The 56,988-nt window shown below is 65.2% G+C and carries 51 protein-coding genes (1 of these 51 only partly in view); 33 read left to right on the top strand and 18 right to left on the bottom strand.

The annotated features are described in order from the left end of the window. The 9 genes from tolB to QMZ05_RS20270 form a co-directional block, all read left to right on the top strand. Positions 1-503, top strand: the 3' portion of a protein-coding gene (tolB, locus tag QMZ05_RS20310) for a Tol-Pal system beta propeller repeat protein TolB (RefSeq protein WP_353702354.1). It extends 832 nt beyond the left edge of the window; only the last 503 of its 1,335 coding nucleotides appear in the window; its start codon lies off the left edge, out of view; the stop codon is at positions 501-503. A 183-nt stretch (positions 504-686) separates the two neighbouring features. Further along, entirely contained in the window at positions 687-3,011 is a 2,325-nt protein-coding gene (locus QMZ05_RS20305) for an EAL domain-containing protein (protein WP_353702348.1), read from the top strand. 172 nt (positions 3,012-3,183) lie between these two features. After that, on the top strand, positions 3,184-3,918 hold the full coding sequence (locus QMZ05_RS20300; RefSeq protein WP_353702347.1) for a hypothetical protein: 735 nt from the start codon (positions 3,184-3,186) through the stop codon (positions 3,916-3,918). A gap of 272 nt (positions 3,919-4,190) precedes the next feature. Beyond that, positions 4,191-4,673, top strand: coding sequence for a peptidoglycan-associated lipoprotein Pal (gene pal / locus QMZ05_RS20295; RefSeq protein ID WP_021078622.1), 483 nt, complete (start codon positions 4,191-4,193; stop codon positions 4,671-4,673). Positions 4,674-4,919: 246 nt separating this feature from the next. After that, complete coding sequence (gene ybgF / locus QMZ05_RS20290) at positions 4,920-5,966, top strand: tol-pal system protein YbgF (RefSeq protein WP_353702346.1); 1,047 nt, start codon at positions 4,920-4,922, stop codon at positions 5,964-5,966. Between the two features lie 51 nt (positions 5,967-6,017). Continuing rightward, positions 6,018-7,052, top strand: coding sequence for a tRNA lysidine(34) synthetase TilS (tilS, locus tag QMZ05_RS20285; protein ID WP_353702345.1), 1,035 nt, complete (start codon positions 6,018-6,020; stop codon positions 7,050-7,052). A gap of 259 nt (positions 7,053-7,311) precedes the next feature. After that, positions 7,312-9,234 (top strand): ATP-dependent zinc metalloprotease FtsH, encoded by a 1,923-nt coding sequence (gene ftsH, locus QMZ05_RS20280; RefSeq protein WP_353702344.1) that lies wholly within the window; start codon positions 7,312-7,314, stop codon positions 9,232-9,234. Between the two features lie 12 nt (positions 9,235-9,246). Beyond that, positions 9,247-9,660 carry a DUF3052 domain-containing protein gene (locus QMZ05_RS20275; protein ID WP_353702343.1) on the top strand — a complete coding sequence of 138 codons (414 nt, stop codon included), beginning with the start codon at positions 9,247-9,249 and terminating at the stop codon, positions 9,658-9,660. A 122-nt stretch (positions 9,661-9,782) separates the two neighbouring features. Beyond that, on the top strand, positions 9,783-10,982 hold the full coding sequence (locus QMZ05_RS20270) for an ABC transporter substrate-binding protein (RefSeq protein ID WP_353702342.1): 1,200 nt from the start codon (positions 9,783-9,785) through the stop codon (positions 10,980-10,982). A gap of 178 nt (positions 10,983-11,160) precedes the next feature. On the opposite strand, the gene QMZ05_RS20265 is transcribed toward QMZ05_RS20270, so the two are convergent. Next, entirely contained in the window at positions 11,161-12,663 is a 1,503-nt protein-coding gene (locus QMZ05_RS20265) for a hypothetical protein (protein WP_353702341.1), read from the bottom strand. A gap of 444 nt (positions 12,664-13,107) precedes the next feature. Between QMZ05_RS20265 and QMZ05_RS20260 the strand changes: the two genes are divergently transcribed. Beyond that, the gene (locus QMZ05_RS20260) at positions 13,108-13,782 is read left to right on the top strand and encodes a TetR/AcrR family transcriptional regulator (protein WP_021078615.1); all 675 of its coding nucleotides are present in this window, start codon (positions 13,108-13,110) and stop codon (positions 13,780-13,782) included. 176 nt (positions 13,783-13,958) lie between these two features. Beyond that, entirely contained in the window at positions 13,959-14,387 is a 429-nt protein-coding gene (locus QMZ05_RS20255; RefSeq protein ID WP_128971061.1) for an OsmC family protein, read from the top strand. A gap of 12 nt (positions 14,388-14,399) precedes the next feature. On the opposite strand, the gene pyk is transcribed toward QMZ05_RS20255, so the two are convergent. Then, on the bottom strand, positions 14,400-15,836 hold the full coding sequence (pyk, locus tag QMZ05_RS20250; RefSeq protein ID WP_353702340.1) for a pyruvate kinase: 1,437 nt from the start codon (positions 15,834-15,836) through the stop codon (positions 14,400-14,402). Then, on the bottom strand, positions 15,833-16,444 hold the full coding sequence (locus tag QMZ05_RS20245) for a DUF1036 domain-containing protein (RefSeq protein WP_353702339.1): 612 nt from the start codon (positions 16,442-16,444) through the stop codon (positions 15,833-15,835). Before QMZ05_RS20245 ends, pyk begins: the two co-directional genes overlap by 4 nt. Before the next feature lie 197 nt (positions 16,445-16,641). Between QMZ05_RS20245 and QMZ05_RS20240 the strand changes: the two genes are divergently transcribed. The 3 genes from QMZ05_RS20240 to QMZ05_RS20230 all read left to right on the top strand — a co-directional run bounded on the left by QMZ05_RS20240 (position 16,642) and on the right by QMZ05_RS20230 (position 19,373). Then, positions 16,642-16,944 (top strand): DUF1244 domain-containing protein, encoded by a 303-nt coding sequence (locus QMZ05_RS20240; RefSeq protein WP_050422684.1) that lies wholly within the window; start codon positions 16,642-16,644, stop codon positions 16,942-16,944. 250 nt (positions 16,945-17,194) lie between these two features. Beyond that, positions 17,195-17,467, top strand: a complete 273-nt coding sequence (locus QMZ05_RS20235) for a DUF2312 domain-containing protein (protein WP_050422683.1) — start codon at positions 17,195-17,197, stop codon at positions 17,465-17,467. A 142-nt stretch (positions 17,468-17,609) separates the two neighbouring features. Next, positions 17,610-19,373, top strand: coding sequence for an adenylate/guanylate cyclase domain-containing protein (locus tag QMZ05_RS20230; protein WP_353702338.1), 1,764 nt, complete (start codon positions 17,610-17,612; stop codon positions 19,371-19,373). Positions 19,374-19,394: 21 nt separating this feature from the next. Here QMZ05_RS20230 and QMZ05_RS20225 read toward each other — a convergent pair whose 3' ends face one another. The 3 genes from QMZ05_RS20225 to QMZ05_RS20215 form a co-directional block, all read right to left on the bottom strand. Continuing rightward, entirely contained in the window at positions 19,395-21,005 is a 1,611-nt protein-coding gene (locus QMZ05_RS20225; protein ID WP_353702337.1) for a DUF882 domain-containing protein, read from the bottom strand. A 265-nt stretch (positions 21,006-21,270) separates the two neighbouring features. Next, the gene (locus QMZ05_RS20220; RefSeq protein WP_353702336.1) at positions 21,271-23,565 is read right to left on the bottom strand and encodes a L,D-transpeptidase family protein; all 2,295 of its coding nucleotides are present in this window, start codon (positions 23,563-23,565) and stop codon (positions 21,271-21,273) included. 309 nt (positions 23,566-23,874) lie between these two features. Then, positions 23,875-25,365 carry a sigma-54 dependent transcriptional regulator gene (locus tag QMZ05_RS20215; RefSeq protein WP_353702335.1) on the bottom strand — a complete coding sequence of 497 codons (1,491 nt, stop codon included), beginning with the start codon at positions 25,363-25,365 and terminating at the stop codon, positions 23,875-23,877. Positions 25,366-25,507: 142 nt separating this feature from the next. Here QMZ05_RS20215 and QMZ05_RS20210 point away from each other — a divergent pair, with 142 nt between their 5' ends. The 9 genes from QMZ05_RS20210 to QMZ05_RS20170 all read left to right on the top strand — a co-directional run bounded on the left by QMZ05_RS20210 (position 25,508) and on the right by QMZ05_RS20170 (position 34,588). Beyond that, positions 25,508-27,424 (top strand): M3 family oligoendopeptidase, encoded by a 1,917-nt coding sequence (locus QMZ05_RS20210; protein ID WP_353702334.1) that lies wholly within the window; start codon positions 25,508-25,510, stop codon positions 27,422-27,424. 251 nt (positions 27,425-27,675) lie between these two features. Then, positions 27,676-27,828, top strand: coding sequence for an aa3-type cytochrome c oxidase subunit IV (locus QMZ05_RS20205; RefSeq protein WP_021078552.1), 153 nt, complete (start codon positions 27,676-27,678; stop codon positions 27,826-27,828). 142 nt (positions 27,829-27,970) lie between these two features. Next, positions 27,971-29,095, top strand: a complete 1,125-nt coding sequence (locus tag QMZ05_RS20200) for a Re/Si-specific NAD(P)(+) transhydrogenase subunit alpha (protein WP_353702333.1) — start codon at positions 27,971-27,973, stop codon at positions 29,093-29,095. Between the two features lie 11 nt (positions 29,096-29,106). After that, positions 29,107-29,424, top strand: coding sequence for a proton-translocating transhydrogenase family protein (locus tag QMZ05_RS20195; protein WP_016841609.1), 318 nt, complete (start codon positions 29,107-29,109; stop codon positions 29,422-29,424). A gap of 44 nt (positions 29,425-29,468) precedes the next feature. Then, the gene (locus tag QMZ05_RS20190; protein ID WP_353702332.1) at positions 29,469-30,866 is read left to right on the top strand and encodes an NAD(P)(+) transhydrogenase (Re/Si-specific) subunit beta; all 1,398 of its coding nucleotides are present in this window, start codon (positions 29,469-29,471) and stop codon (positions 30,864-30,866) included. Between the two features lie 309 nt (positions 30,867-31,175). Further along, a complete protein-coding gene (locus tag QMZ05_RS20185) occupies positions 31,176-31,982 on the top strand; it encodes an alpha/beta hydrolase (protein ID WP_353702353.1) in 807 nt (268 codons plus the stop codon). Between the two features lie 54 nt (positions 31,983-32,036). After that, positions 32,037-33,134: an ionic transporter y4hA gene (locus QMZ05_RS20180; RefSeq protein ID WP_353702331.1), complete on the top strand. Its 1,098-nt coding sequence runs from the start codon at positions 32,037-32,039 to the stop codon at positions 33,132-33,134. A gap of 39 nt (positions 33,135-33,173) precedes the next feature. Next, complete coding sequence (locus QMZ05_RS20175) at positions 33,174-33,458, top strand: cupin domain-containing protein (protein WP_028340624.1); 285 nt, start codon at positions 33,174-33,176, stop codon at positions 33,456-33,458. 251 nt (positions 33,459-33,709) lie between these two features. Beyond that, positions 33,710-34,588, top strand: a complete 879-nt coding sequence (locus QMZ05_RS20170; RefSeq protein WP_353702330.1) for a hypothetical protein — start codon at positions 33,710-33,712, stop codon at positions 34,586-34,588. 204 nt (positions 34,589-34,792) lie between these two features. On the opposite strand, the gene QMZ05_RS20165 is transcribed toward QMZ05_RS20170, so the two are convergent. From QMZ05_RS20165 to rpsU, 4 genes are all read right to left on the bottom strand, one after another. Beyond that, on the bottom strand, positions 34,793-35,272 hold the full coding sequence (locus QMZ05_RS20165; RefSeq protein ID WP_353702329.1) for a lipocalin-like domain-containing protein: 480 nt from the start codon (positions 35,270-35,272) through the stop codon (positions 34,793-34,795). Between the two features lie 55 nt (positions 35,273-35,327). After that, on the bottom strand, positions 35,328-36,314 hold the full coding sequence (locus tag QMZ05_RS20160; RefSeq protein WP_353702328.1) for an ABC transporter substrate-binding protein: 987 nt from the start codon (positions 36,312-36,314) through the stop codon (positions 35,328-35,330). 624 nt (positions 36,315-36,938) lie between these two features. Further along, entirely contained in the window at positions 36,939-37,595 is a 657-nt protein-coding gene (locus tag QMZ05_RS20155) for a tetratricopeptide repeat protein (RefSeq protein ID WP_353702327.1), read from the bottom strand. Between the two features lie 113 nt (positions 37,596-37,708). Further along, a complete protein-coding gene (rpsU, locus tag QMZ05_RS20150) occupies positions 37,709-38,005 on the bottom strand; it encodes a 30S ribosomal protein S21 (protein ID WP_021078544.1) in 297 nt (98 codons plus the stop codon). Positions 38,006-38,269: 264 nt separating this feature from the next. On the opposite strand from rpsU, the gene aqpZ reads away from it, so the two are divergent. Then, positions 38,270-38,992 carry an aquaporin Z gene (gene aqpZ / locus QMZ05_RS20145; protein WP_353702326.1) on the top strand — a complete coding sequence of 241 codons (723 nt, stop codon included), beginning with the start codon at positions 38,270-38,272 and terminating at the stop codon, positions 38,990-38,992. A 78-nt stretch (positions 38,993-39,070) separates the two neighbouring features. Here aqpZ and QMZ05_RS20140 read toward each other — a convergent pair whose 3' ends face one another. Beyond that, positions 39,071-40,180, bottom strand: coding sequence for a 5-(carboxyamino)imidazole ribonucleotide synthase (locus QMZ05_RS20140; protein ID WP_353702325.1), 1,110 nt, complete (start codon positions 40,178-40,180; stop codon positions 39,071-39,073). Continuing rightward, the gene (gene purE, locus QMZ05_RS20135; protein ID WP_353702324.1) at positions 40,177-40,665 is read right to left on the bottom strand and encodes a 5-(carboxyamino)imidazole ribonucleotide mutase; all 489 of its coding nucleotides are present in this window, start codon (positions 40,663-40,665) and stop codon (positions 40,177-40,179) included. Before purE ends, QMZ05_RS20140 begins: the two co-directional genes overlap by 4 nt. Positions 40,666-40,810: 145 nt before the next feature. On the opposite strand from purE, the gene QMZ05_RS20130 reads away from it, so the two are divergent. Further along, positions 40,811-41,563 carry a GGDEF domain-containing protein gene (locus tag QMZ05_RS20130; protein WP_353702323.1) on the top strand — a complete coding sequence of 251 codons (753 nt, stop codon included), beginning with the start codon at positions 40,811-40,813 and terminating at the stop codon, positions 41,561-41,563. 205 nt (positions 41,564-41,768) lie between these two features. Here QMZ05_RS20130 and QMZ05_RS20125 read toward each other — a convergent pair whose 3' ends face one another. From QMZ05_RS20125 to QMZ05_RS20110, 4 genes are all read right to left on the bottom strand, one after another. Further along, positions 41,769-42,020 (bottom strand): hypothetical protein, encoded by a 252-nt coding sequence (locus QMZ05_RS20125; protein WP_050422668.1) that lies wholly within the window; start codon positions 42,018-42,020, stop codon positions 41,769-41,771. Between the two features lie 41 nt (positions 42,021-42,061). After that, positions 42,062-42,271 (bottom strand): hypothetical protein, encoded by a 210-nt coding sequence (locus tag QMZ05_RS20120; RefSeq protein ID WP_050422667.1) that lies wholly within the window; start codon positions 42,269-42,271, stop codon positions 42,062-42,064. A 178-nt stretch (positions 42,272-42,449) separates the two neighbouring features. Beyond that, positions 42,450-42,656 carry a DUF465 domain-containing protein gene (locus tag QMZ05_RS20115; RefSeq protein WP_024583705.1) on the bottom strand — a complete coding sequence of 69 codons (207 nt, stop codon included), beginning with the start codon at positions 42,654-42,656 and terminating at the stop codon, positions 42,450-42,452. Positions 42,657-42,665: 9 nt separating this feature from the next. After that, positions 42,666-42,806 carry a hypothetical protein gene (locus tag QMZ05_RS20110; RefSeq protein WP_353702322.1) on the bottom strand — a complete coding sequence of 47 codons (141 nt, stop codon included), beginning with the start codon at positions 42,804-42,806 and terminating at the stop codon, positions 42,666-42,668. A gap of 90 nt (positions 42,807-42,896) precedes the next feature. Here QMZ05_RS20110 and QMZ05_RS20105 point away from each other — a divergent pair, with 90 nt between their 5' ends. Beyond that, positions 42,897-43,082 carry a DUF465 domain-containing protein gene (locus tag QMZ05_RS20105; RefSeq protein ID WP_050422666.1) on the top strand — a complete coding sequence of 62 codons (186 nt, stop codon included), beginning with the start codon at positions 42,897-42,899 and terminating at the stop codon, positions 43,080-43,082. A gap of 93 nt (positions 43,083-43,175) precedes the next feature. Here QMZ05_RS20105 and QMZ05_RS20100 read toward each other — a convergent pair whose 3' ends face one another. Next, positions 43,176-44,279 (bottom strand): NAD(P)/FAD-dependent oxidoreductase, encoded by a 1,104-nt coding sequence (locus QMZ05_RS20100; RefSeq protein WP_353702321.1) that lies wholly within the window; start codon positions 44,277-44,279, stop codon positions 43,176-43,178. A 258-nt stretch (positions 44,280-44,537) separates the two neighbouring features. On the opposite strand from QMZ05_RS20100, the gene QMZ05_RS20095 reads away from it, so the two are divergent. The 3 genes from QMZ05_RS20095 (at position 44,538) to QMZ05_RS20085 (ending at position 50,651) form a co-directional block, all read left to right on the top strand. Next, positions 44,538-47,225, top strand: coding sequence for an EAL domain-containing protein (locus QMZ05_RS20095; protein ID WP_353702320.1), 2,688 nt, complete (start codon positions 44,538-44,540; stop codon positions 47,223-47,225). A 317-nt stretch (positions 47,226-47,542) separates the two neighbouring features. After that, complete coding sequence (locus tag QMZ05_RS20090) at positions 47,543-49,120, top strand: ABC-F family ATP-binding cassette domain-containing protein (RefSeq protein WP_353702319.1); 1,578 nt, start codon at positions 47,543-47,545, stop codon at positions 49,118-49,120. 64 nt (positions 49,121-49,184) lie between these two features. Beyond that, the gene (locus QMZ05_RS20085; protein ID WP_353702318.1) at positions 49,185-50,651 is read left to right on the top strand and encodes a glycerol-3-phosphate dehydrogenase; all 1,467 of its coding nucleotides are present in this window, start codon (positions 49,185-49,187) and stop codon (positions 50,649-50,651) included. Positions 50,652-50,657: 6 nt separating this feature from the next. Here QMZ05_RS20085 and QMZ05_RS20080 read toward each other — a convergent pair whose 3' ends face one another. Beyond that, a complete protein-coding gene (locus tag QMZ05_RS20080) occupies positions 50,658-51,887 on the bottom strand; it encodes a tetratricopeptide repeat protein (protein WP_353702352.1) in 1,230 nt (409 codons plus the stop codon). A 344-nt stretch (positions 51,888-52,231) separates the two neighbouring features. Between QMZ05_RS20080 and QMZ05_RS20075 the strand changes: the two genes are divergently transcribed. The 4 genes from QMZ05_RS20075 to QMZ05_RS20060 all read left to right on the top strand — a co-directional run bounded on the left by QMZ05_RS20075 (position 52,232) and on the right by QMZ05_RS20060 (position 56,747). Next, the gene (locus tag QMZ05_RS20075) at positions 52,232-53,623 is read left to right on the top strand and encodes a serine hydrolase (protein ID WP_353702317.1); all 1,392 of its coding nucleotides are present in this window, start codon (positions 52,232-52,234) and stop codon (positions 53,621-53,623) included. A gap of 297 nt (positions 53,624-53,920) precedes the next feature. Next, positions 53,921-55,021, top strand: coding sequence for an ABC transporter ATP-binding protein (locus QMZ05_RS20070; RefSeq protein WP_353702351.1), 1,101 nt, complete (start codon positions 53,921-53,923; stop codon positions 55,019-55,021). Further along, a complete protein-coding gene (locus tag QMZ05_RS20065) occupies positions 55,018-55,932 on the top strand; it encodes an ABC transporter permease subunit (protein WP_353702316.1) in 915 nt (304 codons plus the stop codon). The genes QMZ05_RS20070 and QMZ05_RS20065 overlap by 4 nt, the downstream gene beginning before the upstream one ends. Next, positions 55,932-56,747, top strand: a complete 816-nt coding sequence (locus QMZ05_RS20060) for an ABC transporter permease subunit (protein WP_353702315.1) — start codon at positions 55,932-55,934, stop codon at positions 56,745-56,747. Before QMZ05_RS20065 ends, QMZ05_RS20060 begins: the two co-directional genes overlap by 1 nt. Positions 56,748-56,988 lie beyond the last annotated feature (241 nt).

Raw genomic sequence — 56,988 nt, 5'->3', positions numbered from 1 at the left:
GCAACTCCAATTTGTTCGTGATGGATCTGCGCTCGAAGTCGATGACGCGGCTGACCGACACGCCGGCGATCGACACCTCGCCATCCTACGCGCCGGACGGCACGCGGCTCTGCTTCGAGTCCGATCGCGGCGGCAAGCCGCAGATCTATGTGATGCCGGCAACCGGCGGCGCCGCGCAGCGCATCTCGTTCGGTGACGGTACCTATTCGACGCCGGTGTGGTCGCCGCGCGGCGATTACATCGCCTTCACCAAGCAGGGCGGCGGGCAGTTCGCGATCGGCATCATGAAGCCGGACGGCTCGGGCGAGCGCATCCTGACCTCGGGCTTTCACAATGAAGGTCCGACGTTTGCGCCGAACGGGCGCGTCGTGATGTTCTTCCGCGATCCCGGCGGCAACAGCGGACCGTCGCTGTTCACCATCGACGTTTCCGGGCGCAACGAGCTGCGGGTCCCGACCCCGGGTTTTGCCTCCGACCCCGCCTGGTCGCCGCTGTTGTCGTGAGCGCGTGCATAGCTGCTCCGGGGAACCCCGGGGCGGTCGGCGCTTCTCATCTAGCGCACTGATTTCTATATTGAATTCCGGTCGTCGATGGTCCGCGGCAAGGACTCGCTAACGATATTCCCTCAGAAAGACTTCACCTGCGATCAGTAAGAGTGCGAGCTGAAAAGGACGCGCGCTCTCACAATGCAGTTTGCAAGTCAGACGGGAGAACCGGACCAGTCGATGTCGCCGACGATCTCCGCGGCGCTGGTCGATTCCCTGTTCATGAACCCCGCGCCCATGATCTTCGGCGCTTTCGGCCCCGCGATCGCGGGCGCCGTGATTGCGTTCGTCACCGGCAATCTGTTGTCCTGGCTGTGCGTGCCGCTGTTCATCGTGGTCGGCCTGGCGCGCGCGTGGCAGATGTACCGCTACCAGCAGCGCAATTCCCGGCTCACCGTCGAAGAATCCGTGACGTGGGAGAAACGCTACCGGATCGGCAGCCTTGCCTACGGCATTGCGCTCGGCCTGTGGGGCGCTGCCGTCCTGGTCACCACCAACGATGCCGCAGCCCACATGCTCTGCGTGACCACGGTGGTCGCCTATACCTCGGCGGGGGTCGGGCGGACCTTCGGCCGGCCGCAGATCTTCCATCTGCATCTGTTGATGTCGATCGGTCCCCTGATCGCCGCGCTGATGTATGTCGGCGGTCCCTATCACATCGCGCTTGCGCTGCTCAGCCTGGTATTCTTCAGCGCCATCCGCCACCTCACCACGAGCCTGCAGCGCATCTACGTCAATGCCTGGATCGCCAAGGAGCGCGAGGCGGCGCTGGCGGGCCAGTTCGATACCGCGCTGAACAACATGCCGCACGGCCTGTGCATGTTCTCTGCCGACGGCCGCCTTGCGGTGATGAACCACCGTTTCATCGAGATGATGGAGCTGTCCGACGATTTCGTGCAGCGCGGCGCCAGCGCGACCGACATCTGCAATGCCTGCGTGCTGTCCGGCGCGATCTCGGCCGCCGCGGCGCAGCAGATCCTCTACGAGATCGAGAGCTCGCAGCGCGGCGACATCGTCACCAGCGACCCCGATCCGGCCCAGAACCGCTCGCTCGACTGGACGTTCCAGCCGATGGCGGGCGGCGGCACGGTGGTGCTGGTCGAGGACATCACCGAGCGCAAGGACGCCGAGGCCAGGATCAGCCACCTCGCACGCTACGACGAGCTGACTGCGCTGCCCAACCGCGTCAATTTCCGCGACGAGATCGGCCGGCTGCTCGCCATGCAGCATGGCGACCACCGCTCCGCATTGCTGTTCGTCGATCTCGACCAGTTCAAGCAGGTCAACGATACGCTCGGCCATCCCTGCGGCGACCAGCTGCTCTGCGCGGTCGCCGAGCGGCTGCGCGAGATGCTGCGTCCGGAGGATTTCGTGGCGCGGTTCGGCGGCGACGAGTTCGTCGTGTTCCAGCAGAACATCCACTCGCATGAGGACGCCGCCGCGCTGGCGCGGCGCATCGTCGACCGGCTCAGCGAGCGCTACAAGATCGACAACCATCTGGTCGAGATCGGCGCCAGCGTCGGCATCGCGATGACCGCGCCCGGTGTCGGCGCCGACACGCTGCTGAAGAACGCCGACATGGCGCTGTACCGCGCCAAGGCCGACGGCCGCGGCACCTTCTGCTTCTTCCGCGACGAGATGGCCCAGACCGTCGAAGCGCGCCGCATCCTCGAGCTCGATCTGCGCAAGGCGCTGGCCAACGAGGAATTCGAGCTTTTCTACCAGCCGCTGATCAACCTGAAGTCCGGCAAGGTTTCGACCTGCGAGGCGCTGTTGCGCTGGAACCATCCGGCGCGCGGCACCGTCTCTCCGGTCGATATCATTCCGGTCGCCGAGGATATGGGCCTGATCGTCGATCTCGGGCGCTGGATCCTGCGCAAGGCCTGCATGGAATGCATGAAGTGGCCCGAGGCGGTCAGCGTCGCGGTCAATTTCTCGCCGCAGCAGTTCCATCAGCGCGACGTGCTGAGCGAGGTCCGCTACGCGCTCGAGGTCTCTGGCCTGCCGGCGCACCGGCTCGAGATCGAGATCACCGAATCCTCGTTGCTGCACAACACCGAGCTGACCCACGACGTGCTGTCGCAGCTGCGTTCGCTCGGGGTGCGGATCTCGCTGGATGATTTCGGCACCGGCTACTCGTCGCTCAGCTATTTGCACAATTTCCCGCTGCAGAAGGTCAAGATCGACCGCTCCTTCCTCGAAGGCATCGACAGTGATCGGCCGCTGACCTTGCTGCGCGGCGTGGCGCGGCTGTCCGCGGACCTCGGCATGTCGGTCGTGGTCGAGGGCATCGAGACCAATGAGCAGCTCGAACTGATCAGCGCCGATGGCGCGGTGACCGAAGCCCAGGGATATTTGTTCAGCCGGCCGGTTCCCGCCGTCCGCATCCGCCAGCTGCTGAATGCCTCGCATGGCCGGCGGCCCGACGAGCAGCTGCACGTGGTTCCCTCGCGCTCGATCGCGTGAGCCGTCCGAATACCTTCAATCGATAGTTGTGGTGGCCGTCAGATGCACGATCTGAAGTGCACCCTTGCGGCCAAGGTTAACTGTATTGCCTCGATTGCTTTGACGAAAATTAAGAAGCTGTTAATCTTTTGGACGCGCGTTCAAGTTGTTGAGTTGTTTCAGGGAGTACCACATGAGGTCCGCGGCCGAAGCCATCAAGCCCGCGACAGGAAGGCTTGCGGACCCGCTGGATCAAGTCGACTACCGTCTCGCTCAGACCCCGGAACAGAAGGACGAGATTTACCGCCTGCGCTACCGCGCCTATCTACGCGAAGGCGCGATCCGGCCCTCGGCGGACGAACGCGTCGTCGATGCGTTCGATGATGCGCCCAATGCCTGGGTGTTCGGCGTCTATCTGCACGGCGAGCTCTGCAGCTCGATCCGCATCACCGTGGCGACGCCGGAGTGGCGCTCCTCGCCGACGCTCGATGTGTTCGGCGACGTGCTGCTGCCGAAACTCGATGAGGGTCTGGTCTTCATCGATTCGACGCGCTTCGTCGCAGATCCGGATAGGGCGCGGAACAATCCGGAACTGCCCTATGTCACGGTGCGCCTCGGCTCGACCGCGGGCGTGCATTTCAATGCCGATTACGGCCTCGCGCCGGTCCGGCCCGAGCACATGGCATTCTACCGGCGCGTGTTCCTGCACGAGACCTGGTCGGAGCCGCGGCTCTATCCCGGGCTGGTGAAGCCGGTCGGCCTGATGGCGTCGCATCTGCCGACGGTGCGGGAACGCGTGCTGGCCCGCTATCCGTTCCTGCGCTCAAGCGCCTTCGAGCGTCGGATGCTGTTCGATCGGGAAGGCCAATTGCAGCCCGACGGTATGGTCCGGCCGTTCGAGCGCGCGTCGATCGTACCGAATCCCTGAGAAAACCGGCATTCGCATCGATCTGAAAACGGCCGGCTGTTGCGCGCGGGCCAAATTGTCCTGCAAAAGCGGCCGGTTCCCGCGAACCTTGCCTTCCTTTCACCGTCGCGCCACATTTGCCACCCATTAACCATCGGGGGCGCTTTCCGTCATTGTCTGGCATTTGATGGGGTCCAGCAAGGTCTCGTCAAGGTTGACGGAACGTTCGCTTAACCATCGCCCTGTAGACCGATTGGGTAGTACGAAGAGCGTGAGCGTGGAGGCTCCGGGAAATGAAATATCTCCAGGGTATGAAGCTGGTTGCGGTTCTGGCGGTGGCGCTGTCGATGGGCGCCTGCGCCAACAAGAACCCGTTGGACGCCAATGGCGCGATTGGGGGCGCCGCGACCCCCGGTAGCCAGCAGGACTTCGTGGTCAATGTCGGCGACCGCGTGTTCTTTGAAAGCGATCAGACCGATCTCAGCCCGCAGGCGACTGCGACCCTCGACAAGCAGGCGCAGTGGCTGCAGACCTACAACCGCTATTCCTTCACCATCGAAGGTCATGCGGACGAGCGCGGCACGCGCGAATACAACATCGCACTCGGCGCCCGCCGCGCCCAGTCGGTTCGCGCCTACCTTGCCTCGCGCGGCATCGACCCGAGCCGCATGCGCACCATCTCCTACGGCAAGGAGCGCCCGGTCGCGGTCTGTAACGACATCTCCTGCTGGTCGCAGAACCGTCGCGCCGTCACCGTGCTGAACGCCAGCTCCTGACGCGATCCCGAATACGTTTCCAAGCCGGCGCCTTCGGGCGCCGGTTTTGTTTTGGCCGCACGGGGCCCCGGCCACCTTCATCAAGATGAACGAAGCTGCGCGCAATTGGCCGCTTGCTTGTTCCAGCGCGCGTACTAAACCGGTATCCGCGGCGTTGTCCCGGATTTGAAGTGCCAGTCACAATTCTGGCGTACTCCGTCCTTCAATGTCGCTCGCTTTTCACGTCGATCTCGTCGTCAGGGCAAAATGTCATCCAGGCTTCATTTTCTTTCCTCCGCCGCGGCGATCGCGGCGCTGTTCGCCGTTTCCGCACCAGTGTTTGCCCAGTCCGACGATTCCGATGCCGAGATGCGGATCGAGCGGCTTGAAAACCAGCTGCGGCAGCTGACCGGTCAGAACGAGGAACTGCAGTACCGCAACCGACAGCTCGAGGAGCGGCTGCGCCAGCTTGGCGGCCAGCCGCCCGGCCCTCAAGGACAGGCTCCGGCCGGCCAGCCCAATGTCGCGGCGGTGCCTCCGGCGCAGCAGCCGCAGGCTTATCCGCAAGCCCAGCCGGGCTACGCCCAGCCGCAGCAGGGATACGGTCAGCCGCAGCAAGGATATGGCCGGCAGCCGCAGGGCGGCTATGACCAGCAGCAGATCGCAACGCCTGCGCCGATCGTGCAGGAGCCGGCAGCTGCGGCAGCCCCCGGCCGCCGCGGCCGCGGCGATGCCTTCGATCCGAGCCAGAACCCGAATGCACCCGGCGCTCCGCGCGCGCTCGGCGGCGGCCAGATGCCGATGCAGAGCGAAGCGGCGGTCGGCGCGCCCGGCGGCCGCGGGGCGGGCGAGCCGCTCAATCTCGGTAACACCAGCCCACAGCGCGGTGCCCCCGGCGCAAGCGCGGCCCTGACCACATTGCCGCCGTCGGCCACGTCGAAGGACGAGTTCGACCTCGGCATCGGCTACATGCAGCGCAAGGACTATGCGCTCGCCGAAGAGACCATGAAGAACTTCGCCACGAAGTATCCAGCCGATCCTTTGGTGGCGGATTCGCAATACTGGCTCGGCGAAAGCTATTTCCAGCGCCAGCAATATCGCGACGCCGCGGAAACCTTTCTCGGCGTGACCACCAAGTTCGACAAATCAGCGAAGGCGCCCGACGCGCTGCTGCGGCTCGGCCAGTCGCTGGCGGCGCTGAAGGAAAAGGAAGCCGCCTGCGCCGCGTTCGGCGAGATCACGCGGAAGTACCCGCGCGCATCCGGCGGGGTCAAAGCTGCGGTTGACCGCGAGCAGAAGCGCGTGAAGTGCTAAACCGGCAAGGGGAGGCCGCTTCCGGCCTTTCCACGACCTGCTGGTTCTGCGATGCCCGACGACCAATCCGCCATCCCGGCAAGGGACGCCAAGCGCCTGTTCGCAGGCCTGGCGCGCGCGCCGGCGATCGTGCTTGCGGTGTCCGGTGGTCCGGATTCAGTCGCGCTGATGTGGCTGGCCGCGCGTTGGCGCCGCGCGCTCACGCAAGGGCCGCGGCTGGTGGCGGTCACCGTCGATCACGGCCTGCGTCCTGAAGCGGCTCGCGAGGCGCGCGATGTCAAGCGGCTGGCGCGAAGCCTCGACCTGCCACATCACACGTTGCGCTGGAACGGATCCAAGCCCAGGACCGGCGTGCCGGCCGCCGCGCGCGAGGCGCGCTATCGTCTGCTCACACAAGCCGCGCGCAAGCACGGCGCCACGCATATCCTGACCGCGCACACCCGTGACGACCAGGCCGAGACGCTGCTGATGCGGATGCTGCGCGGCAGCGGCGTCGCGGGCCTCTCGGCGATGGCGCCCGAGAGCGAGCGCGACGGCATTCTGCTGACGCGGCCGCTGCTCGATATCTCCAAGGCGCAGCTGATCGCAACGCTGCGGAAGGCGCGCATCGGCTTTGCCGACGATCCGACCAACCGCGACCTGACCTTCACGCGGCCGCGGCTGCGCGCACTGATGCCGCTATTGGCCGAGGAGGGCGGCGACGCGCGGAACCTGGCACGGCTTGCCGCGCGGATCGCGCGGGCCAATGCCGCGCTGGAGCTGCTGGTCGATGGCGCCGAGCGCTATCTTGCGTTGAAAAGCGAGGATAACCTCGGCGCGGGCTTCGACGCTGCGCTGTTCGCGGTGATGCCGGACGAGATCCGCCTCCGTCTGCTCAAGCGCGCCATCGACCGCACCGGACATGAGGGGCCGGCCGAACTCGGCAAGGTCGAAACCTTGCTCGCCGCCGTCGATCAGGCCCTGGATGGGGCCACCGGACAACGCGAATCGAAGCTGAAACAGACGCTTGCCGGAGCGGTTATCAGCGTCGCCTCCGGCCGCATCAGGATCAGCCCGGCACCGCCTCGCCGGGCACGTTCCCGCTGAGCCGGGTTCGATTGTTTCAATCGCTGTCATAATCCGGCAAGGTGGCTTAACCACCCCGGAAAAACACCGGATTCTGCGTCATTTTTTGACCGGGAATCGCGCTAGGATGCGGTAAATAGTCGTGCGTGGTTCCCTTGGCATCGACCCCAGCGGCACCTAGATTGTAGGGCATCGACGGGATGGATTCCCTGGGGATTCCCACAGAGCCTGCCCAAGGATAGAGAGAGGCCGCGATCCGCGCGACCACCGAAGGAAGACCATGAACGCCAATCTGCGGAATTTCGCCCTCTGGGTCATCATTGTCCTGCTGCTGCTGGCGTTGTTCACGCTTTTCCAGAATCCCGGCCAGCGCTCGTCGTCCTCCGACATCTCGTTCTCGCAGCTTCTCACTGAAGTCGATCAGGGCCATGTCCGCGATGTCGTGATTCAGGGGCCCGAGATTCACGGCACCTTCAACAACGGCACCAGCTTCCAGACCTACGCGCCGAGCGATCCGACGCTCGTGAAGCGGCTCTATGACGCCAAGGTGCAGATCACCGCGAAGGCGCCCGGCGACAACGTGCCGTGGTTCGTCTCGCTGCTCGTCTCCTGGTTGCCGTTCATCGCGCTGATCGGCGTCTGGATATTCCTGTCGCGGCAGATGCAGGGCGGCGCCGGCAAGGCGATGGGCTTCGGCAAGTCGCGCGCCAAGATGCTGACCGAGGCGCATGGCCGCGTCACCTTCGAGGACGTCGCGGGTGTCGACGAGGCCAAGCAGGATCTGCAGGAGATCGTCGAATTCCTGCGCGACCCCGGCAAATTCCAGCGGCTCGGCGGACGCATTCCGCGCGGCGTGCTGCTGGTCGGCCCTCCCGGCACCGGCAAGACGCTGATCGCGCGCGCGGTTGCCGGCGAAGCCAACGTGCCGTTCTTCACCATCTCCGGTTCTGACTTCGTCGAAATGTTCGTCGGCGTCGGCGCGAGCCGTGTCCGCGACATGTTCGAGCAGGCCAAGAAGAACGCGCCCTGCATCATCTTCATCGACGAAATCGACGCGGTCGGCCGTCATCGCGGCGCCGGCCTCGGCGGCGGCAATGACGAGCGCGAGCAGACGCTGAACCAGTTGCTGGTCGAGATGGACGGCTTCGAAGCCAATGAAGGCGTGATCCTGATCGCGGCGACGAACCGTCCCGACGTGCTCGATCCCGCGCTGCTGCGTCCGGGCCGCTTCGACCGTCAGGTCGTGGTGCCCAATCCGGACGTCGTTGGCCGCGAGCAGATCCTCAAGGTTCATGTCCGCAAGGTGCCGCTGGCCCCGGATATCAACCTCAAGACCATCGCGCGCGGCACCCCGGGCTTCTCGGGTGCCGACCTGATGAACCTCGTCAACGAGGCCGCGCTGACCGCCGCTCGCCGCAACAAGCGGATGGTGACGCAGGCCGAGTTCGAAGAGGCCAAGGACAAGGTGATGATGGGCGCCGAGCGCAAGTCGCTCGTCATGACCGAGGAAGAGAAGTTGCTGACGGCCTATCACGAGGGCGGCCACGCCATCGTCGGCCTCAACGTCGTCGCGACCGATCCGATCCACAAGGCGACCATCATTCCGCGCGGCCGTGCGCTGGGCATGGTGATGCAGCTGCCGGAGCGCGACAAGCTGTCGATGTCGCTGGAGCAGATGACCTCGCGCCTCGCCATCATGATGGGTGGCCGTGTCGCCGAAGAGCTGATCTTCGGCCGCGAGAAGGTGACCTCGGGCGCCGCCTCCGACATCGAGCAGGCGACCCGTCTGGCCCGCATGATGGTGACGCGCTGGGGCCTCTCGGAAGAGCTCGGCACGGTCTCCTATGGCGAGAACCAGGACGAGGTGTTCCTCGGCATGTCGGTCTCGCGCACGCAAAATGCCTCCGAGGCGACGGTCCAGAAGATCGACTCCGAGATCAAGCGCCTGGTCGAGGAAGGCTACAAGGAAGCGACCCGCATCCTGACCGACAAGCACGACGATCTCGAAACGCTCGCCAAGGGCCTGCTCGAGTTCGAGACGCTCACCGGCGACGAGATCACCGACCTCTTGAAGGGCAAGAAGCCCAACCGCGAGTCGGTGCTGGAGCCGTCGACGCCGCGCGCCTCTGCCGTGCCGCCGGCCGGCAAGCCGCGCCCGCGTCCCGATCCGGACACCGGCCTGGAGCCGCAGCCGCAGGCGTAAGCCTCGCTTGCCATGGCCGGCGCTTCCGGCAAATCAGTTATCCAAAAGCTCGGCCTCAAGCCGGGCTTTTGTATTTTTGTCGACGGGCTGTCCGTCCCGTATGGCGACATCGTCGGCGAGCTGCCTGCCGAGCTGCGGATCGCGAAGACGGCGCGGGCGCCGCTCGATGCCGTGCATCTGTTCGCCACCACAGCCACGGGACTCTCAGCCAAGCTGCGACGTTACCGGGAGGCGATCGCGCCCGACGGCATGATCTGGGTGTCGTGGCCGAAGAAGAGCTCCGGTGTTGTGACCGATCTTACGGATGTGGTGGTTCGCGAGGCAGGGCTCGCGTCCGGTCTGGTCGACGCCAAGGTCTGCGCCGTCGATGCGATATGGTCGGGGCTGAAATTCGTGATCCCGGTCAAGGAGCGCGATAAGCGCTGAGATTGTCGCGGCGAATAGGCTTGGCCTCCATCAGGGCGCCGTGGCATCCTCGCGGCAAGCCGCAAAACGGCACGGCCGCGTCATGCGAGAACGCGCTGCAAGAATAAGGGGAGGGGAGGCCGATGCGTAGGGCATTCGGTGCGCTTGGCGCCATTTCAATCCTGCTGCTGCCCGCCGTTTCCCTTGCCGCCGAGATGCGCGGCGTCACGCCAACCGAGATCAGGATCGGCCAGACCATGCCCTATAGCGGGCCGGTGTCGGCGTTCGGCGCGCTGGGCAAGGGCGAGGCCGGCTATTTCAGGATGCTGAACGAGCGCGGCGGCATCAACGGCCGCAAGATCAACTTCATCTCGCTGGACGATTCTTATGCACCACCGAAGACGGTGGAGCAGACGCGTCGGCTCGTCGAGAGCGACGAGGTCGCGCTGATCTTCTCCTCGATCGGCACCGCGCACAACACGGCGATCGCGAAGTACCTGCAGAGCAAGAACATCCCGCAGCTGTTCCTGGCCTCCGGCGCCTCGAAATTCGGCGACATCGCCCAATTCCCGCAGGCGACGATGGGCGTGCAGGCGCCGTTCCGTTATGAGGCCCGGCTCTATGCGCGCTATGCGCTGGCGAAGAATCCGAATGCGCGGTTTGCGGTGATCTCGCAGAACGACGATTACGGCCGCGACTATCTCGCCGGCCTCAAGGACGTGCTCGGCGAGAAATATGATTCTGTGGTCACCGTCGCGACCTATGAGATATCGGACCCGACCATCGACTCGCAGATCGTCAAGCTGAAGGCGACCAACGCCGACGTCTTCGTGATCGCGGCGACGCCGAAATTCGCGGCGCAGTCCATCCGCAAGGCCTTTGAGATTGGTTGGCGGCCGATGACGTTCCTGTCCAACACCGCGGTGTGGATTTCGACCGTGATGCAGCCTGCCGGCGTCGAGGCCGGTACCGGCATCATCTCGACGGCCTATGTGAAGGATCCGGATGATCCGGCCTGGAAGGACGATCCCGGCATGAAGGGCTGGCGCGACTTCATGACCAGATACGTGCCTGAAGGCGATCAGCACGACACCAACTACGTCAACGCCTACAACAGCGCGATGGCGCTGGAGGCGGTGCTGAAGGCCTGTGGCGACGATCTCTCGACCGAGAACATCCTGCGGCAGGCGTTCGCGATCAAGGACCTGGAATTGCCGATGCTGCTGCCGGGCATCAGGGTCAACACGTCACCGGCCGATCACGTGCCGGTCGATCAGATGCAGCTGATGCGCTTCAACGGCAAGAGCTGGGATCGCTTCGGCGAGCTGCAGACGGGGAATTGAGGGCGATCGTATCTGAACTAAGCGCTGGAATCAAACCCGTCATCCTGAGGAGCGCGAAGCGCGTCTCGAAGGATGCACGGCCCGATCGGCGGCCGATTCATCCTTCGAGGCTCGCTCCGCTCGCACCTCAGGATGACGGGATAAGCAGCGCGCGCTTCTCACGAAGGAATGGGGCAGGCTATTTCGAACTCTCGGCCGCCGGCATCGCGCCGGGCCTCGCTTCGTTCGATCTTACATGGATGACGGCGATGTCGTCCTTGTAGAGCCGCTTCCAGCCCTTGAGGTGATCCAGCGCGTTTCCGGCCGGAGAGTCCGAGCTCAGCAGCGTGGCGTCGATGCGGTATTTGTCGAGCAGGTCGAGCAGCTGGCCGGCGTCGCGGGCGTCGAGCGCGGCGTAATAGTCGAGCACGAATTGCTCGCCATACAGCTCGGCGCGGCCGTCGATGAACACCTTGATGTCGCGGCTCACCAGATAGCCGCCGAACGGCGCGGTGTTGAACACGCGCTGCGCCTTGTGCTGCTGGAGGACGTCGACCGCGGCAGCGGGCCAGAACACCGGCAGGAATTTGAACTGGTGCTGCGTGACGAACATCGTCGTCGTCACCCACGCGCCGATCACCATCGCGACAGCAGCCAGGATCGTGACGACGGGGAGCGAGCGGCCCACCTCGAAGCGGGCGGCGGTGACGGCCGCCATCCCCCATTGTTCTGATATCGGCTTGGCGAGCACCAGCGGCGCGATGAACGCGAACACCTCGATGTTGCGGATATGGCTCAGCGCCATCCAGACCAACCCGAGCAGCAACAGGATCCGCGGCACCGACAGCGTCAGCCCGCGATAGCAGATGATGCCGATCAGGCCGAGCAGCGTGGCTTCGAAGAAGCTGGGCTTGCTGAAATCCGCGGGCATCCACTCGCCGATCAGCGTCAGCAGCTTGCCGAGGCTGAGGATCTTGGTCGCACCGAGCAGGCTATTCCAGCCGTAGGGCGTCATGCAGCTTGCGGCCAGCGCCGCGATGCCGAACAGTCCCCATCGCGCGACAAGTTGACGGCGGCGGCTGGGCTCTGCGCTCCACACCGCCTCCAGTCCGATCGGCCCAATCAGCGCGAGGCCGAGCACGAAGCCGCCATGCAGATTGGCCCATAGCGCCATCAGCGGCAGCAGCCACCAAGATGGATAAGTGCGACGATCCGCAGCCGCCATCAGGCCGCCGATGAACGCCAGCAGCACCGGCAGCGCCAGCACATGCGGCCGCGCGAAGAAGTGGATGGTCGACAACAGCAGTGCCAGCGCGGCGATCAGGATCGCACGCGCCGGATCGAAATACGGGTTCAAGAGATGCAGGAAGATCCCAACCGTCGCGCCGATCGCGATCGACGTCAGGATCACCGGCCCGGCCCAATCGCCGCCATAGACAAGGGCGTACGCCACCTGCGACAGCCACGAGCTCGAAATCCACGGCTCGCCGAAACGGGTGAAGGAGAACACGTCCGATGTCGGCATCGCGCCGTGTTCGAGGATCCACTGTCCGACCTTGATCTGCCATTCCGTGTCGGAATCACGCAGCAGGATTTCACCGGCGGAGAGATAAAACAAATAGGCGCCCACGGCGGCGCACAGCGGCACGAGTCCTCGCACAGAGCTACGGCTGCTCACGCTGCTGGTGATGGAGAGTGACATGCGCTTTCTTGGTTCGACCGGGGACATCCAGGGACAACGCCACGCGCGACGTTGGGCGCACTCGACCACGGTCTCAGATAAATTCGGGTAAATGCGGGCGTGATGCGCGTGGGTCTGCGCGAGACCAGATGCCTCGATTTCGAGCGATGATCTTAGCTCGTGATTTACCATCGGAAGCCAGATCCGAGCCTGAGTGCTGTTGGCGACTGCCGATCTGTCGCGGAATCCGGGCCGCGAGGGGCTTCCGCGGGCCGAGGCGGCCGCCGGCTCAATCGGAGGTGGCATGCGGCCGTCGCAAAATCCTTACAATTCCAGCTTGTCATCCCCTCTGAATAGTTGTTCACTTCTTCAGGCGATTGCGGGATCAATCGTTCAAAACATTGAAGACGCGTGTGCTCTGCCGGTGGGCGCCGGCCAGGTCATACGGTGGGGGGACGGAACGCCATGGTCTACCGGCGAACACATCAGGTCGTGAAACGGCTGGCTGCCCGGCGCAGCGCCATCCTGTCGGCTGCGCGGGATGCTGCGGCTGCGGGCGGCATGGCGGCGGTTCAGATCGCACCGGTCGCGGTGCGGGCCAACGTCGCCGCCGGCACCGTCTACCGCTACTTCCCGTCCAAGGCCGAGCTGATCTCGGAATTGATCACCGAAGTCTCGCGCGATGAGCTGTCGGCGATCCGGCGCGCCGCGGATGCCGCGCCCGGACCGTCCTCGGCGCTGGCCGCCGCGGTGACGACGATCGCGGTCCACGTGTTGTCGCAGCGCAAGCTGGCCTGGGGCATCCTGGCCGAGCCGGTCGACGTCGACGTCACCGCATCGCGCCTCGCCAGCCGCCGCGATATTTCCGGCGAGCTCGCCATGCGCATCGATGCCGCCGTGCGTGCCGGCCATCTGCCGGCGCAGGATACGGCGCTCGCCGCTACCGCCTTGCTCGGCGCGCTGCACGAGGCGCTGGTCGGTCCGCTGGCACCAAGCAACCTCGACGATCCGATCAAGCTGCGCGATGCGGTGCAGACCGTGACGCTGCTCGCGCTGCGCGCGGTCGGCGTCATGGATGCACGTGCCCGCGGCCTTGTGGTGCAGGCGACGACCCCGGCGAAGGCGCTGGTCGGCGCCTAGAGCTTCGGTTCTGATCGAACCGAAGCTCTCAATCTTTATTTTGACGCGTTTTCTTCACGCGAACCGGCGTCCACTTCGCTTGAAAACGCTTTGACGCCAAGCGCGCGGCGAACACTTCTGTCGCATTGGCGTTGTAGCTTTGCGGGCTGGGATAAACCAACCTCAGGGAGCAACGCATGACGACGACCCATGGTTCGGCCAAATGGCAGGGCGGCATCAAGGACGGCAAGGGCGCGATCTCGACCAAGAGCGGCGCGCTCGCCGATTACCCCTATGGCTTCGCCAGCCGCTTCGAGGGCAAGCCCGGTTCGAACCCTGAAGAGCTGATCGGCGCGGCGCATGCCGCCTGCTTCACGATGGCGCTGTCGCTGATCCTCGGCGAGGCCAAGCTCACCGCCGAGCACATGGAGACGAAGGCCGACGTGACGCTGGAGAAGGTCGCCGACGGCTTCGCCATCACCGCCGTGCATCTGACGCTGTCGGCGAAGATTCCGGGCGCCGATAATGCGGCGTTCCAGGAATTGGCGGGCAAGGCCAAGGCCGGATGCCCGGTGTCGAAGCTGCTCAACACCAAGATCACGCTCGACGCGTCGTTGCAGGGCTGATCGCGGCGCTTGTCAGAGCTGCGCGTCGCCTTTCGGCCCGACCGAGGCGATGCGCAGCATGTTGGTGGTGCCGGGCGCGCGCAGCGGCACGCCGGCGACGATGATGACGCGCTGGCCGGCCTTGGCAAAACCGTCGCGGAAAGCAATCGAGCCGGCGCGGTCGACCATGTCGTCGAGATCGTGCGCATCCTCGGCGACCACGCAATGCACGCCCCACACCACCGACAGCTTGCGGCCGGTGGCGAGATTCGGCGTGATCGCGACCACCGGCACCTTGGGCCGCTCGCGCGCCACGCGGATGCCGGTCGAGCCCGATGACGTCCAGCAGATGATCGCCGACAGATCGAGCGTCTCGGCGATCTGCCGTGCGGCATCGGCAATGGCGTCGCCCACCGTCGCCTCGGGATCGACGCGCTGCGCATTGATCACGCTGCGATAGGTCGGATCGCGCTCCACTTCCTCGCCGATGCGGTTCATGGTCGAGACCGCCTCGACCGGGAATTTGCCGGCGGCGGATTCCGCCGACAGCATGATCGCGTCGGCGCCTTCGTAGACCGCGGTGGCGACGTCGGAGACTTCGGCGCGGGTCGGCACCGGCGCCTGGATCATCGACTCCAGCATCTGGGTCGCGACCACCACCGGCCTGCCGGCGCGGCGCGCCATCCGGATCATCTGCTTCTGCAGGCTCGGCACTCGCTCCAGCGGCAGTTCGACGCCGAGATCGCCGCGCGCCACCATCAGCGCGTCCGCCGCATCGATGATGTCGGCGAGGCGGTCGATCGCCTGCGGCTTCTCGATCTTGGCCATCACGGCGGCGCGGCCGCGGATCATCTTCTTGGCCTCGATCACGTCCTCCGCACGCTGCACAAAGGACAGCGCCACCCAGTCGATGCCTTCCGGCAGCGCGGCTTCCAGGTCGGCGCGATCCTTCGGCGTCATCGCGGAGACGGGCAGATCGGTGTCGGGCAGGCTGACGCCCTTGCGGTCCGACATCTTGCCGCCGATCACGACGCGCGTGACCGCGCGCTCGGGCGAGGTTTCCTCGGCGATCAGCCGCACCTTGCCGTCGTCGAGCAGCAGCGCGTGGCCGGGGCGGAGCGCGGCGAGGATTTCGGGATGCGGAAGCTGGACGCGGCTGTTGTCGCCCGGGGTCTTGTCGGAATCCAGAACGAAGCTCTGGCCGTTCTTGAGCTGGGTCGATCCTTCGGCGAACGAGCCGAGCCGCAGCTTCGGCCCTTGCAGGTCGACCAGGATGCCGATCGGCCGGCCGTAGCTCGATTCGACATTGCGGATGGTCTTGACCAGCTCCCGCATCTTGTCATGCGGGGTATGGCTCATGTTGATGCGGAACACGTCGGCGCCCGCCTCGAACAGCTTGCGGATCATCGCGCTGTCTGAGGAGGCCGGGCCGAGCGTTGCGAGGATCTTAATTCGACGCAGTCGTCTCATTGCTTGTTTCCGGGCGGCGTTGCGGCTGGCGGCAGACCCGGCGCGCCCGGCGGCGTTGCGCCCGGCGGCGGATTTGGCAGGCCCGGCATCGCCCCGGGGCTTCCCGGGCCTACGCCGCCCGGCATTCCCGGTACTTTCTGCGGCTGTTGTTCGTTTGCTTCGGTCAGCTGGACGGTCCATGCACGCTGCTCGCCGGTGTCGACCTCGAAGAAGCCGGTGCGGTCAAAGCCCCGCGCCAGGCAATTCTCGGTGCCCTTGATGGTGAATTCCTTGTCGCGCGAGCACATGAAGGCCTGGCCGGACCATTCGCCGCCGCGATCGTAGTCGAGAGCGTAGATGTAGTAGTAGCGCGCAACGAGATTGCCGCGCAGCAGGGTCTCGCAGGTCCGCGACGACACATTCCACCAGCCTTCGGTGGTCCAGCCTTCGGCGTCCTTGTAGCCGAGCGCGATCCCGACGCGGCTCGAGGTGTTGTTGCAGAGCCTGAAATCGGCGGCCGCCGGGCTCGTCCACAGGCAGGCCGCGACAACCGCCAGCACCGGCAGGAGGCCGGCCAGGAGGCGGATGGTGCGGGGAGGAGCTGAGGCGGGAGAATCTGTTGGGCTCATGCGGCGAAGCTATATCAAACCATTGACGATTTCGCGTGCCCGGCAGGCACTGTCAACGGGCGGGCGCCCGTTTCCCGCGCTGGTGGACCGTGGCAAGTGTGGCCGGACAGGTCCGTATTGCGCGTCGATATGGCAAAATCTGTGACAATTCCCACCTGATATCAATATGGTGAGCGCCTCACACCGGGATCACGATCATGAGCATTGACGACAAAACCAGAACGGAACTCGAGGCTGCGGTGTTTCGGCGCCTCGTCAGCCATCTCCGTAACCGGACCGATGTGCAGAACATCGACCTGATGAACCTTGCCGGCTTCTGCCGCAACTGCCTGTCCAACTGGATGAAGGAAGAGGCCGACGCCAAGGGCCTTGCGGTGAGCAAGGACGAGAGCCGTGAGGCGGTCTACGGCATGCCCTATGAGGAGTGGAAGGCGAAGTACCAGGGCAGCGCGACGCCTGAGCAGCTCGCGGCGATGAAGAAGGCCCAAAGCGGGCATTAGCTAACCCAACAATGTCATTCCGGGGCGTCCGAAGGACGAACCCGGAATCTCGAGATTCCGGGTTCGATGCTGCCGCATCGCCCCGGGATGGCGTTTACGTGTGGAACACCAGCATCTCCTGTGGGCGCGCTGTGGATGAGCGCGATGTTTCCTTGACGGAACGTGCTCCAAAATCGAGGGTCGCCCGCAACAAGCGGTGCGCGTTGGCGCGTATTCGCGCGACATTTCATTGCCATTTCAGGAGTACGCGATGGCCACCACGTCTGCCGCCGTTCAGGACGAGCCCGCAACGCGATTTGCCAAGGACCAGCTCAGGTCCATCATCGAGCGCATCGAGCGGCTGGAAGAAGAAAAGAAGACGATCTCGGACGACATCCGCGACGTCTATGCCGAGGCCAAGGGCAACGGCTTCGACGTCAAGGCGCTGCGCACCATCGTGCGCCTGCGCAAGCAGGATGCCAATGAGCGCCAGGAGCAGGAGACCATCCTGGAGACCTATATGCAGGCGCTCGGCATGCTGTGAGGCGGCCGGCGGGGCCGGCCTGACGCCATCAGGCCGCCCGCCGAGGGTACTCCCGATGGCTCCCGCGGAGCCTCGGTCTAGGCTTGGGTGACATCCCGGGATTTGCTAGACTGGCGATGAGGTAACCGGGCAGATCGTTCAGATGGACGTGCCAGGACCAGAGCGCCGGCTCGCTGCGGTCCTCGCCGCCGACATGGTCGGCTTTAGCCGCCTGATGGAGGCTGACGAGACGGGCACCCTTGCGCGCCTCAAGACTCATCGAATCGAGCTGATCGATCCGGCCATCGCCAAGAATCGCGGCCGCATCATCAAGACCACCGGCGACGGCATGCTGGTCGAGTTTCACAGCGTCGTCGATGCGGTGCTGTGCGCGGCCGAGGTCCAGAGCCGGATGGCCAAGCGCAACACCGACGTCGCGCCGGCGCGGTGGATGCAGTTTCGCATCGGCATCAATCTCGGCGATGTGATCGTCGATGGCGCCGACATCTTCGGCGATGGCGTCAATGTCGCGTCCCGCCTGGAGACGCTGGCCGAGCCCGGCGGCATCTGCATTTCCGGCGCGGTCCGCGACCAGGTCGGCGATCGTCTGGAAGATCTGAGCTTCGAGGATCTCGGCGACCAGACCGTCAAGAACATCGCGCGCCCGATCCGGGTTTTCCGTGTTCATTTCGAATCGGGCGCCAAATCCGTGACCGGGCAGCCGAGTGTGGCGGCCGCCCCCGTCGTCGCCAAGAAACCCTCCATCGCCGTGCTGCCGCTCGCGAACATGAGCGGCGATCCCGAGCAGGAATTCTTCGCCGACGGGCTCACAGAGGACATCATCACCGAGCTGTCGCGCTTCCACGATTTGCTGGTGATCTCGCGCAACTCGACCTTCGTGTACAAGGGCAAGGCCGTGAAGGTGCAGGACGTCGCGAAGGAGTTCGCGGTCGACTATGTGCTGGAGGGCAGCGTGCGGAAGGCGGGCGGCCGGATCCGCGTCACGGTGCAGCTGATCGACGCCGAGGCCGACCGGCACGTCTGGGCCGAACGCTACGACCGCGAGCTCGCCGACATCTTCGCCATTCAGGACGAGATGACGCGCGCGATCGTGGCAATCTTGCCGGGACGCGTCGAGGCCGCAGCTCACGACCGCGTCAAGCGCAAGCCGACCGACAACATGGCGGCCTATGAGTGCGTGCTGGCCGCAAGAGTGCTGCATCATCGCTCGGCACGAGACGACAACATGGAAGCGCAGCGCTTGCTGGAGCGGGCCATCGTGCTCGATCCCAATTACGCCCATGCGCACGCTTGGCGGGCCTGCGTGCTCGGCCAGACCTGGGTCTACAACTGGTGCGATGACCGCGACGCGACCCTTGCGCAGGTGGCCGCCGAGCTCGAGATCGCGCTCAAGCTCGACGACAATGACAGCGACGTGCACCGGATCCTCGCCGCGCTGAACCTCAACCGCGACGACCACGACAAGGCGGCCTTCCACCAGGAGCGCGCCCTCGCGCTCAACCCGAACTACGACCTCGTCGTCGTGCAGCAGGGCGAGCTCCTGACCTGGCTCGGACGGCCGGAGGAGGGCATCGACTGGATCAAGCGGGCGATGCGCCTCAATCCATTCCATCCGGAGCGCTTCTGGAGCCACCTCGGCCGCGCCTGCTATTGCGCCGAGAAATACGCCGACGCCGCCGAGGCGTTCTCGCGCATCACCCGGCCCGACCACACCCATCACGCCTTCCTCGCCGCGACCCTGGCGCAGATGGGTAACTCGGTGGCGGCCACAGCCCATGCGGCCGAGGTGCTGAAGCGCGAGCCGGCCTTCTCGGTCGCTGCCCATCTGGCAACCCAGCACTACAAGCGCGAGCCTGACCGGGTGCGCTACGAGGCCGGCCTGCTCAAGGCGGGACTGCCGGCCTGACCGAATGGCTTTCGGGATGAGCTAGCGCAGCGCGGCGGTGCGCAGCACGAAGGATTGCGTCGTGAGGGGAGTGGTCGCCGAGCCGGAGAAGTGGTCGCAGGTCATGCCCATCATCGGATCTTCCGAGAAGGTCATGGCGACGGCGGCCTGCGGCTTCACGAAATGAGCCCGCATCAGGCTCATGTCGGTGTCGCCAAGCACCGTGGTCAGCATGGCATTGCTCGCGCTCGGCGCCAGCATCACCACGCGCATCCAGACATCGTTGCCCTTGGCGGCCGAGATCCGCGCCGACGTCGTGATCACGCCCTGGCCAGGCGCGCCCTTTGCGACGACGGTGTTGATTTCGGTGCTGGGCGCCGCCGCGTTGCGCGTCGGACGCACATTGCGCGGGATCGGCGCGGTCGCCGCGACGATGTTGGCGCGATCGACCGGTGACGATGCCGCGGGCGCATAGGCGAGCGCCTTGTTGAAGTTTTCGGTCGCGCTGGCCGTGGTCTGCGGATCGGTGGTCTGCGGATCGGCGCCGCCAACCGCCTCACGGGCCTTCAGCGCGGCGATCTGCGCGGCCGATGCCTGCTTCGGCGCCGCCGACTCGTCACCCCAGAAGCCACGGGCATTGATGATGTCGGCGGGCGACTGCGGCTCGGTATTCTCGGCGGTCTGTACCACCTGCATTGCAGGCCTGGCCTTCGGCGTCGGAACCAGCTGCGCGTCCGCGGCGGCGAGCTGGATGGCGGCGGCGAATTGCGGCTTCGCGCGCGGCAGCGGAATCGGATCGGCTGATTTGGCGGGCGCAGCGGTCGCAACCACGTTGTTGGCTGCGGGCTTGTCGTTCACGCTGGCCGCGCCTTCGTCTTCATCGTCACCCGACTTGCCGGCCCCGAACAGCTTCGCGAACAGGGTCGGCTTGCTGATGGTGGCAGCATCGTCGCCATTGCCGCGGCGCTCGATGTCGGCCTTGGCGAGCTCATAGCCCTTCAGGGGCGTGCCGTCGGTCGGGACATGGACAGTGCGGCCGTCGGGGAACACCTTGACCAGCTGCTCGCGGGTCATCCGCGGCCAGTGGCGAATGCCGCCGGTGTCGAGATGCACGAACGGCGAGCCGGAGGTCGGATAGAAGCCGACGCCGCCGCGCTGCAGGCGCAGGCCGGCGTAGCGGATCTGCTCCAGCGGCACGCCCGGAATGAAGAAGTCCATCGCATGCCCCAGCATGTGCTGGCTGTGGCGCGCGACGCCCGAGGAGCGGCGGCGGAGCATGGCGTTGGTGGCGGGCGCGCGATAGGCGGAGATGATCTGGATCGGCTGCTTGCCGTCGACGTCGCGATACACTTCCCAGAGGATGTCGAACAGATGGCGGTCCATCACCGTCTCATCCTGGGAGCGCCAGTCGCGCAGGAAGTGGTTGAGCTGCTTCAGCGCGGCTTCATCGTAGCGGCCATCGCGCTTGAAGGTGACGGTGAGGTCTTCGCCGGAATGGGTGTGGTGGAACGAGAGGGTGCGGGTCTGGTTCAGCGCAGTCGCATCATGCACCGATCCCGCGCCGGCCAACAGCAATAGCGCGGTCAGGCCGACTTGGTACCCGGCCTTAGGCAACGACAGCGGATTGTAGCGGCGTGCGAAGACAGCCAGCACTATGAGCCCACCCAGTCGACGAGCGTTCGGTCGGCACCTTTCGCAGACCCCCTGCGGAAGACGGTGAACGCTTTCTTAAAGCGGGAGGGTTAACCGAGGTTTACCGACCCGCCCCCAAGTTAGGCTTAACTAACTGGGGGAGTGTGGCAAAAGATAGCCCAGTTCCCCCGCCGACCCGGGAAATGGTTAACGTAAACGATCTCGCTTTTTGAGCGAGATCGTTGATTTTGCTTCAAAATTTATCCCAATCGGGCGGAGAGGCTGATCAGCGGGTGATCACCCGGCGCTGCTGCTGGGCCTGACCGCGGCGGGCCGGCTGCGGCTCCGGCTGTCCGAACCCACCGAACAGGCGCTCGAAGAAGTTCGGTCCGGAGGACCCGAAGCCGGTGTTATCGCCGGCGACGTTGACGCCCGGAGGCAGGCTACTGCTCGGCGGCCGCGCATAGCTCGGCTGGGCGTGCGCCACCACCGTTTCGAGATCCTTGCCGCGGCTGTTCCTAAGCAGCGACAGCATGGTGGCGTCGCGGCCGTAGACGTCCCTGCGGATCTGCAGCTTGCCGGCGTCGTCCACGAACGCGGTCTGGTAGGTGATGTTGACCGGGATCGGCGTCGGGAATTTCAGATCGACTTCGCTCGAGCCGTACATGCTGCGGATCCGCTCCGGCGTGTAGTGCTGGTTCGGCTCGGTGATGTTGAGCAGTACGGACGCGTACTGATCCGGATTCTGCACGCGCATGCAGCCATGGCTGTAGGCGCGCTCGTCCTTCGCGAACAAATACTTGTCCGGCGTGTCGTGCTGATAGACCAGGAACTTGTTCGGGAAGTTGAAGCGGATGCGGCCGAGCGCGTTGGCTTCACCGGGCGGCTGCGAGACGTGGATCGAGCCGTCGCGGTTGCGCTCGAGCCTCAACCCCATGCGCTGCAAGACCGTCGGATCCTGCTGCAGGGCCGGCAGATACTCGTTGTAGATGATCGACGGCGGCACGTTCCAGGTCGGGTTGACCGTGATGTACTTCATCGTCTCGGTCAGAAGCGGCGTGGCGTGCTGGCCGGGCTTGCCGGTGACGACGCGCGTGGTCCAGACCTGCGCACCGTTCTGCATCACCTTCAGCGTGTAGTCCGGGATGTTGAGGATCACATAGGCGTTGCCGACACTGGCGGCGCCGAGCTGGCGCGGCAGCCAGCGCCAGCGCTCCATGTTGACGATCACGGTGTCGATCTGCCGGTCACGCTTCGGATTGTTCAGCGCCTTCACCGTGCGCTCGTCGAGCACGCCCGTCGGCTTGAAGTCGACGCTGCTCTGGAATCTCTCCACCGCCCGCGCGACGGTCGCATCATACTTGGTGCTGTCGGCATTCTCGGTGACGCCGAGCTTGCCCCGCAGGTCCGGCACGCGCGGATCGTCCATCTCGACCGCGGCCTGCTTCTTGCGCGCCGGCACATATTTCAGCGTCGGGCCGTCCGCGATCGCGATGACAGGGCCGTCGCCCTGGCCGCGCAACTCGGCGAGCTTCTTCTTCAGCTCCTTGTAGAGCTTCTGCGGCGGGTTGTAGCTGTCAAGCGCGGCCGAGGCGTCCTTGGCCGAGGTCACATTCGTGAACACTTCCGCCGGATCGATCGGGTGCTCCGGATAGAGGATATCAGCCGACACCTGCGACCAGTGCATGCGACCGCTCTGGGCCTGGCGTGCGTAGTCCAGCATGCTGGCCGCGAGCTTCAGCTCGGCGTCGGCCAGCGCATCGGGCGTCGTTGCTGCGGCGAAATCCGGCACCGGATAATCGGATGCATCGAGGCCGTCGGCTGCGGCGTCCTTCAGGCGGGCGATCACGCCCTTGCCGGCATCGGTCAGCTTGCCGGCCTTGGTGAAGACAGGCGCGTATTCACGGGCAGAATAGAATTTCTCGGCGGCCGCGCGCTCGTTCTTGCGATCGAAGGTGCGCAGCGACTTGTTGGCAAGCAGGTCGCGCAGCTTGTCGGCGACCGGCTGATCCTCGGCGGCAACATTGCTCGCGGCCTTCGCGGGTTCAGTTGCGGGGGCTGCAGCCGTCGCGGGAGCCGGAGCTGCGGCGGGCGCCGTTGCGGTGGCAGGGGCGGGTGCTGCCGCAGGCGGCGCGACTGCGGTATCGGTCTTTGGTGCGTCGGTCTTCGGCGCGTCGGCGGGCTTCGTCGCCGGCGCGGTGGCGACATCGGCGGGCTTCGGCTCGACGGCCCTTGCCGTCGCGCTCGGCTCTGCCGGCTTTGCATCAACGGGCTTTGCGTCAGTAGCCTTTGCGTCAGTGGGTTTGGCCTCGGTGGCCTGCACATCGGCGGGCTTCACGTCGGCCGGCTTGGCTGCGTCGGGCAGCGCGGCGGTGGTGTCGGGCTTGAAATCGCTCGCGGTGGGCGGCGGCACGTTGGCCGGTTCGGGGCGCGGGATCGCAGCGTCGATCGCAAGTTCCGAGGCGCTGGAGCGAGGCGTGTCCTGCGCGAAGGCCGAGCTCGCGGACACCGTGAGGAAGGTCGCCGCGACGGCCATCAATACGCGGTCAAATCCTCGACGGTTGTTCGAACAGTCACGCATTTTCACACCCCCTGGGTGGAACTGCCCCTTAAGAATCTGGAACAGTTCAAAATCGATATTCGGTTTCATAGCTTGCGCGAAAGCGCCGGCTTCTCAAACGACTCGTATGCCTGCACGCAACGAACGCAGACGATACATTTGCCCCTCTTATGCAGCCAGCGCCATGCGGGGCAACTCACGACAAACTGACCTCGAAGCAACTGATTTCGCTCGGGCTGTGCGTTTTTGCCACGCGGCACAGCCTTTGTCTGTCACCGCCACGACACGGTTCAAAAGGTTCCCAGGTAATGGCCTCGGCGGCCTCGGGGCTTAACCGGCGTCGCTGGCGCGGGTGTCGGCCGCGGCCTCGTCGAGCTTGCGGTAGAGGGTCGAGCGGCCGATCTTGAGACGGCGCGCGACCTCCGACATCTGTCCGCGATAATGCGAAATCGCAAATCGGATGATCTCGTTCTCGAGATCTTCCAGCGGGCGCACCTCGCCGGCGGCATTGAGCATCGAGAGGCCGCCCGCGGTCGGGAGGGCAGCCGCGACCGGTATTTCATTACCGGAGATCATGGCAGGCGCCGTGGACGGCGACACCACCAGCGGCTCGCCCTGCAGGGACTTTCCTTCCGGCACCTGATGCGCCGAGCCTTGCGGGAAGTCGGCGAGCCCGAGCTGATCGCCGTCGCTCATGACCACGGCGCGATACACCGTGTTCTCGAGCTGACGGATGTTGCCCGGCCAATCGAGCTGCGCCAGATGCGCCATCGCATCGCCGCTGATGCCGGTGATGTTGCGGTTCTCCTCAGCGCAGAACCGCGCCAGGAAATGCCGCAGCAGATGCGGGATGTCCTCGCGCCGCTGCCGCAGCGCCGGAATTGTCAGCGGTAGCACGTGCAGCCGATAGAACAGGTCCTCGCGGAACTGGCCGGCCTTCACGAGATCGAGCAGCTTGCGGTTGGTCGCCGAGATGATGCGGACATCGACTTTGACCGGCTTGCGTCCGCCGACCGCTTCGACGGTGCCTTCCTGCAGCGCGCGCAACAGTTTCACCTGCGTCGCCAGCGGCAATTCGCCGACCTCGTCGAGGAACAGCGTGCCGCCATGGGCTTCGACGAACTTGCCCTGGTGGCGCTCGGTGGCGCCGGTGAAGGCGCCCTTCTCATGGCCGAACAGGATCGATTCGACGAGATTGTCCGGGATCGCGCCGCAGTTCACCGCAACGAACGGCTTGGCCTTGCGCTCGCTGCTGCCGTGGATGGCGCGCGCGAACAGTTCCTTGCCGACGCCGGACTCGCCCTCGATCAGCACGGGAATGGTCGAGGATGCCGCTTTCTGCGCGGTGCGCAGCACTCCGGCCATCGCCTCGCTGCGGGTGATGATGTCGGAGAAGGTCAGCCGGCCCTCGCGGCTGTGGCGGATGCGCTGCAATTCGCCCTTCAGCGCCGAGGCGTTGAGGGCGTTGCGCAGGGAGACCTGCAGCCGCTCGAAGCCGACCGGCTTGACGACGAAATCCTGGGCACCGGCGCGCATCGCCGACACCACATTGTCGATGCCGCCATGCGCGGTCTGCACGATGACCGGGACGTTCAAACCAGCTTCACGAATCTTTGCGAGGACTCCGAGACCGTCGAGGCCCGGCATCACGAGGTCGAGCACGACGGCATCGATCGCCTGCGTCTCGGATGCGGTCAGGGCCGCGATCGCCGCGTCGCCACTGTCCACGACGAGGGGCTCATAGCCGCACTTCTGCACCATGTTTTCAACCAAACGACGCTGTACTGCGTCGTCATCGGCGATCAAAATGGTGGCAGCCATGGTTTTCCCCGCACGCTACGATTATTTGTCTCGAATCGGGGCAATGTCGCCGATGCCGATTAACGCACTCTTAAACGTTGCCAACCCGCCCTTATTCCGCCGCCGCCGACATCTTTCCGACTGAACTAAGGTTACGAACAAGATGACCTCGCGCTCCAAAACTGCGTCCAACAAGACTGCCGTCAGCAAGGCCGCCCTCCGCAAGCAAGCCGCGTTGCGCAAGACGGGTGCCCAACGCAAATCCACCGCAGGCGGCCCGGCGGCAAAAACGGCAGCAAGCAAGACCGGCAAGCTTCCGGAATGGAATCTGGCTGATCTCTACGCCGGCATCGATGCCCCGGAGGTCGCACGCGATCTGCAGAAAATGGATGCAGATTGCGTCGCGTTTGAGACCGACTACAAGGGCAAGCTTGCCGAAAATACCGCCAGGGAAGGCGGCGGAAAGTGGCTGGCCGAGGCGGTCCGCCGCTACGAGGCGATCGACGACCTGGCCGGCCGTCTCGGCTCTTATGCCGGCCTGGTCCATGCCGGCGACAGCGTCGACCCGGCGATCTCGAAATTCTACGGCGACGTCTCCGAGCGGCTGACGGCCGCGTCGGTGCATCTCTTGTTCTTCTCGCTCGAGCTCAATCGCGTTGACGATGATGTGATCGAGCGCGCGATGGCCGAACCCGCGCTCGGCCACTACCGGCCGTGGATCGAGGATCTGCGCAAGGACAAGCCGTACCAGCTCGAGGATCGCGTCGAGCAGCTCTTCCACGAAAAGGCGCAAAGCGGCTACGCGGCCTGGAACCGGCTGTTCGACCAGACCATCTCCGGCCTGCGTTTCAAGGTCGCGGGCAAGGAGCTTGCGATCGAGCCGACGCTGAACCTGTTGCAGGACAAGGCCGGCGACAAGCGCAAGGCCGCGGCGCAGGCATTGGCCAAGACCTTCAAGGACAATGAGCGCAGCTTCGCGCTGATCACCAACACGCTCGCCAAGGACAAGGAGATCTCCGACCGCTGGCGCGGCTTCCAGGACGTCGCGGATTCCCGCCATCTCAACAACCGCGTCGAGCGCGAGGTGGTCGATGCGCTGGTCGCCTCGGTGCGCGCGGCCTATCCGAAGCTGTCGCATCGCTATTACGCGTTGAAGGCCGGCTGGTTCAAAAAGAAGAAGCTGCCGCACTGGGATCGCAACGCGCCGCTGCCGTTCGCGGCGACCGGCACGATCGCCTGGCCCGAGGCGCGCAACATGGTGCTGTCGGCCTATAACGGTTTCTCGCCGAGAATGGCCGAGATCGCCGAGCGCTTCTTCGATGATCGCTGGATCGATGCGCCGGTCCGTCCCGGCAAGGCGCCCGGCGCGTTCTCGCATCCGACCACGCCGTCGGCGCACCCTTACGTGCTGATGAATTATCAGGGCAAGCCGCGCGACGTGATGACGCTGGCGCATGAGCTCGGCCATGGCGTGCACCAGGTGCTGGCGGCGAAGAACGGCGCGCTGATGGCGCCGACGCCGCTGACGCTGGCGGAAACCGCGAGCGTGTTCGGCGAGATGCTGACCTTCAAGCGTCTGTTGTCGCAGACCAGGAACGCAAAACAGCGCCAGGCGCTGCTCGCGGGCAAGGTCGAGGACATGATCAACACCGTGGTGCGGCAGATCGCGTTCTATTCATTCGAGCGCGCGGTTCACACCGAGCGCAAGAATGGCGAGCTCACCGCGGAGCGGATCGGCCAGCTCTGGCTCAGCGTGCAGGGCGAGAGCCTCGGGCCGGCGATCGAGGTCAAGCCGGGCTACGAGACGTTCTGGATGTACATCCCGCATTTCATCCATTCGCCGTTCTATGTCTACGCCTATGCGTTCGGCGATTGCCTGGTGAACTCGCTCTATGCGGTCTACGAGCACGCCTCCGAGGGTTTCGCCGAGCGCTATCTCGACATGCTCGCCGCCGGCGGCACCAAGCATTACTCCGAACTGCTGCGGCCGTTCGGGCTCGACGCCAAGGACCCGAAATTCTGGGACGGCGGCCTGTCCGTGATCGCCGGCATGATCGACGAGCTGGAGGCGATGGGCTGAGGCCCATCGGCCTTCCGGCCGGCCCGGGTCAGATTCGTTTCGGCGCTTTTTTGCGCCTCACGGCATGACCATCCCACGACGCCTGCGTTTGGGAGATCAATCCTGCCCGAGGGCGGCCGCGGGGCCGTCGCCCGAGGGGTGAATCGGGGACGATTTGCGCTCCAAATCACCCGATAGGGACCGCGCCGTTGCCCTGCCAATCCGTTTGCGGTAATGGCTCGCAGAACGCGAATTTCTGACTGGGGACAGCGATGGCAGACCATAGCGAAGTGGCCTATACGACCGCCGACGGCAACGACTACGTGGCGCATGAGCAGACCTATGAAGGGTTTCTCATGCTGGTCAAATGGGGCACGATCAGCGTCGCCATCCTCCTCGCCCTGATGGCCTATTTCCTGGTCTGATCCTTGATCGGCTAGCGGCGCCGCCGTCCCGCGGCGGTGCCGGAATTCCTGTTGAACCCGGCTGTAAAAACCGGGGTATCCAATCTGGCGAAAATAACGCTAGTTTGAAGACGCGTGCGCCGCTCGCGCCGCCGGAGGGCCCATGAAGATCGCCGTTGCCAAGGAAATCGATCCGTCCGAGCCGCGGGTTGCGGTTTCGCCGGACACCATCAAGAAGTTCAAGGCGCTCGGCGCCGAGGTCGCGGTCGAGCCTGGCGCGGGCATCAAGTCGGGCCTGCCTGATTCGGAGCTCACCGCGGCGGGCGCCACCGTCAGCGCCGATGCGCTCAAGGACGCCGACATCATCATCAAGGTGAAGCGGCCCGAGGCCTCCGAACTCTCCAAATACAAGCGCGGTGCGCTGGTCATCGCGATCATGGATCCCTACGGCAACGAGGCCGCGCTGAAGACGATGGCCGATGCCGGCGTGTCCGCCTTCGCGATGGAATTGATGCCGCGCATCACCCGCGCGCAGGTGATGGATGTCTTGTCCTCGCAGGCCAATTTGGCCGGCTACCGCGCGGTGATCGAAGGCGCCGAGGCCTTCGGCCGCGCCTTCCCGATGATGATGACCGCCGCCGGCACCGTGCCGGCTGCCAAGGTGTTCGTGATGGGCGTCGGCGTCGCCGGCCTGCAGGCGATCGCGACCGCGCGGCGGCTGGGTGCCGTCGTCACCGCGACCGACGTGCGGCCCGCCACCAAGGAGCAGGTGGAATCGCTCGGTGCAAAGTTCCTCGCCGTCGAGGACGAGGAGTTCAAGAACGCGCAGACCGCGGGCGGCTACGCCAAGGAGATGTCCAAGGAGTACCAGGCCAAGCAGGCCGCACTCACCGCCGAGCACATCAAGAAGCAGGACATCGTGATCACGACCGCGCTGATCCCGGGCCGTCCGGCGCCGAAGCTCGTCACCGGCGAGATGGTGAAATCGATGAAGCCCGGCTCCGTGCTGGTCGATCTCGCGGTCGAGCGCGGCGGCAATGTCGAGGGCGCCAAGCCCGGCGAGGTCGTCGAGACCGATGGCATCAAGATCGTCGGCTACACCAATGTCGCCGGCCGCGTCGCGGCTTCGGCCTCGGGGCTCTACGCACGCAATCTGTTCTCGTTCATCGAGACGATGGTCGACAAGGCCAACAAGGCGCTCGCGGTCAATTGGGACGACGAGCTGGTGAAGGCCACCGCGCTGACCAAGGACGGCGCCGTCATCCATCCCAACTTCCAGCCGAAGTAAGGAGAGAAGCCATGGAGCATCTCGCGCAGGCCGTCGATCCGTTCGTGTTCCGGCTGTCGATTTTCGTCCTCGCCGTGTTCGTCGGCTATTTCGTGGTGTGGTCGGTGACCCCCGCGCTGCACACGCCGCTGATGAGCGTGACCAACGCGATCTCGTCGGTGATCGTGGTCGGCGCGCTGCTCGCGGTCGGCGTCGGCATGGTGTCGAGCGGCTCGGGCTGGGCCCGCGGCTTCGGCTTCGTCGCGCTGATCTTCGCCTGCGTGAACATCTTCGGCGGCTTCCTGGTCACCCAGCGCATGCTGGCGATGTACAAGAAGAAAGCCAAGTAACGGCAACCACCTCGGGGTGAGTTAAGAATTTGGGGGGACCTGAGATGAGCGCCAATCTCTCTGCACTGTTGTATCTCGTGGCGGGGGTGCTGTTCATCCTGTCGCTGCGCGGCCTGTCGAGCCCGGCGTCGTCGCGCCAGGGCAACATGTTCGGCATGATCGGCATGGCGATCGCCGTCGGCACCACGCTGGCGAGCCATCCGCCGGCCGGCGGCGTGGCCTGGCTCTTGGTGATTCTCGCGGTCGCGATCGGTGGCGGCATCGGCGCCGTGATCGCGCGCCGGGTGCCGATGACCTCGATGCCCGAGCTGGTCGCCGCGTTCCACTCGCTGGTCGGCATGGCCGCAGTGCTGGTCGCCGCCGGCGCGTTCTACGCGCCCGAGGCGTTCGACATCGGCACGCCCGGCAACATCCATCCGCAGAGCCTGGTCGAGATGTCGCTCGGCGTCGCGATCGGCGCGCTGACCTTCACCGGCTCGGTGATCGCGTTCCTGAAGCTGTCGGCACGGATGAGCGGCGCGCCGATCATCCTGCCGTTCCGCCACGTCATCAACATCGTGCTGGCGCTGGCGCTGATGTTCTTCATCGTCGGCCTCGTGCTCTCCGGCAGCGCGTTCGACTTCTGGATGATCACGATCCTGGCGCTGGCGCTCGGCGTGCTGATGATCATCCCGATCGGCGGCGCTGACATGCCGGTCGTGATCTCGATGCTGAACTCGTACTCCGGCTGGGCCGCGGCCGGCATCGGCTTCACGCTCGGCAACTCGGCGCTGATCATCACCGGCGCGCTGGTCGGCTCCTCGGGCGCGATCCTGTCCTACATCATGTGCCACGCGATGAACCGCTCGTTCATCTCGGTGATCCTCGGCGGCTTCGGCGGCGAGACCGCGGCGGCCGGCGGCGGCAGTGGCGAGCAGAAGCCGGCCAAGCTCGGCTCGGCTGATGATGCCGCCTTCATCATGAAGAACGCCTCCAAGGTCATCATCGTGCCCGGCTACGGCATGGCGGTGGCGCAGGCCCAGCACGCACTGCGCGAGATGGCCGACCTGCTGAAGAAGGAAGGCGTCGAGGTGAAATACGCCATTCACCCGGTGGCGGGGCGCATGCCCGGCCACATGAACGTGCTGCTCGCCGAAGCCAACGTGCCCTATGACGAGGTGTTCGAGCTCGAGGACATCAACTCCGAGTTCGCCCAGGCCGACATCGCCTTCGTGATCGGCGCCAACGACGTCACCAACCCGGCGGCGGAAGAGGACAAGACCTCGCCGATCTACGGCATGCCGGTGCTGCAGGTCTGGAAGGCCGGCACCGTGATGTTCATCAAGCGCTCGCTGGCATCGGGCTATGCCGGCATCGACAATCCGCTGTTCTACCGCGACAACACCATGATGTTGCTCGGCGACGCCAAGAAGGTGACCGAGAACATCGTCAAGGCGATGTAAGGCGGGCGGCGAATGGCGCTGAACCGGGAGTGGCATCGAGAACATCGCATGCCGCTCCTCGCCACGCGTGAGCAGCGCATCAGGTGGCACGTGACGCATGCGAATGTTTGCGCTTGCCGGCCCGTTCCCGACAGCATCAAGCTCGAGGTCGAAAAGCTGCTCAATTCCAGGCGTAGGCCTGTCTCGGCGGCCGCCAAAGACCAAGGCCGCGACTAAAAACTGCAAAACAACCCCATGCAAAGTAGCAATGGGGTCTCACATTGCCCAACCCACTAGACCTAGAGCTGCAGGCGAGATTTGCGCGTGGTTCTGACGATCCTGAAATGGCTGCTGATCGTCGCCGCGGTCGTCTATCTCGGTGGCCTTGCGGTGCTGTACGTCAAGCAGCGCGAATTGCTGTTTCCGATCCCGCCGGTCGGGCGCACCGCGCCGGCAGCCGCCGGTCTTCCCGAAGCGGAAGAGCATGTCCTGACCACCGCCGACGGCGAGAGGATCATCGTCTGGCATGTGCCGGCCAAGCCGGGCCGACCCGTCGTGCTGTTCTTTCCCGGCAATGGCGATTTCCTTGCTGGCCGCGTAGCGCGCTTCAAGGGCATCATCGCCGACGGCACTGGGCTGGTGGCGCTGTCCTACCGCGGCTACGCCGGCTCGAGCGGAGCTCCGAGCGAGCAGGGGCTGCTGCAGGACGCCGCAGCAGCTTACGCGTTCACCACGGCGCGGTACCGCGCCGATCAGATCGTGGCCTGGGGATTCTCGCTCGGCACCGGCGTTGCAGTCGCGCTCGCCGCCGACCATCCGATCGGCAAGCTGATCTTGGAAGCGCCCTATACCTCGACGGCCGATGTCGCCGGCGCGCACTTCTGGTATGTGCCGATCAGCCTGCTGATGCGGGATCAATTCCACTCCGACCGGCGAATCGCAGGCGTGACGGCGCCGCTCCTGATCATCCATGGCACCGACGATCCGGTGATCCCGATCGCCTTCGGCGAGCGCCTGTTTGGCCTCGCCCATGAGCCCAAGCAGTTCGTGCGTCTGCCCGGCGGCGGGCACGACAATCTCGACGATTTCGGTGCGATGCGGACGGCGCGGCCGTTTATCGACGCCGCAAGAGGCTGACGGGGGCGATTGTCTGTCGCATAATCGCGCCACCGGAAGTGAGGGGACCCCACGATGAGCGCACACGGACCGATGCCACGATCGGCCTGGCTATACCCTGCTCTGGCGGTGCTGTTGTTTGCCGCAGTCACGGCCACCGGTTACAGCTTTGCGCCGTCGGTCCCCGGCTGGGTGTTCGCGGCCGTGCTGCTGGTGATCCTGTTCGGCACCGTGTTCGCGGCCGTCCATCACGCCGAGATGATCGCCGAGCGGATCGGCGAGCCCTTTGGCACGCTGCTCCTGACGCTGGCCGTGACCATCATCGAGGTGGCACTGATCTCGACCATCATGCTGGGCGACACGCCGGCGCCGACGCTGGCGCGCGACACCGTGTTCGCGGTGGTGATGATCGTCTGCAACGGCCTGGTCGGGCTCTGCATCTTCATCGGCGGCATCCGCTACCGCGAGCAGGATTTCCAGATCACCGGCGCCAACCTTTACCTCAGCGTGCTGTTCGTGCTCGCGACCATCACGCTGGACATGCCGAATTTCACGCTGACCGCGCCCGGCCCGATCTACTCCACGGCCCAGCTCGCCGTGATCAGTGTCGTGACCCTGCTGCTCTATGCGGTGTTCCTCTACACCCAGACCATCCGCCACCGCGATTACTTCGTCAGCGGCGCCAATGAGGCGGCGGCGCATGGCGAGGTGATGTCGGACCGCATGACCGCGATCAGCGTTGCCCTGCTGCTGGTGTCGCTGCTGGCAGTGGTGCTGCTGGCCAAGAAATTCTCGCTGGTGGTCGACGTCGTCACCGTCAAGATCGGTGCGCCGCCGGCGTTTGCCGGCCTTGTCGTGGCGGCCCTGATCCTGCTGCCGGAGAGCGTTGCCGCGGTGGCGGCGGCGCGCAAGAACGACCTGCAGAAGAGCATCAACCTCGCGCTCGGCTCCTCGATCGCGACCATCGGGCTCACGGTTCCCGCGGTGGCCCTTGCCGCCTATGTGCTCGACAAGCAGCTGGTGCTCGGGCTCAGCAACCAGCATATGCTGATCCTGCTGCTCACGTTCATGGTCAGCATGCTCACCTTCGGAACCGGCCGCACCAACATCCTGTTCGGGCTGGTTCACATGGTGGTGTTCGCAGTGTTCGTGTTCATGGTTTTCGTGCCGTAGTGCATGATCCGCTCAACAAGAAACTCGGAGAAAATGACGATGCTCAGCGCCAAATCGGATGTGCAGGTGGATACGGCGGAGGTTCGCGTGACCGAATGGCGGCTCGCGCCGGGCAGCGCCACCGGCCACCACACCCATGAGATGGATTACGTCATCGTTCCGATCACGGCCGGGGAAATGACCATCGTGGCGCCGAACGGCGAGCGCTCGAAGGCGCAGCTCGGGGCCGGCAAGTCCTATTTCCGCAAGGCCGGGGTCCAGCACGACGTGCTCAACGAGACCGCCAGCGAAATCGTGTTCCTCGAGGTCGAACTCAAGCCCTGATGCGGGCGGTAACCCTGCGCGCGCAGAATGGCAGGTCCGAGCGGGCTCGGCTGTGGAAATTCATAAGCCGTTAACGGCTGCACGATGAATTAAGAGGTGGATGCGGCCTACGCAGGGGGCGCCTCCGGCTGAAACCAAAGTGACACCAAAGGTGACGTCGGAACGGGGGTTTGCCACCGATCCGACGCAGTTGATCCCTGAATGTGCCTCAAAGTTCCAGCATGAAATAACGGGGTGGGGAGTGGCAGGTCATGCTGAGTTACCTGAAGAAATTCGTGATGGACATCTTACCCTCGGTGGCAGCGACCATCATCGGGGCGTACATCGTCAATCACTATATCGTGGCCAAGCCGGACGTGCCGGCAGCCGCAGCCTTGACCGCCGCCGTTGATCCCAAAGCCGATCCGAAAGCTGCCGCCAAGCCCGCCACCGTGGTCAGCAGCCTCCCGGAAGCCGGCGTGAAGGCGAAGGGCATGTCCGAGCGCACGCTGATCGAGCGGTCGGCGTCGGAGAAGGCCACCGTCACCGAGAAGCCCGCCGAGAAATCCGCCGACCAGAAGTCTGACGCTCCGGCCGATACCGCCAGCATCCCTGCCGACACCCGCCATCACCCGGCGGCGCCGAAGGCGGTCGCGAAGGTGACGCCCGCCGCGCCGCAGCCGGCCGCGCCCGCCACGTCGGCCGCACCGGTCGAGGCCGCCGCCACGCCGGAGGAAAACCGCGACGCCAACGATCTGGCGCGCGCCGCCATCGAGCGGCTGCGCAAGGAGCGTCCGCAGGAAGCGGCGCGCTCCCAGGATGCGCAGCGCACCGATGTTGCCCGCCTGCCTGACGCGCAGCGCCCCACTGCTTCGTCGGCGATCCGGCCGTTGCCGCCGCCGATCATGGTGTCGAACCCGTCCAGCGACAATGCCGATCAATCCTCGCAGCCGCGTCCGCCCTACGCCGCCAATGCGCAGGATTCGAACCGCCTGACGCCGCCGGCCGACATCCCGGTCCCGGTGATCCAGGCGCCGCTCGACCTGCGCGCCGACGCGGCTATGGCTGCGCCGAAGAACGAGCACACCTCGGTGACCGACGACATGTTCTCCGGCATGAAGTCGATGTTCCACGCCGTTCTGCCCAAGTAGGTTTTGCCGAAGTAAGCCCTGCCTAAGCCTGCCGAGCAAGTCGATAGGCCAGGTCTTGTACCCATAAACATCGGCTTCCGGCAATAAAGCGGAAGTCGCCCGGTGTAGCCGCCAAGGGCGGCTTTTGACCCGAACCCGACATGCGATGTTCGGATCGCTGCCCTGGGCCTCCGCGACTATTGGAACGTGAACTCCAGTGTCCGTCTAATTCGCCCGCTCCCAGGCGAGAATGCCGCGCACCATTGAGCCTCCAAAGGTCGGTGCCGAGAATGGTGCAGTCTCGATGTACAGCGTATTGTCGTCAATTCTGTAGAATCGAATCTGATCGGTACCCCGCCAAGCTTCGTTCGATGCGACGTCAACTTTGGTGATGAACTTGTCGCCCTCGAGCCGGTACTTGCCGGTGTAGGCTGACATCGAAATCAGAGCCGCGGCCCGTTCCTGCTCGGTTTGCGGGACCTTGCGCCCGTCGGCAGTGAGGATCACGAAGGCGCGTTCGTCGGGCGTGAACGCAATATAGCCGTTCGGATGTTCGCCATAGACCTGCTTGCGCTGCTTCGTTGCGACATCCTCATGGACAGCCGATACCAGCTTCCATGTGCCGAGCAATCTGTCTTTGTCGTCAGCTTGGCTTGGCGTGACGAAAAGGAACAAGGACAAGCCAATCCTGAGTGTCCGCAACATGATCCATTCTCCCGGCGTCGAAATCGCATTTGACGGATCGACGGTCAGCGGCTCGCTACTCGATCACATTCGATCCTTTGATCGTATCTGGACTGAGGCTTATGCCGAGCTCTTTCGCTGTCCTGAGATTGAACACGATATCGTATCGGCTGTACCGTTCGATCTTGAGATCGCGCGGATTTACCCCCTTCAGGATCAGATCGACGAAGCCAGCCGAGCGCTCGGCGCAGCCCGGAACATCGGGATTGACCTGCAACAATGCGCCCGCTTCGGCGGCCAACGCCTCGCTCATCGCCAGTGGAATCCTATGCTTGAGAGACAGGTCTGCCAGAAGCTTGCGCTGGAAGAAAAAGAAAGGCCCCTGCAAACTAGTGACGGCATCGGCGCCATCCCGCTTGGCGGCGAGGATTGCGGGCTCCAGCTCGTCGGCCTTGCTGATGTCGAACGTCACGAGCTCGATGTTTGCCTTCAAGGACGCAGCTCGCATCGCCTTGAGCAATTCGTCGTTGCCCGGATAAGGATTGACGAGAACCGCCATGGTTTTCGCCACCGGCACCGCCTTTCGTAATATCTCAACCCGGGCGGCCGCGGCTTCATCGGCGATCAAGTTCATGCCGGTCACATTGGTGTCCGGGCGGTCCCAACTTCTGATAAGGCCCATCGAAACAAAGTCGCCGCCCGCGGTCGCACTCACGATCGGCACCGTGTTCGTAACCTTTGCCGCCGCGACCAGCGCTTCTCCGGCCACGGCAACGATCACTTTCACGTTCTGCTCAATCAAATCTCTTGCAATGAATGGCAATTGGTCGAGCTTGCCCTCGGCGTAGCGATATTCGAGGGCCACGGCCTTTCCATCTTCATAGCCGCGCGCGGCCATACCGGCGACGACCGCGCTGACTGATGGGATCGGACCTTTGGGTCCTGGATGTACGAGGCCGACCTTCGGCAGGTCAGCCGCCAACGGTCGTCCTGCCGAAATCAGGATCGACGCGGATGCCGCCGCGGTCGCAAGCAAGATTTGTCGCCGGTCTAAATCGCGCATGATCGCGCCTCCGGACAATTGCCTTCCCGGCTGGGCACCATCGGACAACGGCAAGAATTTACCGCACGAACATACACCAAGTCCCGGCCGCTTGAAGGCCCTCCATGGGGGCGGCGGCGTAGGTTCATGGATCGATAGACGCGAAGGCCGTGCCTTTTGCGACGCGGGAGTCCGCAATTGGCCCGAGGCCGACATGCAGCTACGTCGGCGTAACGTCAGCTTCGGGGACAAGAGCGGACGCGACGAATTTACGAGTACGCGCCCTAAGCGGATGAGTGAGCTTCGGTTGAATCTGCTTGGCGCGGTCCTGGTTCACCTCTCCGCGCGACTCGGGTCCACCCGAGTTGCGCTCTTTCTGTTTGCCGAAGTCGGATAAATCCGACTTCGGGTGGGGAGGGGGCGGATTGCGCCTGGCGATGCGAAGCATCGTCCAGTGCAATCCCGGTGAGGGCTTTTGCTCTCTCGATGGACCGTCACCCCTCACCCGATTTGCTGCGCAAATCGACCTCTCCCAAGGGAGAGGTGAACTTTCGACGCCGCGCCAGCTCAATCCAATCTCATCTTTAGCCCTTTGTTTGAGCATGATCTTTTCGGAAAACCGCTTCACACTTTTCCGGATCATGCTCAGCCGCCGGTGCGCGCCAGCCCGCTGCGCGCGCTGCCGTCATTCGGCCGCAGCGCGAGCACGCGATTGTAGGACGCCGCCGCCTTGGCCTTGTCGCCGAGCCGTTCATAGGCCTGGCCCCGGGCGCTCCACGCCGCAACGTTGTTGGGATCGGCCTGCACGGCCTCGTCGAGGTCGGTGGCGGCCTGCTTGGCCTTGTCGAGCGCGAGGTAGCTGGTGGCGCGGCCGACCAGCGGCTCGGCCTTCTGCGGCGACAGCCCGCTGGCCGCCGTGAAATCGTCGATCGCCTGCTGATGTTGCCCGCGGCCCTGATAGATCAGGCCACGGCCGTACAGCGCCTGGATGTTGTAGGGGTCGGAGGTCAGCGCTTGCTCGAACTCCGCCTGTGCCTCGTCGACCTTGCCGGAATGCGCCAGCACCTGGCCGCGCGTGGCGTGATCCTTGGCGCTGTTGACGTCCTGTGGCGTGATGGTGTCGGCAGCCGGCTTGTCGGCAGTGGCGGCCGGTTTCGGCTTGTCGTCCGAGCCCCATGAACCGAGGTCGAAGGAGCAGCCCGCAAGCGGCAGGCCGAGAGCCACTGCGATGATGAGGTGCGCCGCGCGCCCGCGGCGCGGTGGTGCCGGAAAGAGCGGGCGGGGTGCCGGAGCATCCGTCATGCAAAATGCTCTTGCCGGTAATCTTGCATGGGTGCCCCGGAACGCGGCTTGCTTCAAAACGACAACGCGGGCCCGAGGCCCGCGCTGTTAGACTTCCAGATCGGCAAAACGGTTCAGCGGGGGCCGCGACCAGCGCCAGCACCACCGGGACGGCCGCCGCGGTCGCCACCGGGACCAGCGCCGAACACCGGCTTGGGCTTCATCGGCAGCAGGCCTTCACGCTGCAGCTTCTTGCGCGCCAGCTTGCGAGCGCGGCGCACGGCTTCGGCCTTTTCGCGAGCCTTCTTCTCAGAGGGCTTTTCGTAGTGACCGCGGAGCTTCATCTCGCGGAAAATGCCCTCGCGCTGCATCTTCTTCTTCAGCGCCTTCAGGGCTTGGTCGACATTGTTATCGCGGACGAGAACCTGCACGCGGCATCCTCTTTTGAATTGATCGGTTCGGAATTCTGGCGAGGTGAAGGGGCGGCAAAAGGCCTGCCTCTTAACCCTAGGCGCGCGCATGTATCAGACAAACGCGCAGATGTCCACCGGTCGAGTGACTTTCGGGCCTAGTAAAGCCACGAAATGGGGCGAAAATGCCATCGTGCGGCCCTGATTTGGGTGATTTGGCGCCCGGTTGAGGGCCGCTCCCGGCGTTTTGGATGACCCGGGCATTGGAAATAGGGGAGATGGCACATGGATATGAAGAAATATGCGGCCGAGCTGATCGGTACGTTCTGGCTCACATTCGCCGGCTGCGGCAGCGCGGTCATCGCGGCGGGCTTTCCGCAGGTCGGGATCGGCCTGGTCGGCGTGTCATTGGCCTTCGGGCTGAGCGTGGTGACCATGGCGTACGCGATCGGGCATATCTCGGGCTGCCACCTCAATCCGGCGGTGACGGTCGGGCTTGCTGCGGGTGGACGTTTCCCCGGCGGCCAGGTGCTGCCCTACATCATCGCGCAGGTCGTGGGCGCAATCGTTGCGGCCTGGCTGCTCTATGTGATCGCCAGCGGCGCGCCCGGCTTCGATGTCAGCAAGGGCTTCGCCTCCAACGGCTATGACGCGCATTCACCGGGCCAGTACAGCATGGTGGTGTGCTTCATCATGGAGGTGGTGATGACCATGATGTTCCTGTTCATCATCATGGGATCGACGCACGGCAAGGCACCCGCCGGCTTCGCGCCGCTCGCCATCGGCCTCGCGCTGGTGATGATCCATCTCGTCAGCATTCCCGTCACCAACACCTCGGTGAACCCGGCGCGCAGCACCGGGCCGGCGCTGTTCGTCGGAGGCTGGGCGCTGGCGCAGCTCTGGATGTTCTGGGTCGCGCCCTTGATCGGCGGTGCGCTCGGCGGCGTGATCTATCGCTGGCTCAGCGACGAGCCGACCGGCGTCGTCGCCGGCGTCAAGACTGCGTGATGTGCGAATGGGATCGTGCTCGCCACGATCCCGACGGCGCCAGGGCGCGATGAAGATCTCATCGCGCTCCAGCGGAATTCATGGCTTTCGGGGCGGCGTCACTTCGGTGACGTGCCCCATCTTGCGCCCGGGGCGCGGCGTGCCCTTGCCGTACAGATGCACGGTGGCACCGGGAACGGTGAGCCACTGCTCGTAGCCCAGGATGTCGTCGCCGATCAGGTTGGTCATGGTGACCACGTCGCCATGGCGCACCGGCTTGCCCAGCGGCCAGCCGGCGATGGCGCGGATGTGCTGCTCGAACTGCGAGATCGAGGCGCCGTCGAGCGTCCAGTGGCCGGAATTGTGCACGCGGGGTGCGATCTCGTTGACCAGCACCGTCGCCGCCTTGCCGTTGCCGGGGACCACGAACAATTCCACCGCGAGCACGCCGACATAGTCGAGTGCAGTGGCGATCTTCTCGGCGATCGCGCGTGCCTGCGCGGCAAGCGCCTCGGGAATCGCGGCCGGCGCGCGGGAGATCTTCAGCATGTGGTCGCGATGCTCGTTCTCGGTGACGTCGAAGCATTCGACCTCGCCGGAGGCGGAGCGCGCCGCGATCACCGAGATCTCGCGCTCGAACGGCACGAAGGCCTCGAGGATGGCCGACTTGGTGCCGAGATCCTCCCAGACCTGCTCGATGTCGTCGCCCGGGCGGATGATGGCCTGGCCCTTGCCGTCATAGCCGAAGCGGCGGGTCTTGATGACAGCAGGCAAGCCGATCCGTTCGATCGCCGCGCGCAGCGTCGCGACCGAGGAGACGTCGGCATAATCGGCGGTGCCGATGCCGAGCTTGCTGATGAAATCCTTCTCGATCAGCCGGTCCTGCGTGGTCTCGAGGATCTTGTACGCGGGCAGCACCGGGCGGCGCGCGGCGAGCACCATCGCGGTCGCGGCCGGGACGTTCTCGAATTCATAGGTGACGACGTCGACGTCGTTGGCGAACAGTTCGAGCGCCTCGACGTCGGCATATTCCGCGCAGGTTGCCTTCTGCACGACGTCGAAGGCGGGCGAATCCGGATCCGGCGAAAACACCTCGCAGCGCAGCCCGAGGCGCGCCGCGGCCATCGCCAGCATCCGGCCCAATTGTCCGCCGCCGAGGATTCCAATGGTGTCGCCCGGCTTCAGCTTCACTCCGTTCGAAGCCGTCACGCCGCGCCCTCCGGATGGTCCTTGACCGCATCGGTCTGCTGCTTGCGCCAGGCCGCAAGGCGGGCCGACAGAGCAGGATCGTTGAGCGCGAGCACGCTCGCCGCAAGCAGCGCGGCATTGATCGCGCCGGGCTTGCCGATCGCCAGGGTTCCGACCGGGATGCCGGCCGGCATCTGCACGATCGAGTACAGCGAATCGACGCCGGACAGCGCCTTCGACTCGACGGGAACCCCGAACACCGGAAGCTCCGTCAGCGCGGCAGTCATGCCCGGCAGATGGGCGGCACCGCCGGCGCCGGCAATGATCACCTTGTGCCCGGCAGTCTTGGCGCCCTTGGCAAAGGCGTAGAGCCGATCCGGGGTGCGGTGCGCCGAAACGATGCGCGTTTCGCAGGCAACACCCAGCGCAGCCAGGGTCTCGGCGGCATGGCGCATGGTTTCCCAGTCGGACTGGCTTCCCATGATGATGGCGATCGGAGCGGTCATCTCTTCAATTCTGTGCAGGAATCCAAAAGCATAGGCCGATTATAGGGACGGCCCGGTTCTCATCCAAGGCGTGGCAAGGGAGTTAGAATGGACTATCCTGTCTTGGTGAATCCCGGCAAGCCTTCATAAGCAGGCCTCAACAAGGATGCGCATGAAGAAGAAGACGACGGCGGCCGCCTCTGGGGCCGCAAAACAACGGAAAGGCGCGTCCGCCGCGCGTAAACCGGGGCCGGGCGGGACTGGAATCAAGGGTGGTGGAACCAAAGCGACTGGAACCAAAGCGGCTGAAACCGGAGCTTCCATGCGAGGCGCGGTCGCGTCCGGCGACAAATCCACCATCCGCCGGTTGCGGGCGCAACTGGCGCGGGCCCAGGCCCGGATCGAGGAACTGCAGGCCTCGGCCGAGACCGACTTCCTGCTCGGCATCCAGAACCGGCGCGGCTTCGAGCGCGAGCTCGTCCGTTCGCTCTCCTTCATCAAGCGCTATCAGGCCTCCGGCGCGCTGATCGTGCTCGACGTCGATCGCCTCAAGCCGATCAACGATGCCTTCGGGCATGCGGCCGGCGACGAGGTGCTGAAGAAGATCGTTGCCGCGATATCGGACCAGGTGCGCGCCTCGGACGTGGTCGGCCGTCTCGGTGGCGACGAGTTCGCGGTGCTGCTGTGGAATCTCAGCGAGACCGATGCGCGCGCCAAGGCGGCTGCGCTGGAAGATGCGATCGACCGCCTGACTTTCGTGTTCCGTGACAGCCGCGTCTCCGCGGGCGCCTCCGCAGGCGTTGCGATCCTCACCGCGCATTCGGATATCGATCGCGTTCTCGATGAGGCCGATCGCGCGATGTATGTGCGCAAGGCGCAGCGGCGCCATGAATCCCAGGAGAATCCCAGAGCAGGATGAGTTTTGGTTGAATCGGCTTGGCGCGGTCTCAATTCACCTCTCCCCGTTGGGGAGAGGTGAATTGCGAAGCAATCCGGGTGAGGGCTCTTGCGCTCTCGATAGACCGTGACCCCCCACCCGATTTGCTACGCAAATCGACCTCTCCCAAGGGAGAGGTGAACTTTCGAGGCCGTTCCAGCTCAACCTGATCCCATCTCCCTAGCGGTTACAGTGCGCTGAGATCTTCCGGCACATTGCCGTAGGCGCGCAGCAGCTTGGCATCGCCGAATTCGCCGATCGCGGGATCGCCGGTGCGGCTGAACGCGACCGCACCGATGCTGCCGGGCATCCGCGACATCGTCTCCGCCCGGCGCAGCGCGATCGCCGAGCTCTGGCATTCCTCTGCGCTGCCGGCGACCGGCGTGCCGTCGTCGTCCTGCATGAAGGGCAGTGCCACGTAATAGGTCACGTCCGCCATTGCTGTGCTCCGTGAAGGTCAGGTCAAGGTCAGGACAAGGATCAGGCAGCGTCGCTCGCCGCATGGCTTCGCGCCGGCACGCAGCCGGCCGTGATCGCGGCCTGCAATTCCTCAAGCTCGGCTTCCAGATATTCGTTGGCCATGATCAGCGCCTTGATGGTGCTGCGCAGGTTGCCGTCGCACATCGCGATCGCCTGGTCGCAGGCCTTCTCGTAGTGGCTGTGCTCGGGCAGGGACGGCGGTGCGGACATGGCGAAACTCCCTCTGATGGCTGGCGGCTGGATCGGCATGTTCTTATTTTGTTCTTTTGGAGTCAAGCGGCGAAAACCGCGCACGCGTCCGTTGCCGCGAACGTGAAGCGCTGTGGATGACGGGGAAAACCCACGGGCCGACCTGAACCGGCGGGGCCGCCGAACCCAGCGGCGCGCGTCAGGCGATGATGTCGGGCGTGATCTGATCTTCGATGAAGGCGATGCGGTCGCGCAATTGCAGCTTCCGCTTCTTCAAGCGCTGCAGCATCAGGAGATCCGGCGCTGGCGACTGATGCAGCGCGTCGATCGCGGCATCGAGGTCGCGGTGCTCTTGTTGCAGACGCGCAAGCTCGGCGAGGAGTTCGCGCTCATCCTGATCGTTCATGGTTGTGTATTAACTGGTAAGCACGATGAGGTTGTTGCGGCCGAAGCGGCCGCTTACCGGAATATCCTCCCTGCGCGCGCGCCGCGCAAGCCGGACCGGTTCCACAATCACGATTGGTTGCAGATAAACCGAAATGAGTGCGTGCGGCATTTCGCGTCCCCTATCGACAGTACCGCCCACTTGTGTACACTCAGGAGTCCGGATCGAACCTGAGGTTTAACGCACCGAGGAGAGTTCGCAATGGCGATACAGGCCCATCTCGTTGAGCTGGAGCGTAAACACAAAATACTTGAGAACGAACTGCACGAAGCGCTCGTTCACCCCTCTGTAGACGACCTGCATATCTGCGAGCTGAAGCGCCGCAAGCTGATGGTCAAGGATCAAATCGAGCGGTTGAGACTTTCCGCCGACGACACGGTCCACTAAATCGGTCCCCCTGTAAATTCGCAAATAATCTAGCCTTTCACCGAGGGATGAGCGCCAAAGCGCGCGTCCCCCGGGAGGCCATGCTGCATTTGCTCAGAGCTGCGCCAGCGCGCCGACATGGTCGGCGACCGCGAGCGACGATGTCAGCCCTGGTGACTCGATCCCGAACAGGTTGATCAGGCCGGCGACGCCGTGATCGGCCGGGCCCTGGATCAGGAAATCCTGGGTTGCCACCGCCGGCGGCACGATCTTGGGCCGGATTCCCGAATAGCTCGGCATCAGCGCGCCATCCGGCAGGGTCGGCCAGTATTTCCGGATCGCCGGATAGAACCGCTCGGCCCGGGCTGGATCGACCGCATAATCGATGTGATCGATCCACTCGACGTCGGGGCCGAACCTTGCCTGTCCGGCCATGTCGAGCGTCAGGTGCACGCCGAGCCCGCCGGGCTCCGGCACCGGATAGATCAGGTGCGAAAACGGCGCTTTGGCGCTGCAGCTGAAGTAGTTGCCCTTGGCCAAATAGGCGGTTGGAATCAACGCGATCGGCATGCCCTCGACGCTGCGCGCGACCGCCGTCGCGCCGAGGCCGGCGGCATTGACCAAGAGATCGCAGGCGAGCGTCATGGGCGCTGCGCCGCCGGCCTCGATCTCGAACCCGTTGGCCGTCGCCCTGGCGTGGAGCAGCGGCGTATGGAAGGCGAACGCCGCCCCGGCCGCCTCGGCGTCGCCGCGCAGCGCCAGCATGTAGGCATGGCTGTCGATGATCCCGGTCGAGGGCGACAGCAGCGCCGCGTCGCAGTTCAGCGCCGGCTCCAGCGCGCGCGCCGCCTCGCCGGACAACAGTTGCATGTCGTCGACGCCGTTGGCCGCGGCATGCGAGCGGATCGACTGCAGTTTCTCGGTCTCCGCGGGTGTGGTGGCAACGATCAGCTTGCCGCAATTCTTGTGCGGGATGCCGTGCTCGGCGCAGTAGCGGTAGAGCGCCTGCTTGCCGCTGACGCACATCCGCGCCATCAGGCTGCCGGCCTTGTAGTAGATCCCGGCATGGATCACCTCGCTGTTTCGCGACGAGGTCACCGTGCCGATCGCCTCAGCCTCCTCGATCACAATTACTTCGCGGCCGGCCTGTGCCAGCCGGCGCGCCACGGCGAGGCCGATCACCCCCGCACCGACGATCACGCAATCAACCCTGTCCATCACGTCCTTCAGGTCCGAATATTTCCCCGCAGCCACGCCCTGGCCATGGCCGCCAACATCGTTCAGCCGATCCGCTCGTTCTGGGCAAGTGGTTGGGCCATCTCAAATTGTCGGGGAGCCATGCCGCGTTAGTGGAGCATTAATCATGTCAGGGCAATTGCCGTAAATTAACTCGCATTGTCCAGTTGCATCCGTACGCGTTTACCCGATCCAAACCGCCGGAGCCGGACACTCGCCCCGGAAATCCGCGGGTGATCGATGGCTGGCAGGAAGTGGCAGGCGGGCGGGAAGAATTCGATTCCGGCAAGGGCCGTCCTTTGCCTGATCGCCGCCGTCGTGCCGTTCGGTGCAGCCCAGGCCGCCTCCGCCGCCTTCGCGCCCTCGAGCTATCTCGGTGACCTCGATCCCGGCGTGGTCTGGGAACTCCTGATCGGCAGCGTGGTGGTTGCCTCCTTCCTCGGCGCGGTCGGGCTCTGGGTGCTCTCCGCCCTGCGCAGGGCCAAGCGCGCGCAATTGCGGCGCAACGCCTTCGTGTCGTCGGCCCTCAACCATCTGAACCAGGGCGTGGTGATGACCGATGCGCAGGAGCGCATCGTGTTCTGCAACGACCGCTATCTCGAAATCTACGGCCTGTCGCGCGCCGACATCCGGCGCCGCATGACCGGCACCGAACTGCTTGAACTGCGCCGCAGCCGCGGCGTGCTCGACGTCAGCGTCGACGATTTCTTTGCCAGGGCCGCAGAGCCCGAGGGGCTGGTCACCGAACTGCCCGGCGGCAAGTCGGTGCTGGTGAAATATTTTCCGCTGCCGAACGGCGGCTCGGTCGCGACCCATCTCGATTGCACCGAGCAGCGCAAGCTATCGCGCAAGCTGGCCTCGACCACGCAGTTCCTCGAATCCGTGCTCGACAACGTCCCGGTCTGCGTCGCGGCCAAGAACATCGAGGACGGCCGCTATATCTTCGCCAACCGCGCGTTCGAGCGCTTCTCGCGCTTCTCCCGCGATCACATCGTCGGCAAGCGCGCCGACGAGATCTTCCGTCCGGAGACCGCGCTCAGCATCGACACGGCCGACCGCGCGGCGCTGGACGCGCCGGAAGGCTATCACCGCAGCGAGTTCTTCGTCGAACGCGGTGCCGAGAAGCGCATCCTGGCGTCGAACCGGGTGATCGCCCGCAACGAGGCCGGTGCGCCGGAGTTCCTGATCGCGCTGTTCGAGGACGTCACCGACCGCCGCTCGCTGTCGCGCGAGCTCGAGAACAACAAGAAATTCCTCGAGCTCGTGGTCGACAACATCCCGGTCTCGCTGATCGTGCAGCGGGTCAGCGACGGCCGCTACCTGCTGGCCAACCGCAGCGCCGAGACGATCCTCAACCGCCGCCGCGAGGACGCCGCCGGCCTGACCGCGTCCGACATCTTCAACGCGCGCGAAGCCAAGCTAATCATCGCCCGCGACGAGGCCGCGATCAGGAAGCGCAGCATGATCGCCGAGGAGCATCCGATCTCGACCAAGGACGGTCTGCGGCTGTTCCTGACCCGCCGCATGACTGTGCTCGACGACCATGGCGAGCCGCAATATCTGATCAAGACCCATGAGGACGTCACCGACCGGCGCCAGACCGAGTCGCGCATGGCGCACATGGCCTATCATGACGGCCTGACCGATCTGCCGAACCGCGCCGCCTTCCTGCAGGCGCTGACCCAGATGATCGAGGCCTGCGACGGCACCGACGAGGAGTTCGCCGTGCTCTGCGTCGACCTCGACGGGCTGAAGGAGATCAACGACGTCTACGGCCATGCGATGGGCGACAAGGTGCTGATCGAGGTCGCGCAGCGTTTGCAGACCGTGGCGCGTGGCGGCGTGGTGGCGCGGCTGTCCGGCGACGAATTCGGCCTCATCATCGACGGCAAGCAGCCGGTCGCCGGCATTGCGCTGGCGGAGCAGGCCGCCGAGGCGTTGGGTGAGGATTTCCTGATCGACGGCAAGTCGGTGCGCACCGGCCTCACCACCGGCATCGCGGTATTCCCCGCCAATGGATCCGATGCGGCCTCGCTGCTGGCCAATTCGGGCGCGGCGCTGTTCCGCGCCAAGGCGAAGTCGCGCGGCACGATCTCGATCTTCGAGCCCGAGATGGACCAGCAGATCCGCGATCGCCGCGTGCTGCACCAGGAATTGTCGGTCGCGATCAAGAACGGCGAATTGTCGCTCTACTACCAGCCGCAGGCGGCTGCGGGGCCGAGCGTTGCGGGCAGCCAGATCATCGGTTTCGAGGCGCTGGCGCGCTGGCACCATCCGGTGCGCGGCTTCGTGCCGCCCAGCGACTTCATTCCGCTCGCGGAAGAAAGCGGCCTGATCGTCGAGATGGGCGAATGGATCCTGCGCGAGGCCTGCCGCGAGGCGGCCTCCTGGGCGGTGCCGATGCAGGTCGCCGTCAACCTGTCGCCGGCGCAATTCACCCATGGCGACCTCGTCGGCCTCGTCCATTCGATCCTGCTCGAGACCGGGCTGACGCCCGACCGCCTCGAGCTCGAAATCACCGAGGGCGTGCTGATCGAGGATTTCGACCGCGGCCTGTCGCTGCTGCGGCGGCTGAAGGCGCTCGGCGTGCGCATCTCGATGGATGATTTCGGCAGCGGCTATTCCTCGCTGAGCTATCTGCAGGCGTTTCCGTTCGACAAGATCAAGATCGACCGCGCCTTCGTCATCAACCTCGGCCGCAATCCGCAATCGGCCGCGATCGTGCGCGCGGTGATCGATCTCGGCCATGGCCTCGAAATGTCGATCGTCGCCGAAGGCGTCGAGACCGAGGCGCAACTCGGCTTCCTCGCCGAAGAGGGCTGCGATGCGGTGCAGGGCTATCTGATCGGCCGGCCGGCCCCGATCGGTCAATTTGCCGCGCTGGTCGGCGGCGACCACCTGGCGGAAACCGTGCGTCGAGCCGGGTAAACTGGCCTGAACCGTCAGGGCGGCTCGGCCGGCTGCGCTTGCCATCCCTTGCACGTCCGGTTACCGTCGAAGCACCACATCATTTCGGCCGAGAAAGGAGGGCTGCGTCGTGGCGCGATTCAACGATCCCCACCTCAAGCGTGGCCCCGTCAACGCCCTGCAAATGCGTTTGCAGGGCTGACCGGAAACTCGCCTAAAATCTCTTCCTGGTCTGCCCTTCGTGGCCGTGCGGCGTCGAACGCTTGAGCGTTCGTGCCTGCACTCAAATCCCTCGCCGCGCTTCGACACGCACATCCGATGGCTGGATGCCCAAGGGCATGCTGGCATGCCCTTGGGATGTCGTGATCGCCGGCAACACCAGAGAATTGATCGTGTCCCTCATCAATGTACGCAATCTCGGCGTGACGCTGAACGCGCCGCTGTTTTCCGAACTGAATTTCGTCGTCAATGCCGGCGACCGGATTGGCCTCGTGGCCGCCAATGGCCGCGGCAAATCCACGCTGCTCCGCTGTATCGCCGGCGCGATGGAGGCCAATGAAGGCGACATCACCCGCGCGCGTGGCCTGACCGTCGGCCATGTCGAGCAGGATGCGCCAATGAGCCTGCTGGACACGGCGTTTCATGCCGCCGTCCTCGACGCGCTGCCCGGCGAGCAACGCGCAAGCGAGGGCTGGCGGGTCGACGTCGCCCTGCAATCGCTCGAGGTCCCCGAGGAACTGTGGGCGCGGCCGCTCAAGCAGCTGAGCGGCGGCTGGCTGCGGCTTGCGCTGCTCGCCCGCGTGCTGGTGACCGAGCCGGACGTGTTGCTGCTCGACGAGCCGACCAACCATCTCGACCTCGCCAAGATCGCCCGGCTCGAGGCCTGGCTGAATGCGCTGCCGTGCGAGATGCCGGTGGTGATCGCAAGCCACGATCGCGCCTTCCTCGACGCGACCACCAACCGGACGCTGTTCCTGCGCCCGGAGCGGTCGCAGCTGTTCGCGTTGCCCTACACCGCAGCGCGGGCGGCGGTCGACGAATTCGATGCCTCGGACGAGCGGCGCTATCAGCGCGACATGAAGACCGTCCGTCAGCTGCGGCAGCAGGCCGCCAAGCTCAACAACCTCGGCATCAATTCCGGCAGCGACCTCCTGCTGTCGAAGACCAAGCAATTGAAGCAGCACGCCGAGAAACTGGAGGAGACGGCGAAGCCGGCGCACATGGAACGCTCGGCCGGCACGATCCGACTCGCCAACCGCGACACCCATGCCAAGGTCCTGATCAGGCTGAACAACGCCGAGATCGCCACCCCTGACGGCCGGCCGTTGTTCAGGACCGGCCAGCAGTTCATCTGCAAGGGCGACCGGATCGCGCTGCTCGGGCCGAACGGCGTCGGCAAGACCCGGTTCGTCGCGGCGCTGCGGCTGGCGATCGAGACCCCCGAGGCGGCAGCCGCCGAGATCCGGGCCACCGAGTCGCTGGTTACAGGCTATTGCGACCAGGCGCTGGCCGATCTCAGGGATGGCGATACGCCGATGCGCATGCTGACGCGCCGCTTCGAGGTCGGCGATCAGCGTGCCCGCGGCCTGCTCGCCGGCGCCGGCCTCTCGATCGAGATGCAGGGCCGTCCGATCGGGCGGCTGTCGGGCGGGCAGAAGGCCCGTCTCGGCATGCTGGTGCTGCGGCTCACCCAGCCGAACGTCTATCTGCTCGACGAGCCGACCAACCACCTCGACATCGAGGGCCAGGAGGCGCTGGAGGAGGAACTGATGGAGCAGCAGGCCAGCTGCCTGTTGGTGTCGCACGACCGCCAGTTCGTGCGGACGGTGGCCAACCGGTTCTGGGTGATCGAAGGCAAGAAGCTGATCGAGGTCGATGGGCCCGAAGGCTTCTTCGCCGCCGTTGGCGCAGGCTGACGCCTGACGCATTTTTTCTGCGAGCACGTATTTCGTTCGCATTGAAATGCGATAGGCGTCGTGCATGGCGGACTATGACGTCGCGATCATCGGCGGTGGCCTGAACGGCACGAGCGTGGCTCGCGACGCGGCCGGCCGCGGCCTGCGCGTGATCCTGCTGGAGCAGGGCGATCTCGGCTCCGGCGCGTCGCAGGCCTCGCCGCGGCTGGTCCACGGCGACCTCGGCGGTCTGGAACGGCGCGAGTTCTTCCGCGTCCGCAGGGCGCTCAGGGAACGCGACGTCTGGCTGCGCATCGCACCGCATCTGGTGCGGCCGATGCGCTTCGCGATTCCGGCGCATGCCGACGAACGGCCGCCGTGGCAATTGCGGTCGTTGCTGCTGCTCTATGAGCATCTCGCCTCGCGCAGCGGCCTGCCGCGCGCGACGACCCTCGACGTCACCCACCATCCGGTCGGCAATGCGCTGAAACGGCCATTCGGAACCGCATTCGAATATTCCGACTGCATCGTCGACGATTCCCGGCTCGTCGTGCTCACCGCCGTCGATGCCGCGGCGCGCGGCGCCGAGATCCGCACCGGTGCGCGCGTGACCCGGGCCGAGCGCGGCGACACCTGGCGGCTGGTTGCGATCGACCGCGGCTACCGGCGGGTGATCACGGCGCGATCGCTGGTCAATGCGTCAGGCGCCTGGACCGCCTCCGTCGCCGACACCGTGTTGCGGGTGCCGGCGCCGCAGCTCGCGACCGTGCAGATCAGCCAGATCGTGGTGCGCCGCCTGTTCGATTGCGACAACGTCTATGCGTTCCAGAACCCCGACGGACAATTGATCTTCGCCAGCCCCTATGAGCGCGACTTCACCCTGATCGGTAGCGTCAGTCATGCCTTCAAGGGCGATCCCGCCATTGTCGCAATGGGCGTCCGCGAGGTGGCCTATCTCTGCGACGCGGCCAATCGCTATTTTCGCGAGCAGATCGCGCCAGTCGATGTGCTGCGGACGATCTCCGGCGCCAATTCCGTGATCGCCCCCGCGCGCCGGCGCATGAGCGATGGCACAGCGTCGATCGATTACAGGCGCGGCAGGGCGCCGTTGCTCACGATCTTCGGTGGCGACGTCACCACCGCGCGGCGCCGCGCCGAACGGGCGGTGTCGGAGTTCACGCGGTTCTATCCGATGACGCCGCGCTGGACCGCGACCGCACCGCTGCCGGGCGGCGAATTCGCCTGGCAGCGCTTCGAAACCGAGGTCGACATCGCGCGCGACCGCTGGCGCTTCCTCAGCGACGCCCAGGCGCGGCGGCTGGTGGCCGCCTACGGGCTGAACGTCAGGGATGTCCTGGGAGATGCCAAAGAGAAGGCCGATCTCGGCCCCGCCTTCGGTCCCGAATTGACCGGCGCGGAGGTGCGCTACCTCATGCGCCAGGAATGGGCGCGGTTTCCCGACGACGTGCTGTGGAGGCGCTCGAAGCTCGGGCTGACCATGCCGCAAGCCGACCGCGATGCGCTCGCGGCGTTCATGGCGAAGGCGGATTGAGCCCCGCTACTGCCTCGCTGCCTCCTGCGACCAGGCAAGGTCGCGCTTGGATGGACGGCGATGCAGCCGGTCCGCGATCAGGCTCGTTGCCTGCCGGCCCTGACCGGCGCGCAGGCACGCCACGATGAAGGTGTCCTCCCACAATTCGCGCTGGGCATGGCTGCCGCCGATCCGCACCAGCTCGGGCATCAGCGGCGCCAGGATGCGTACGGCGTTGTCATGGTCGCCGGCCGCGAAGGCGGCGATGCCGCGGCCGAGCCCGATCGCGGCAGGGCCGGGCGCCAGTTTGCCGTCGGCGTCGCGCGCCGCCATCTCGGCAAGCCGCGCCTCGAGCGCATCGTTGTTCGTCGTGGCTGCGACCAGCGCGTGGTGCACGTCGGCGAAATGCGCACCGGCCTTCGGGAAGTAGCCGTCGCCATAGGCGGCAACATCCTTCCAGTGCGCCTCGAGACCTGTCTTGCCGGCGACCGACAGCCGCCACAGCAGCGAGGCGGTGTCGGTGTAGATATTCAGTGGCGGGTAGGGACGGCCTGCCGGCTTGATATGCTGCTCGTAAATGGCGAGCGCGCTGTCGGCGTCGCCTTCCTCGATCGCGATCAAGGCGAGGTGCCAGGCGAGATGGCCCTGCAGGAAGCTGGTGCGATCATTCGCCGGCAGCCACGCGGAGAGGAAGCTGCGGCCTTCCGCCGCGTCGCCCTGCTCGAACAGCGCATGCGCCAGCGCGTGCGCGGCGCCGCCATTCTCGGGCTTCAGCGCGTAGCCGCGCTCGGTGATGGCGCGGCCCGAGATGGGGTCGCCGGCCTCGGTCTTCGACCAGCCGAGATAGGTGAGAAACCACCAGTCGTCGCCATAGTCGCTGGCGTAGCGTTCGGAGATCGCGAGCCGCGCCGCGTCATGGTCGGACCGGCCGGAGAAGGCGTAGAGGCCGAAAGCGCCGAGCAGCAGTGAGAGTATCTGCGCATCGCGCGGGTATTCGCTGAGATGCTGTTCGGCCGCCGCCATCGCCTTCTTGCCCTGGCCCTCGATCACGGATGCGATGATCTCGATGTGCTGGCGCTCGCGCGGGGTCGCGGCCGCCGCGAGCTGCCGCGCATCGCCGGCCTTGGCGCGGGCCGCGGCCCCTTCCATGTTGAGCTGATGGACGCGGGCGCGGCCGAGATGGGCCAGCGCGAAATCCGGGTCCTCGGCGATCGCCGCGTCGAATGCGGCATCGGCCCCGAGTTGCGCCGCCAACATGCGATCGACGCCGTCGACATAATATGCGGCGGCGCGGTCCGATGTGGTGGTCAGCGGCAGGCCGTAGCGGTCGCAAATCATCGGTTGTCCTCCCGAGTTTCGCCGCGAAGTCTAGGGCATGTCCTTATAAAGGCAACGAGCCCTTCGGGGCTTACGTCCGCTTAGCCCTCGACAGCAACGCAAGAGTGGACATCGCCGGAAGTCCGAGTTGGGCCAATAAGAGACGTCCCTATGAGAACGCGTTGGCGGGAATCCAAATAAAATACTTCAACAGGCGTTCTGCCAAGCTTCCGTTAATGAGTATTGTGCTGCGATCGGGTGACGCTCGCAGCGCGTGGGATCCAATGCATATTCGCCAGATTGTTTTCGCCGTCGTGCTGCTCGGCGCTTTGGTTCGGTTCGGGCCTGCCAGAGCTGGAGATGGCTTCCCAGCAGCAGAGTGGGAGCGCGTCACCCCTGCAGAATTGGGCTGGTCAGAGACCGAATTGGCCCAAGCGCGATCCTTTTCGGATCAGATTCGCTCGAGCGCGGTTGTGATCGTTCAGCACGGAAAGGTGGTGGCCGAGTGGGGCAACACGACGAAGCCAATGGAGCTCGCTTCAATCCGCAAGAGCCTGCTCAATGCCCTGATCGGCATCGCGGTGTCGGATCACTTGATCAACCTTGACAGCACGCTTGGCGAACTCGGCATCGACGATAATCCGCCTGGCTTGACCGCGATCGAGAAGGGCGCGACGGTGCGCGAACTCCTCGAAGCGCGTTCCGGGGTCTACCACGCGGCGCTCTATGAGACGCCGGACATGGCCAGGATGAGACCGCCGCGCGGCAGCCATCCGCCCGGCACCTTCTGGTATTACAACAATTGGGACTTCAACGCGCTGGGCACGATCTACGAACACGCAACTGGCACCGGCGTCTTCGCGGCGCTCGACCAAAAGATCGCAAAGCCAATCGGTATGCAGGACTACCGGCAAGAGGATGGCAGCTACGTCCGCGGCGAAGCGTCTATCCACCCCGCCTATCCGATCCGCATGAGCGCACGGGACCTGGCGCGTTTTGCACTTCTCTATCTGCACAAAGGCAATTGGGCCGGACACCAGATCGTGCCGCGGGAGTGGGTGGAAGAGAGCACGCGTGTCTATTCGAGCGCGGCGTTCGGGCCGGGCTATGGCTATCTCTGGTGGACCGGTTTTTTGGGCGGTGCCGTTGCGCCTACGGTGACTTTGCCCGAGGGCAGCTTTTGGGCCGAAGGTGCCGGTGGCCAATACGCCTTGGTCGTGCCCGCACTCGACCTCGTCGTGGTGCATCGTGTCGACCAAGACACGCCCCTCACCGAACCTTCCATGCGTAGTATCGGCAGGCTGTTCTGGCTGATCCTGAAGGCCGAGGGCTATGATCCGGGGCCCGATGCCTCGCTCACGGCAGCGGTCGGCGAACGACCGATAGGTGAGACCCTGGCCGCAAAATTCCAGGGCAAGACGATCAGCTTCGGCCCCAAGCTCAGGGATGGTCCGTTCACAATGCGATTCGAGCCCGACGGGCGAATGACCTATCCGCACTGGAAAGAGTCCCTTGGACCTGCAGCCGGGACATGGACGGTCGCGGAGGATAAGCTCTGTATCCTGAACTCGGGTGCCAGTCGTCGCTGCTACATTCCGGTGCTGAACGGTGAACGGATTGAGTTGTTCGACCAGCTCGGCGTCATGCAAATCGACGGGGTGGCGTTGCCTCAGTGATCTGCATGCAGCAATCGGCTCGCGACGCCGTTCAGGGTCAAAAGCGATAAGGCTCAGACTGAGCAAGCGTCTTCCGGTTGGTATCTCAAAGCCGACGCAACGGGTTGATGAGTGCACGCCCTCGCGGACGCCGACAATATTGCGGGAGATGTCCGTGAGGCGGTTGAGCCGGTGGCGATCCGCCGCTAGCTTGCCGCCAGGATTGGACCTTGCGGGGAATCGGGGCTGCTTGACGTGACATCGGGCGAAGCGAGTGCGGAGGCGGCAAGGCCGTTGCCTGAACCGGCCGTCCCGGACATGCCGCTGCTGCGGATCGAGGGCGTCGCCAAGTCGTTCGGGAATTTCCGCGCGGTCGACAAGCTCTCGCTCGATATCCGCGCCGGCGAGTTCTTCGCGCTGCTCGGCCCGAGCGGCTGCGGCAAGACCACGCTGCTCCGCATGCTCGCGGGCTTCGAGACGCCGGACGAGGGCCGTATCCTGCTCGGCGGCAACGACATCGCCCAGGTGCTGCCGCACGAGCGGCCCGTCAACATGATGTTCCAGAACTACGCGCTGTTCCCGCATCTGTCGGTGCGCGACAACATCGCCTTCGGGCTGAAGCGCGCCGGCATGGCGCGCAAGGATATCGCGACCCGCGTCGCGGAGATGGTGGCGCTCGTCAAGCTCGAGGGGCTCGAGAAGCGCAAGCCCGACCAGCTCTCCGGCGGACAGCGGCAGCGCGTGGCGCTGGCGCGCTCGCTGGTGCGCCGGCCGCAGGTGCTGCTGCTCGACGAGCCGCTCGCCGCGCTCGACAAGAAGCTGCGCGAGAGCACGCAAGGCGAGCTGATGGAGTTGCAGCGCCGGCTCGGCATGACCTTCATCATCGTCACGCATGATCAGGAGGAGGCGATGACGATGGCCGGCCGGATCGGCGTGATGGATGCCGGCCGGCTGGTTCAGGTCGCCACCCCGCGCAATCTCTACGAGGCGCCGGCCTCGCGCTGGATCGCCGAGTTCGTCGGCGACATCAACCTGTTCAACGGCCAGGTCGCCGCCCGCGACCATGGCCGCCTGACGGTCGCGACGACGGAAGCGGGCACACTTGCGGTCAGCGAGCTGTGGCCGCCGGTGACCAAGGAGGTCGTCAGCGTCGCGATCCGGCCCGAGAAGGTGAAGCTGTCGCGCCGCGCGCCGGCAACGGATGCGGGCGCATCGCAGCCGATCAACCGGCTGGAAGGCGTCGTCATCGACGTCAACTATCTCGGCGGCATCACCAGCTATCGGGTGAAGCTTGAGACCGGCGCGGTGGTGCGCTCGTCGATGGCCAACACCGCGCGGCTCGATGTCGACGCCTATCTCGCCGGCCAGCGCGTGGTGGCGTGGTTCACCGCCGACGATTGCCTGGTGCTGGAGCAATGAGCGCGCGCCGCATCTTCGCCCGGCCGGCGCGGCTCGCCGCGATCGCGCCCTATCTCTGGATGGTGCTGTTCTTCCTGGTGCCGTTCGGCTTCGTGCTGAAGATCAGCCTGTCGCAGACCGCGATCGCACAGCCGCCCTATACGCCGGTGTTCGATTTCTCCGAGGGCCGCGCGGCGCTGGCGGCTGCGTTTGCGCAATTGTCGTTCGACAATTTCCGCCTTCTGATCTCAGACAATCTCTACATCCTGTCCTATCTGCGCAGCCTCGTCGTCGCGGTGACCTCGACCTTGATCCTGCTGCTGATCGGCTATCCCATCGCCTATGGCATGGCGCGGCTGCCGCAGCGCTGGCAGGCCGTGGCGATGATGCTGGTCATCGTGCCGTTCTGGACCTCGTTCCTGATCCGCATCTATGCCTGGATCAACATCCTGCAGCATGACGGCCTGCTCAACCAGGTTCTCCTCACGCTGCACATTGTCTCTGCGCCGGTGGTCTGGCTGTCGACCGACAGCGCGATGTATCTCGGCATCGTCTATTCCTATCTGCCGTTCATGATCCTGCCGCTCTATGCGACGCTGTCGAAGATGGATGCGTCGCTCTTGGAAGCGGCGGGCGATCTCGGCGCCTCGCCGCGGCAGGCGTTCTGGCTGGTGACGTTTCCGCTGTCGCTGCCGGGCGTCGGCGCCGGTGCGCTGCTCTGCTTCATCCCGATCGTCGGCGAGTTCGTGATCCCCGACCTGCTCGCCGGCTCCAACTCGCTGATGATCGGGCAGGCGCTGTGGCTCGAATTCTTCACCAACAAGGACTGGCCGGTGGCGTCGGCGGCCGCGGTCGCGCTGTTGCTCCTGCTGGTGCCGCCGCTCGTGCTGTATGATCGCCTGCAACGGCGTCAACTGGAGGCGGGCCGCTGATGGCGCGCGCCGCGACCAGACTGACGCGCTTCAACATGACCTCGCTGGCGCTCGGGCTGGCGTTCCTCTATCTGCCGATCGTCATCCTCGTGATCTATTCGTTCAACGCCTCGCGGCTGGTGACGGTGTGGGGCGGCTGGTCGCTGCGCTGGTATCACGAGTTCTTCAATGACCGCGCCATGCTGGAGGCGGCGTGGATGAGCCTGTCGGTCGCCGCGGTGTCGGCGACCTTGGCGACATTGCTGGGCACGCTGGCGGCGGTCGGGCTGGCGCGGGGCGAGCGGTTCCGCGGGCGGGCGCTGTTCTCCGGCATGCTGTATTCGCCGCTGGTCATGCCCGAGGTGATCTCCGGCCTGTCGCTGCTCTTGCTGTTCGTGGCGCTGAATGCCGAGCGCGGTTTCTGGACGGTGACGATCGCCCACACCACGCTGACGATGTGCTTCGTCACCGTCGTGGTGCAGTCGCGCCTCTCCGCGCTCGACCGCAGCCTGGAGGAGGCCGCGATGGACCTCGGCTGCGATCCGGTGCGCGCGTTCCTGCTGGTGACGCTGCCGCTGATCGTGCCGGCGATCGTCGCGGGCTGGATGCTGGCCTTCACGCTGTCGCTCGACGACGTCGTGATCGCGAGCTTCACCACCGGTCCCGGCTCGGCGACGCTGCCGATCCGGATCTATTCGGAAGTGCGGCTCGGCGTGAAGCCCGAGATCAACGCGATCTGCACGCTGGTGATCGCGCTGATCGCCGTGATCATCGTGATCGCCTCGTTCGCCTCGAAACTGTCAAGCGCACGCGGCGAGAGCTCAGCTCCGTTGTAGATTCTTGTCTTGACGCATTTTTCCTTGCGCGAAACATCTCCGTGTAAGGGGAGCCACCGGCGGAAGGGCTCCCTCCCCCCTTGCGGGGGAGGGTTGGGGAGAGGGGTGCCGCACGGCGCACTCTCTCCGTTCAGCGCTTCAACGAGCGCGATCGAGATTGCGAGACCGACGCTCGCGTCAATCATCTCAGCCGGGGTCACCCCTCTCCCCACCCTCCCCCGCAAGGGGGGAGGGTGGGGAG

Origin of the sequence: Bradyrhizobium sp. INPA03-11B, from assembly GCF_040446015.1 — a bacterium.
Taxonomy (GTDB): Bacteria; Pseudomonadota; Alphaproteobacteria; order Rhizobiales; family Xanthobacteraceae; genus Bradyrhizobium; species Bradyrhizobium macuxiense_A.
Note: the sequence above shows the minus strand (reverse complement) of the source record. Positions and strands in the feature narration are given on the sequence as shown.

Bases quoted from the DNA above. Each gene is read 5' to 3' on its own strand.
- QMZ05_RS20305 (WP_353702348.1), top strand. From the start codon at position 687: ATGCAGTTTGCAAGTCAGACGGGAGAACCGGACCAGTCGATGTCGCCG.
- QMZ05_RS20300 (WP_353702347.1), top strand. From the start codon at position 3,184: ATGAGGTCCGCGGCCGAAGCCATCAAGCCCGCGACAGGAAGGCTTGCG.
- pal (WP_021078622.1), top strand. From the start codon at position 4,191: ATGAAATATCTCCAGGGTATGAAGCTGGTTGCGGTTCTGGCGGTGGCG.
- ybgF (WP_353702346.1), top strand. From the start codon at position 4,920: ATGTCATCCAGGCTTCATTTTCTTTCCTCCGCCGCGGCGATCGCGGCG.
- tilS (WP_353702345.1), top strand. From the start codon at position 6,018: ATGCCCGACGACCAATCCGCCATCCCGGCAAGGGACGCCAAGCGCCTG.
- ftsH (WP_353702344.1), top strand. From the start codon at position 7,312: ATGAACGCCAATCTGCGGAATTTCGCCCTCTGGGTCATCATTGTCCTG.
- QMZ05_RS20275 (WP_353702343.1), top strand. From the start codon at position 9,247: ATGGCCGGCGCTTCCGGCAAATCAGTTATCCAAAAGCTCGGCCTCAAG.
- QMZ05_RS20270 (WP_353702342.1), top strand. From the start codon at position 9,783: ATGCGTAGGGCATTCGGTGCGCTTGGCGCCATTTCAATCCTGCTGCTG.
- QMZ05_RS20265 (WP_353702341.1), bottom strand. From the start codon at position 12,663: ATGTCACTCTCCATCACCAGCAGCGTGAGCAGCCGTAGCTCTGTGCGA.
- QMZ05_RS20260 (WP_021078615.1), top strand. From the start codon at position 13,108: ATGGTCTACCGGCGAACACATCAGGTCGTGAAACGGCTGGCTGCCCGG.
- QMZ05_RS20255 (WP_128971061.1), top strand. From the start codon at position 13,959: ATGACGACGACCCATGGTTCGGCCAAATGGCAGGGCGGCATCAAGGAC.
- pyk (WP_353702340.1), bottom strand. From the start codon at position 15,836: ATGAGACGACTGCGTCGAATTAAGATCCTCGCAACGCTCGGCCCGGCC.
- QMZ05_RS20245 (WP_353702339.1), bottom strand. From the start codon at position 16,444: ATGAGCCCAACAGATTCTCCCGCCTCAGCTCCTCCCCGCACCATCCGC.
- QMZ05_RS20240 (WP_050422684.1), top strand. From the start codon at position 16,642: ATGAGCATTGACGACAAAACCAGAACGGAACTCGAGGCTGCGGTGTTT.
- QMZ05_RS20235 (WP_050422683.1), top strand. From the start codon at position 17,195: ATGGCCACCACGTCTGCCGCCGTTCAGGACGAGCCCGCAACGCGATTT.
- QMZ05_RS20230 (WP_353702338.1), top strand. From the start codon at position 17,610: ATGGACGTGCCAGGACCAGAGCGCCGGCTCGCTGCGGTCCTCGCCGCC.
- QMZ05_RS20220 (WP_353702336.1), bottom strand. From the start codon at position 23,565: ATGCGTGACTGTTCGAACAACCGTCGAGGATTTGACCGCGTATTGATG.
- QMZ05_RS20215 (WP_353702335.1), bottom strand. From the start codon at position 25,365: ATGGCTGCCACCATTTTGATCGCCGATGACGACGCAGTACAGCGTCGT.
- QMZ05_RS20210 (WP_353702334.1), top strand. From the start codon at position 25,508: ATGACCTCGCGCTCCAAAACTGCGTCCAACAAGACTGCCGTCAGCAAG.
- QMZ05_RS20205 (WP_021078552.1), top strand. From the start codon at position 27,676: ATGGCAGACCATAGCGAAGTGGCCTATACGACCGCCGACGGCAACGAC.
- QMZ05_RS20200 (WP_353702333.1), top strand. From the start codon at position 27,971: ATGAAGATCGCCGTTGCCAAGGAAATCGATCCGTCCGAGCCGCGGGTT.
- QMZ05_RS20195 (WP_016841609.1), top strand. From the start codon at position 29,107: ATGGAGCATCTCGCGCAGGCCGTCGATCCGTTCGTGTTCCGGCTGTCG.
- QMZ05_RS20190 (WP_353702332.1), top strand. From the start codon at position 29,469: ATGAGCGCCAATCTCTCTGCACTGTTGTATCTCGTGGCGGGGGTGCTG.
- QMZ05_RS20180 (WP_353702331.1), top strand. From the start codon at position 32,037: ATGAGCGCACACGGACCGATGCCACGATCGGCCTGGCTATACCCTGCT.
- QMZ05_RS20175 (WP_028340624.1), top strand. From the start codon at position 33,174: ATGCTCAGCGCCAAATCGGATGTGCAGGTGGATACGGCGGAGGTTCGC.
- QMZ05_RS20170 (WP_353702330.1), top strand. From the start codon at position 33,710: ATGCTGAGTTACCTGAAGAAATTCGTGATGGACATCTTACCCTCGGTG.
- QMZ05_RS20165 (WP_353702329.1), bottom strand. From the start codon at position 35,272: ATGTTGCGGACACTCAGGATTGGCTTGTCCTTGTTCCTTTTCGTCACG.
- QMZ05_RS20160 (WP_353702328.1), bottom strand. From the start codon at position 36,314: ATGCGCGATTTAGACCGGCGACAAATCTTGCTTGCGACCGCGGCGGCA.
- QMZ05_RS20155 (WP_353702327.1), bottom strand. From the start codon at position 37,595: ATGACGGATGCTCCGGCACCCCGCCCGCTCTTTCCGGCACCACCGCGC.
- aqpZ (WP_353702326.1), top strand. From the start codon at position 38,270: ATGGATATGAAGAAATATGCGGCCGAGCTGATCGGTACGTTCTGGCTC.
- purE (WP_353702324.1), bottom strand. From the start codon at position 40,665: ATGACCGCTCCGATCGCCATCATCATGGGAAGCCAGTCCGACTGGGAA.
- QMZ05_RS20130 (WP_353702323.1), top strand. From the start codon at position 40,811: ATGCGCATGAAGAAGAAGACGACGGCGGCCGCCTCTGGGGCCGCAAAA.
- QMZ05_RS20125 (WP_050422668.1), bottom strand. From the start codon at position 42,020: ATGGCGGACGTGACCTATTACGTGGCACTGCCCTTCATGCAGGACGAC.
- QMZ05_RS20120 (WP_050422667.1), bottom strand. From the start codon at position 42,271: ATGTCCGCACCGCCGTCCCTGCCCGAGCACAGCCACTACGAGAAGGCC.
- QMZ05_RS20115 (WP_024583705.1), bottom strand. From the start codon at position 42,656: ATGAACGATCAGGATGAGCGCGAACTCCTCGCCGAGCTTGCGCGTCTG.
- QMZ05_RS20110 (WP_353702322.1), bottom strand. From the start codon at position 42,806: ATGCCGCACGCACTCATTTCGGTTTATCTGCAACCAATCGTGATTGTG.
- QMZ05_RS20105 (WP_050422666.1), top strand. From the start codon at position 42,897: ATGGCGATACAGGCCCATCTCGTTGAGCTGGAGCGTAAACACAAAATA.
- QMZ05_RS20100 (WP_353702321.1), bottom strand. From the start codon at position 44,279: ATGGACAGGGTTGATTGCGTGATCGTCGGTGCGGGGGTGATCGGCCTC.
- QMZ05_RS20095 (WP_353702320.1), top strand. From the start codon at position 44,538: ATGGCTGGCAGGAAGTGGCAGGCGGGCGGGAAGAATTCGATTCCGGCA.
- QMZ05_RS20090 (WP_353702319.1), top strand. From the start codon at position 47,543: ATGCTGGCATGCCCTTGGGATGTCGTGATCGCCGGCAACACCAGAGAA.
- QMZ05_RS20085 (WP_353702318.1), top strand. From the start codon at position 49,185: ATGGCGGACTATGACGTCGCGATCATCGGCGGTGGCCTGAACGGCACG.
- QMZ05_RS20080 (WP_353702352.1), bottom strand. From the start codon at position 51,887: ATGTTGGCGGCGCAACTCGGGGCCGATGCCGCATTCGACGCGGCGATC.
- QMZ05_RS20075 (WP_353702317.1), top strand. From the start codon at position 52,232: ATGCATATTCGCCAGATTGTTTTCGCCGTCGTGCTGCTCGGCGCTTTG.
- QMZ05_RS20070 (WP_353702351.1), top strand. From the start codon at position 53,921: ATGCCGCTGCTGCGGATCGAGGGCGTCGCCAAGTCGTTCGGGAATTTC.
- QMZ05_RS20065 (WP_353702316.1), top strand. From the start codon at position 55,018: ATGAGCGCGCGCCGCATCTTCGCCCGGCCGGCGCGGCTCGCCGCGATC.
- QMZ05_RS20060 (WP_353702315.1), top strand. From the start codon at position 55,932: ATGGCGCGCGCCGCGACCAGACTGACGCGCTTCAACATGACCTCGCTG.